We start from the raw sequence: 57,671 nt of genomic DNA on the forward strand, positions 1-57,671 counted from the left end.
CGGGGTCGCCCGTGGGGGACTGGATCGCGACGGAGGCCAAGGCGCACGGAGGGTTCGACGAGGTCGAGGTCGTGGACCTCGCCGAGCTGGCCCTGCCGTTCATGGACGAGCCGCACCATCCGCGGCTGCGGAACTACATCAACCAGCACACCCACGACTGGAGCGCCAAGGTCGACGAGGCGGACGCCTTCGTGTTCGTCATGCCGGAGTACAACTTCGGCTACAGCGCGCCGCTGAAGAACGCGATCGACTACCTGTTCCACGAGTGGGCCTACAAGCCGGTCGGGCTCGTCAGCTACGGCGGCGCCTCGGGAGGCCTCCGGGCCGCGCAGATGATCAAGCAGGTCGTCACCACGCTCAAGATGGTCCCGGTGGTGGAGGCCGTCTCCATCCCCTTCGTCGGCCAGTTGATCGGCGAGGACGGTAGTCTTTCCCCCGACGACGGCATGCTCGCGTCGGCCAAGGCCATGTTCGATGAGCTCAAGCGCGTCAGCGAGGCCCTGAAGCCGCTGCGTGAGACACAGCCCGCATGAGGAGCGACCCGTGACCGCCACGACGGACGTCCACAAGGTCTGCGCACGGTTCCACACGGCCGTCGAGCTGATCGGCGCCCGCTGGACCGGCGCGATCCTGCGCGTGATCTTCACGGGAAGTCATCGGTACGCGCAGATCAAGGAGGCCGTACCGGGGGTCAGCGACACCATGCTGGCGTCCCGGCTGCGCACCATGGAGGCCGAGGGCCTCGTCGAGCGCAGCGTCCTTCCCTCCTCCCCGGTCCAGGTCGAGTATCACCTCACCGAGAAGGGCCGCGACCTGGCCCCCGTCCTAGAAGCCATGCTCGCCTGGTCCCACAAGTGGATCCCGCTCCCCACCCCCGGCGCTGACCACATCGCCGCAGAGTAACGCGCTCAGTCGGCGAACAGTTCGTCCGTGGTGGTCGCGGTGATGCTGCGCAGCATCCAGGTGTCGAGCAGGGTGAGATCGGTGCAGGCTGTGATGCGCTCGCGGGCGTCGTCGGAGACGTGGACGCCGCGAGCCTTGAGAATGGTCAGCACCGCGTTGCCCCTCTCTTCGGCCCGCGCTTTCCGGCGTCCTGCTTGAAGTCCTGCTTGAAGTCCTGCTTGACGTCCTTCCTCAAGTCCTTCTTGACGTCCTTCCTTGAGACCTTCCTGTCTGCCTGCTTCGAGTCCCTTGCCGTAGTGCTCTTTGGCGAAGGGGCTGTAGACGGGCCAGGTGGCGTCCTTCATGATCTCCTCCAGGGTGCGGCCGGTCGCGGAACATCAGGTTGAGGGTGTCGTGTACAAAGGGAGGGTGCGTCACGGAATGTTATAAGACAAATACGCCGAGTGGTGACGTCGGTCCGGCTGCGTGGTCGCTTCGGGGTGGGTGGACGTCCGTCCTGCGCCGAGTCAGCGGGGCTTGTCAGGGAATGTGATGTAACGGTCATCTGTGGGATTCGGGTAGATCAGGCTTTGCCGTTAGGGTGACCGGTCATGGCTGGGTTGGTGATGCGTGTCCTGGCGCCGCTGCGGCTTCGGCGCGCCGTGGTCGGCCGGTTGGATGCCCGCTATGTGACGCGGGCCGACCACCGGCAGGACGTGCGGGACGCCCTCTGGGAGGTCCAGGCGCTCAAGAGGGAGATCGAAGGGCTGCGGCGCGACGTCGAGCAGCTCCGGCGCGAGGTCAAGCGCGCGGGCTCGCCCGCGCCGAGCACGGCCCTGACCGCGAAGGTCGAGGACGCGCACCGGCTGGCGACCGAGACCGCCTCGGCCGTCGATCATCTCCTCCAGGCGGAGGTCCGGCTCTGGCAGGCCGTGGACGGTCTCAGGGAGAGCGGTGCGGTCTCCAGCGAGAGCGGCGGCGGGACCGCGTCGTGAGGGTGGCGTGGACGTTCCGCGAAGGCGTCTTCGAGCTGCGCCTGCGGCTGGACGCCTGGGAGGAGCTCGCCGGGACGGTCACGGACGGGCATCCGGTGGAGCTGGCGACCGACACCTGCCATGTGCGCCTGCCCGGCCGCCGAGGCGCCTCCGCCTCCACGGCCTTCGATCCTTCGCGGGCGCCGGACGGCCCCGACTCGGTGCATCCCGATCTGCTGGCGCTCGCGGCCTGGACGGTGGCGGCGCCGTGGACGCGGCGCAGGGTGGTGTTCGACCGGCCGATCTCGCCGGAGCTCGCGGCGGCGTTCGACAGCGGCTGGGGGATCGAGGCGGGGCCGGTGGGCGGGACGCCCCGTCCGGCCGGTACGCGGGCGGCGATCTCCTACAGCGGCGGAGCAGACTCCGCGGCCGTGGCCGCCATGCTGCCGGACGCGCCGCTGGTCCACTTCCGCCGGGTCGCCCACCCGCGCGTCCCCAACCGCTGGACGCACTACCGGTCGGACGTGCTGGCCGCGCTGGCCGAGAAGACCGGCAGGGACGTGACGGTCGTCGAGTCCGACCTTGAGTTCCTGCTGCGCTCTCCCCGGCCCGGTTACCCCGAGCACCACGCCGTGATGGCGGGCGCCGTCCTGCTGGCCGACGCCATGGACCTCGGCGGCGTCGCCCTGGGGTACGAGATCGGCTCCCGGTGGCTGGGCGGCGGCCGGTACGTGCACCGGTACACGCCCGACAACCCCATGTGGTCTGCGCACGGGCCGTGGGGCCGGCTGTTCGCCGCCGCCGGCCTGCCGCTCGTCCTGCCGGTCGCCGGCATCAGCGAGGCGATGACGATGCGCGTCGCGCTGGGCTCCGAGCTGCGCGACCAGGTGCGCTGGTGCCTGCGCGGCGACGACGCCGGCCCGTGCGGGCGGTGCGGCAAGTGTCTGTACAAGGAACTGATCCAGGCCGCGATCGAGCGGCGGCCGATGCGCACGACGATCACGGCCGACCGGCCGGTGGCCCGCAAGTGGCAGCAGCCGCCGCCCTACGGCGGCCAGGAGATGATCGAGTACGGCTGCGCGCACGTCCCGGGCATCGAGGACACGCCCTTCGCCCGCGCCGCCGAGTACCTGCGGGCCACACCCGGGTCAACCGCGTGGCTGGAGCGGTGCTACCCTCCGGCCGTCGAGGAGATCCCAGCCCGATGGCGCGGCACGATCGCGGAGATCATGGAGCGTGACTTCGGCTTCATGCGGGCGGACGACATCGAGCGGGTAGAGAGCTGGGGAGGGCGATGAAGGTCTACGTTTCGGTCGACATGGAAGGCGTGACCGGGCTCACCGACCCCGAGGAGATGCACGCCGGAGGCCGCGGCTACGAGCGCGGCTGCGAGCTGATGACCGCCGACGCCAACGCGGTGATCGCCGGCGCCTACGAGGCCGGTGCCACGGCCGTGACCGTCAACGACGCTCACGGCTCCACCAAGAACCTGCGAGTCGACCTGCTGGACGCCAGGGCCACCCTGCTCCGCGGCCCCGGCAAGCCGATGCGCATGGCCCAGGGGCTGACCGCCGACTTCCGGGCCGCCTGCTTCGCCGGCTACCACGCGCGCGCCGGCACGCAGCACGGCGTGCTGAACCACACCTGGATGGGCAAGGAGATCCAGAACGTCTACCTCAACGGCGAGGTGTGCGGCGAGACGCGGCTGGTGGCCGGGTTCGCCGGGTTCCTCGGCGTGCCGGTGGCGCTGGTCACCGGCGACGAGGCGGTCTGCGCCGAGGCCCGCGAGCTGCTCGGCGACGTCGAGACGGTCGCGGTCAAGAAGGGCGTGGACAAGTTCGCCGCCGAGCTGCTGCCGCCCAGCGTCGCCCAGGCGCTGATCCGCGAGGCCACCGCCCGGGCGCTCAACCGGCTGAGCGACTTCCGGCCGCACGTGGTGGCGCCGCCGTTCACGCTGGGGGTCGAGTGGAACTCCACGGCCATCGCCGCGGGCTGCTCCCTCATCCCGGGCGTCCACGCGGCGGGTCCCCGGCACACCGAGTTCACCACGGAGGACTTCCGGGACATCATGGCGCTGCTCGGCATCTTCGCCATGATCGCGGGCCAGGTGGCCTGCGGCAGCGGCGTGTACGGGTGAGCCCGTGGCCGACGAAGGGTCGCCGGGAGATCTCGGCGACGGTTCCCCCCAGCATGGAAACCCCCCAGAGCGCGCGAACCTCTCCCGGCGCGCGAACTCCCCGGCGCAAGGAGATCACTCCAAGCGCCGGCGCGATGGCTCGCCGGGGCCGGACGGCCTGACGCGGCGGTCGTTGCTGGTCGGCATCGGCGCGGCCGGCGGCGCGGGCGCCATGTACGCCGCCATGGGAGTGCTCGGGCTGGCCCCGACCAAGGACACCGCCCCGCTGCCCGTCGTGGGCGGGTCGGCCGCGCCGTCGCCGTACGTGCCGCCGCAGCGCTCCGACTTCGCCCTGCGCGGCGGGCGCGCCGCGTCCGTGCTGGTGCTCGGCGCGGGCGTCGCCGGGCTGGCCTGCGCGTACGAGCTGGGCAAGGCCGGGTACGAGTGCACGGTGCTGGAGGCCCGCGACCGGGTGGGCGGGCGCAGCCTCACGCTGCGCGGCGGCGACACCCTGGCCGAACTGCCGCTCCCCGGCCAGGCGGGCGATGGCCTCCAGCGGGTGACGTTCGGGGAGGGCACGTACTTCAACGCGGGCCCGGCCCGCATCGCGCAGTGGATGGTCACGCTCGACTACTGCCGGGAGCTGGGCGTCCCGCTTGAGGTGTTCGTCAACGGCAACTCCGCCGCCTACGTGCTGACGGACGGCATGAAGCGGCCCGTGCGGATGCGCACGGCGCGCGCCGACGCCTACGGGTACATCTCCGAGCTGCTGGCCAAGGCCGCCGACGCGGGGGCGCTGGACGCCCGCCTGACCGCCGCCGACAAGGAACGGCTGCTGGACTTCCTCACCCATTTCGGGGAGATCGGCTCGTCGCACGCCTACACCGGGGGCGAACGCCGCGGTTTCCGGGTCGACCCGGGCGTCGGGCCGGGGGCCGGGCTCGGCGCGGTCCCGTCGCTGACGGAGGTCCTCAGCCAGGGCCTCGGCCGGGCGCTCACGATGGACGCCGGCTATGAGCAGGCGATGCCGATGTTCCAGCCGGTGGGCGGCATGGACGCGATCGTCCGCGCGCTGGCCCGGCAGGTCGGCGCCGAGCGCATCAGGACCGGCACCCGGGTCACCGGGATCACCTCCACCCCCGACGGGGTGGAGGTCGCGATCGAGGGCGGCGCGCCGCTGCGGGCGCAGTACTGCGTGGCGGCGCTGCCGCCGCACCTGCTCGCCCGCATCCCCGGCAACCTCGGCGCCGACGTCAAGGCCGCCCTGTCCTCGGCGGTGCCGATGGCGGCGGGCAAGCTCGGGCTGGAGTACGGCCGGCGCTGGTGGGAGATCGAAGACCGCGTCTACGGCGGGGCCACCGAGACCGACCTCGACGTTGGCCACATCTGGTACCCGTCCTACGGCTTCCACGGGCAGCGCGGGCTGGTGGTGGGCTACTACAACACCGGCGCCGACGCCGAGGCCTACGGCGCGCTGACCCACCAGCGGCGGCTGCGCCGGGCCCTGACCCAGGGCCGCAGGATCCACGGCGGCAAGTACGGCCGGGACCTGCTGGCAAGCGCCTCCGTCGCCTGGCAGCGGCAGCGGCACATCGAAGGCGCGTGGGTGCGCTGGACCTCGCCGAACGCGGCGCGGCCGCTCCTGCGCCCGGCCGGGCGGGTGTACTTCGCGGGGGACTGGCTCACCCATCTCATCGCATGGCAGGCAGGGGCCTTCGAGTCCGCACGTAAGGTGGTGACCGAGCTCCACCACCGCGTACTTAAGGAGGCATGACCCATGAAGCTGGGCACGCTCGAATGGGTGCCCGCCGGCGAGCGGCCCGATCTGCTCGCCGACCCGGTCGCCCGTGCCGTCCAGACCATGGCCGACGAGGTGGCCGTGGCGCCGATCGACCCGGCGCTGGCCGACACCGCCGCGTTCTGCGAGCGGTACGGCGTCGCCCTGCACGAGTCGGCGAACTGCGTGATCGTGGCGGCCAAGCGGGGCGGCGAGACGCGGTACGCGGCCGTCATGGTGCTGGCGACGATGCGCGCCGACGTCAACGGGGTCGTCCGCCGGCATCTCGACGCGCGCAAGACCTCCTTCGCGCCGCAGCAGGAGGCCGTCGCGCTGTCGGGCATGGAGTACGGCGGCATCACGCCTCTCGGCCTGCCCGACGACTGGCCCGTGCTGGTGGACGCCGAGGTGGCGCGGCAGCCGCTGGTGGTCATCGGCAGCGGCATCAGGGGCTCCAAGCTGGCGCTTTCGGGTGAAGCGCTCGGCCGCATCAAGGCCGCCGAGGTGGTCCCGCTGGCTCAGTGACGCGCACAGGTCACAGAAGTTTCCCTTTTTGGGAAACCGTTGGGGCCGGTTCAGGCGTTGTACTACCGGGAATGTGGCCTCTTGGTTCCTCTCATGGGCGGGGTTTAAGCCGGTATGGTGCTACGTGCCGTCAACGGCCGCGAGCGCGCGCAGCGCTCTGGTCCGCGCGCCGGGCTCAAGGGAGAGACCGGCGGCCGCCTCCTGCGGATCGCCGGCCGGTGGGCCGGCAGCGGGGGTTGCCTGCCGCGATGGCGTGCGGGTTCGCGCCCCGCGGATCCGTCGGTGTGCCATGCCATGATTCGCCGACCGGGCTTTTCCGGTATGGGCATTGCACAAAGTGAGCGAACCATGACAATTGGAGCAAGGCGCTTTCCTCCGGTCATCGATGCCGGGGCACCGCCGGAGATCAGATGAATCATGACGACCGATTGGGCCCCTACCGGCTGCTCCGGCGGCTCGGTGAAGGCGGCATGGGAGTGGTGCATCTCGCACTCGACTCCCAGGGCAGGCAGGTCGCCGTCAAGGTGCTCCGCGCCGAGGTGACCGGGGACGATGTCGCACGCCGCAGGCTGGCGCGCGAGGTCGAGACCATGCGCCGGGTGCGCAGCAGCCACATCGCCGAGGTGCTCGACGCCGACGTGACGGGCAGCCGTCCCTACATCGTGACGCGTTACGTCCCGGGCAGGCCCCTGGACGACGCGGTCAAGCAGGACGGCCCGCTGGAGGTCGGCGCGCTGCTCCGGCTGGCCTCCGGCGTCGCGGAGGCGCTCGCGGCCGTGCACGCCGCCGGCGTCATCCACCGCGACCTCAAGCCCGGCAACGTGCTCATGCTCGACGGCGAGCCCGTGCTCATCGACTTCGGCATCGCCCAGGCCGTCGACGCCACCAGGCTCACCCAGACCGGCATGTTCATCGGCACCCCCGGCTACCTCGCGCCCGAGATCATCGAAGGCCACGAGGCCGGGCCTGAGGTCGACGTGCACGCGTGGGCGGGCACCATGCTGTACGCCGCCACGGGCGCGCCGCCGTTCGGCAAGGGCACGCTCGAAATGGTCTTCTACAACATCACCGCGGGCCGGGCCAACGTCGACGCGGCCCCGGCCGTCATCCGCCCCCTGCTGCGCGCCGCGTTCAACCGCGACCCCGCCAAGCGGCCGGGCGCCGCCGAGCTCGCCACCCAGCTCTCCCGTCTGGTGCCGCCGCGGACGCCGAAGGGGCGTCCGAGCGTGCCCGACGAAATCCGCACGGTTCCTGACATGTCCGGCATGCCGATCACCGGCACCTCGCTGTCGCGTCCAGAGGCGCTCCGCGCCGAGCCGCCCGGGGCCGCCGGGGTCTCCCCGTCCGCCGACCCGCGTCTCGGGGCGGTCCCGCCCGGCGCGCTCCCTGGCTCGCTTCCCGGCGTCCTGCCCGGCGCGGCGTCCGGCTCCCGGGCGGGCGCCGCCGTCCCAGAGCCGCTTCCCGGCGCCGCCGCGGCGTCCGGCGCCCGCCCTGGTACGGTCCCGCCCGACATCGGGGTGCCCACTCCGTACGCCGGCTTCCCCGGCGTGGCGTCCGGCGGGTCGCTTCCCGGCGCTGGTGAGGCCCGTCCCGGCGCTGGTGACGCTCGTTCCGGCGGGGCGCCCGCCGAAGAGTTCGTCTCGCTGCTCGGCGACGCGCCGCCCACCCCCGCGGCCGGCGATCCGTGGCCGACGGTGCGGGTGACCGGCGAAGAGCTCCGCAAGGCGGGCATCGCCTTCGAGCGCGCCCAGGGCGCGCCCGGGGCCGGTGGCCAGGCTGAGGGCGAGGTCCCCACCCGGTACGCCCCGCCGGGCGCGTCCCGTCCGTGGGAGGGCGGCCGGCCGGCGCCGTTCGACCAGGGCGAGGTCCCCACCAGGCGGGTGCGTCCGGAGGAGCTCGGCGAGGCCGACGCCAAGCCCAAGACCCACCGCGCCGGCCCGGGCGCCGCGCCCGGCGCCTCTGGCCTGTCTGGAGCGGGCGCCGCGTCCGGCGCCTCCGGCCTGCCCGGATCCGCCCCCCTGCCCGGATCGGCCGGCTCCCACGCCACCTCCGGTTCCCACAGCGCGTCCGGCTCCCATGGTTCGTCCGGCACCCTCGGCTCCCAGGGCGCCTCCGGTGCTCACGGGGCGCGCGGCGCGTCGGGTGCCCACGGCGCTCCGGGCGTCCACGGCGCGTCCGGCTCCCACGGCGCGTCCGGCGGCTCGGGTCCTGCGGTGCCCGGTTCGCGGGGTGCGTCCGGTTTTCCGGGGCCCGTCGCGCCGAGCGGGCAGGCCTCGTCCGGCCTTCCCACGCCCGGGGGGCACGGCGGGCGGCCGTACCACCAGGCGCTGTTCGAGCAGTCCTCCGAGATCTTCGAGCAGACCCCGCACATCCGCCACCCGGCGCAGCAGGCGGCGCAGCCGTACGTGCCGACCGTGCACCTGCCCCCCGAGGCCACGCCCGACTTCGGCAGGGCGGGGGCCGACGCCGACGGCACGCCGCGATCGGGGGTGTACACCGTGGCGGGCGTGCTGGCGCTGATCATCGCAGTCGGCGCGGCGGTCGCGCTGCCGGTCGTCGTCGCGGTGCTCGTGGTCCCCGCGGCCGTGCTGCTCAGGGCGGCCGACCTCGCCCAGCCGGCGCTCGCCGCCCGGCGTCCCGCCACGGCCGCCGCCGGCGACGTGCTGCGCGTGCTCGGCAGGCCAGGGGCGTTGCTCAAGTCGGTCGGGGTCACGCTGGCCCTGGTGCCGTACGCCCTCATCCTCGGCGTGCCCGTGACGCTGGTGCTCATCTTCCTGGTCGACAGCATCCCGCCGGGCACCGCCCTGAGCTGGGGGGTCGCCGTCTCGCTCTGGATCATCTGCGCCGGCCCGGGGGTGGAGGGCCCGGCCCGCCAGATGGGCAGGACGCTCGCCGCCGCGTTCCCCGCCAAGGGCGCCATCATGGCGCTGACCTGGATACTCGGGGTCGTCGCCGCGCTCGTGGCCCTTTACGCGGTCGGCACGCTCGTCATGCCCTTGGGCGATGCAGTCTGGAGTCCAGTGGACGTGGACACCTGGCTGCACCGGTTGGCGGAGCTTCGGAGGAACACAGGATGACGACGGGGGAGATCGTGCCGAAGACGCTCGACAGACTGGAGCCGCACCGCTTGACGGAGCTTCGGAGAAACACAGCATGACGACGGGGGAAACCGTGCCCGAGACGCTCGACAGACTGGGGCCCTACCGGTTGCTCCGCCGGCTCGGCGAGGGCGGGATGGGCGTGGTCCACCTCGGCCTCGACCAAGAGGGCAGGCAGGTGGCCGTCAAGGTGCTGCACCCGCACGTCGCGGCCGACCTCAAGGCGCGCGACCGGCTCACGCGCGAGGTCGAGACCATGCGCCGGGTGCGCAGCCCGCGCGTCGCCGAGGTCCTCGACGCCGAGCTCACCGGCGCGACGCCGTACATCGTCACGCGCTTCGCCCCCGGTCGGACGCTGGAGGACACCGTCCTGACCGACGGCCCGCTGCCGGCCCGCGAGGTGGTGCGGCTGGCGCGCGGCCTGTCGGAGGCGCTGATCGCCATCCACGCCGCCGACGTCATCCACCGCGACTTCAAGCCGGCCAACGTCATGCTGGTCGGCGGCGATCCGCTGGTCATCGACTTCGGCATCGCCCACCTGGTCAACGCCACCAGGCTGACCCAGACCGGCATGTTCGTCGGCACCCCCGGCTACCTGGCGCCCGAGATCATCAGGGACGACGAGATCACCCAGGCGGCCGACGTGCACGCCCTGGCCGCCACCGTGTTCTTCGGCGCCACCGGCAAGCCGCCGTTCGGCTCGGGCTCGTTCGAGGCGGTCTGTTACAACATCATGGAGGGCCGGGCCAACATCGACCAGGCGCCGCCGTGGCTGCGCGGCTGGCTGCGCGCGGCCTTCGCGGTGAACGCGGCCGAGCGGCCGAACGCCCAGCGCCTGCTGGCCATGGCCAGGTCGCTCGACCCGAACATGGCGGCCTTCCAGGAGACCGCGGCGCCGGCGGGGCACACCCGGCGGCTGGACGGCGCGCAGGTCAACGGCCGGATGCCCGACGGCACCCGCGTGCTGGGCGGCGACGCTCCCGGCGCCGGCGGCGCCGTCCCGGACGCCACCCACGTGCTGAACGGCGACGACGGCACCTCCGTCATCGGCGGCTACGACCGGGCGGACGGCCTGGCGCCGACCAAGCGCACCAAGCCGGCCTCCGAGGACAGCTACTCCGACCTGCTCCCGCCCGTCCAGTACGCCACACCCGAACGCGAGCGCAGGCGGGGCCGCGCCGACGCGCCGCCGCCCGCCGCGCCGGCCGCGTTCGCGCCGCCGCCCGCGCCGGGATACCCTCCCGCGCCCTACGCCCCGCCCGGCCAGTACGCGCCGGTGCCCTACGCCGACCAGCGGGTGGCCGGACCGCCCCCGCCGGCCTATCCGGCGCCCACGCGCGGCAGCGCGCCGCCGGCCCACGCGCCGCAGGCGTACCCGCCGGCCCAGGGCCCCGACCGGTACGCCCCCGCGCCCGGCTCGCGCGGTCCCGAGCGGCGGCCCGAGCCCGACCGCCCGCCTTACCGCTCCGGGCATCCGGTGCTGTCGGCTCTGCTGCTGGCCGTGGCGGTGGCGAGCGCGCGCCTGCTGCCCGTCCTGGTGAGCGTCTTCATCGTCATCGTGGTGCTGTGCCTGCGCGTCGGCGAGCACCTTTGGAGCGATCTCGCCCAGCGCCGGTCCATCCGGGGCGGCAGCGCCAGCGACCCGCTGCTCGCCGTGCTCGGCACGCCGTGGGCGCTGATCCGCGCCACGCTGACGACGGTGCTGGTCACCCCGCTGTCGGTGATGTTCGGGCTGTGCGCCTGGGGCGGGCTGCACTTCGCCGGCGGCATGGATTCCGACCGGGCCGCCTCGTACGCCGCCGCGGCCTTCGTCGGCGGCCTGTTCCTGCTGCCCGGCGGCGGCGCGCCGCGCAGGGCCGTGGCCCGCACGCTGACCGCGGCCATCCGCAGTCCGGGCGCGGCCATGATCGTGACGATCATCGTGGGCACGCTGGCGTTCTTCACGCTGGTGACCGCGATGTCGGCCAGCCCGTCGTGGGTCCCCTGGCAGGCCCCCTCGCACGCCATCGACGCGCTGAGCGCGCAGGCCCGGAGCAGCGTGACCGGCCTCATCGGCGGTCTGATCGAAGACCTGATGAAGAACCTCGGCCTGGGCTTCCTGGCCTTCTGGGGCGGGTGACCACACCGACACCGACGACGGGCCGGGCCCGGCCGGAAGGAGCGACATGAGCACTGCTGGTCGGCTCGGGCCGTACCACCTGCTGTCGCGGCTGGGCGCGGGCGGGTTCGGCGAGGTCCACCTGGCGCTCGACCCCGAGGGGCGCACGGTGGCGGTCAAGGTGCTCCACCCGCACGTGGCGGCCGACGAGGCGGCGCTCGCCCGGCTCGCCCGTGAGGTCGAGACCATGCGCCGGGTGCGCGGGCCGCATTTAGCCGAGGTGCTCGACGCCGAGCTCGGCGGCGCCCGCCCCTATCTGGTCACGCGGTACGTCCAGGGCCGGTCGCTCGGCGCGGTGCTGGCCGAGGGCGGGCCGCTGCGCGGCGGGGAGCTCACGCGGCTGGCGAGCGGGCTGGCCGAGGCGCTGGCGGCCGTCCACGCAGCCGGGGTCGTGCACCGCGACCTGAAACCGGCCAACGTGATCCTGGCCGACGGCGAGCCGCACGTCATCGACTTCGGCATCGCCAGCGCGCTGGACTCGTCGTCGGTCACGGCCTCGGGCGCCGTGCTCGGCACCCCCGGATACCTCGCCCCCGAAGTCCTCGAAGGCGGGGAGGCCGGTCCCGCGGCCGACGTGTTCGCCTGGGGCGCCACCGTCGCCTACGCCGCCTCGGGGCGCCAGCCGTACGGGACGGGGCCGCCGCCCGCGGTGGCCTACCGCGTCGTCCACCACGATCCCGACCTGACCGAGGCGCCGGCCTGGCTGGCGCCGCTGCTGGAGGAGTGCCTGCGGCGCGACCCCGCGGCCCGTCCGACGGCCGCCGAGCTGTGCGCCAGGCTGGGCGTCGCCGCGCCGCCGCCGGTGCCGGCCGAACGCCGCCGCCGCGCCGCCGCCCCGGAGCCTCCCACACAGGAATGGCGGCCGCGGAGCCGTGAGATGGCCGGTCAGGAGGTCGACCCGCGGGTGCGCCACCGGGACAAGGTGCGCCGGCGCTGGGTGGTGGGCTCGGGCGTGGTGTCGGGCCTGGTGGCCGCCGCCGCGTACCGGTACATCCCCGAGATGTCGCTGCTGGTCATGTCGGCCTACGGCGTGGGCGTGCTGGTGGACGCGGGCGCCGGCGTGGTGGCCAAGGCCCGCGGGCGCGTGGTGTTCGACCTGGTCAGCGGGGCGAGTACCGTCGGACTGTACGCGGCGCTGACTATGCTGTTCAGCCCGTCCACGCTGCTGCTGGCCCTGATCGCCGTGCTGATCGTGCTGGTGACGGTGGCCTTCGCCGGGTGACCCCGCGCGGCACGCACGGCCCCGATAAGCTACTGGAATATAGTTCGGTATGGCGGGAAGGTCGCGTTGTGCGGGCCCCGGCGGGGCGTACGCTGCGGGCGCGCCGCTAAGCTACTGACGAGTAACTAATTCGGGTACATTAAGGGGAGGAAAGGGATGGGCTTTCCGACACGGAGATCGTCCCGGGCCACCCAACGTCACGGCGTCCCCGGGCGCGTGACAGTCTGAATGCGGCTCCGGTGCCGGTCACCGGAGCGGCGCGTACGACGTGTGCGTACCCCCGCGCGCACGTGCCGATCAGTCGGCGCCATCCCAGCGATGCGGTGGCGCCAGTGAAACGGGAGGTCGGCCACCGGCCATGAACATCGTCGTCTGCGTGAAGCAGGTCCCCGACACGGCGACCGAGCGCAAGCTGAGTAGCAAGGACAACACGCTCGACCGTGACGCCGCCGACGGGGTCATCAACGAGCTGTGCGAGTACGCCGTCGAAGAGGCCCTCAAGATCAAAGAGGCCCACGGCGGCGAGGTGACCGTGCTCACCATGGGGCCGGGCAAGGCCGGCGACACGATCCGCAAGGCCCTGGCCATGGGCGCCGACAAGGCCGTCCACCTGGTCGACGACGCCCTGCACGGCTCGGACGCCCTGTCCACTTCCTACGCCCTGGCCCAGACGCTGAAGAAGATCGGTTTCGACCTGGTCATCCTCGGCTCCGAGTCCACCGACGCGCGCATGGGCGTGCTCGCCGCCATGCTGGCCGAGCGGCTCGGCGCGCCGCAGCTCACCTTCGCCCGCAAGGTCGAGGTCGACGGGTCCGCCGTCACGATCGAGCGCGTCACCGACTACGGCTACGACAGGGTCCAGGCCTCGCTGCCGGCCGTCGTCTCCGTGGTCGAGAAGATCAACGAGCCGCGGTACCCGTCCTTCAAGGGCATCATGGCCGCGAAGAAGAAGCCGGTGCAGACCTTCGGCGTCGCCGACGCCGAGATCGACGCCGCCCAGGTGGGCCTCGCCGCCGCCTGGAGCGAGGTGACGGAGTTCGCCGTCGCCCCGCCGCGCGCGGCCGGCACCATCGTCAAGGACGAGGGCGACGGCGGCTCGAAGGCCGCCGACTTCCTCGCGTCGAAGAAGTTCATCTGAGGGGCGACCGATGGCAGAGATTCTGGTTCTCGTCGAGCACGTCGACGCCGAGGTCAAGAAGGTCACCCTTGAGCTTCTGACGCTCGCGCGCACGCTCGGCTCCCCGTCGGCCGTGTGGGCCGGCCCCGGCTACTCCGCCGACGCCAAGGCGAAACTCGCCGAGCACGGCGCCGACAAGGTCTACGTCGCCGACTCCGCGGACATCTCCGACTTCGTCGTGGCGCCCAAGGCCCAGCTGCTGGCCCAGCTCGTCTCCTCCGCCGCCCCGGCGGCGGTCCTGGTGGCCGCGACCGCCGAGGGCAAGGAGATCGCCGGACGACTGGCGATCAAGACGGACTCCGGCGTCATCACCGACGCGGTCGGCATCTCCGACGGCCTCGTCGCCGAGCAGTCGATCTTCGGTGGCGGCGTCAACGTCCACTCCCGGGTCACCAAGGGCACCCCGATCTTCGCGGTCCGCCCGAACGCCACCGCCGTCCAGCCGTCCGCGGGAGCGGGGGCCGAGGAGCAGGTCACGGTCACCCTGTCGGACGCCGACCGGGCCGCCAAGGTCGTCGACCGGGTCAAGCAGGAGAAGGGCGCCCGCCCCGAGCTCACCGAGGCCGCCATCGTGGTCTCCGGCGGACGCGGCGTCGGCTCGGCCGAGAACTTCGCGGTCATCGAGAAGCTGGCCGACGCCCTCGGCGCCGCCGTCGGCGCCTCGCGCGCCGCGACGGACGCCGGGTGGTACCCGCACCAGTTCCAGGTGGGGCAGACCGGCAAGACGGTCGCGCCGCAGCTGTACATCGCGGCCGGCATCTCCGGGGCCATCCAGCACCGGGCCGGCATGCAGACCGCCAAGACGATCGTCGCGATCAACAAGGATCCCGAGGCGCCGATCTTCGAGCTGGCCGACTTCGGCGTGGTGGGCGACCTGCACCAGATCGTCCCGCAGCTCACCGAAGAGGTGGACAAGCGCAAGTAGCCCGCACGGGCCCGCACCGAAACGGCGCCGCACCCCGCTCGACAGCGGGTGCGGCGCCGTTCCATGGCGGTCAGGCGACCAGGTCCAGCGGCTCCGGCGCCGCGGGTGCGGTGACGCCGGGGGCGCCTGGACGGTCCGCCGCGGGCCGCTGGGAAAGCCGCCGGACGTCCAGGCGGGACTCCTCGCGCGGCAGGAAACGGGCCGCCACCGCGATGAGCACGCCGAGGACCACGGCCACGCCGAGCGCGAGCCGCAGCGTCGTGGCGTGGGACACGAACCCGATCACGACGGGGCCGAGCAGCAGCCCCGCGTATCCCATGGCCCCGGTCTGGGCGATCGCCGGCCCCGGGGTGGACGTGGCCGTGCCCGCGAGCGAGATCGCCATCGGGGACACGGTGGCGACGGTGAGGCCGATGAGCGCCATCCCGGCCACGGCGACCACGGGCGAGGACGTGGTGATCACCAGCGTGAACATGGCGGCCGTGCCGAGGCCGGAGGCGGCGATCAGACGACGGGTGCCGGCGGCCGAGCGCAGCCGGTCACCGGTGAGCCGTGCGATCAGCATGCCGGCCTCGAAGATCGGATAGCCGAGCGCGGCGACCGCCTCGGGGGCACCGATGACGTCCCGCAGGAACAGGCCGTTCCAGTCCGCGACCGCGCCCTCGACCATGAAGGCGCCGAACGCGATCGCGCCGAGCAGGTACACCACCGCCGGCAGCCGCCGCCGCGGCGCGCGCGAGCCCGCCCCGGCGGAGCCCTGCTCCGTCGCGGTCCGGTCCGCGAGGAAACCGCGGCTCAGCACGTACGCCACCGGCGCGCAGACCAGGGCAACCAGCGTGAGGTTCGCCGTGAAGGACACCCCCATCGCGATGGCGGCCGTGCCGAGCAGGCCGGCCCCCATGGCGCCGACGCACCATCCGGCGTGCATGCCGTTCATCAGCGGCCGTCCGTAGGCGCGCTCGACTGCCGAACCCTGCGCGTTCATGGCGACGTCGACCGCGCCGAACGCCATGCCGAACAGCGCCGCGGCGACGATCAGCCAGGGCAGGGTGGGCGCGAAGGCGATCCCGATGAGGAACACCGAGCACAGCGGGGCTCCGACCCGCAGCACGGCGCGGCTGCCCGTCCGCGCCATCACGCTACGCATGGACTGCATGGTCACCAGCGCCCCGAGCCCCCAGGCGAGTAGGACGACGCCGACCGACGCCTCCGATATGTCGAGTTTGTCGGTCAGCGCGGGGATGCGCACGGTGAATGTGCCGCACACGAGGCCGGCGAGGACGAAGGTGAGGATCGCCCTGGAGCGGGCCACCCTCAATTCGCGGGTAATCACGATTTCCTTTCAACGATCTTCTGTCACACGGTGAAGCCGGCCACGGCGGCGGCCCGGGGGACGGCCGCCCGCGACCTGTCCTGCGCACCACGAGCGGCGCCAGGACGAGAAGGGGACGAACGGGGAACGGGGGAGCGGGGGAGGGGAACAGGGGGAGGGAAGGGAGAGGAGGCGGACCACGGCGATCGGCGTCCGAACATGCGCGCAGCGGCCGACCTTCGACCTCGACACACGCGGCCACGGTTCCCGGAGCTGACACCCGGAGGCGACGCCCCGGAGCTGACACCCGGAGGCGACGCGCCGAGGTGGCGCCCGGAGGAGACGCCGGCCACGGAGGCCCGGGGGCGCCGTCCGGGCGGCGGACGCCCGGTATTCCTCCGGGGGGACGGGCGTCCGGACCGGAACTCCGTGAATCACGTCCAGGGCGGGACGTCGTGCATCACGTCCAGGGAGGGACGCCGCGGGTCACGTCCGGCGGCGGACCCCCGCGACGCACCCCCGCGACGCACCGACGCACGGCGACGCACGGCGACGCACGGCGACGCACGGCGACGCACGGCGACGCACGGCGACGCACGGTCGGACGCTCAGCGGCGGAGGCATCCGCCGACGAGCGCCCCAGGCCGCCCGCAATCCAGGAGAGTTCGCCCCCTGAGCACGCCGACGTGACGGTGACGGTCCAGGATGATTACCGGGGAACGCCGTGGGAACGGGAACCTCGCCGAGACGCGACGGCCGGAGCGCGCCGCCGACGCGGGACGACCGCCGCCCGAGACGGAGACACCCGCGAGACCGAGACGCGAGACGGAGACGCCCCCGTGATACGAAGGCATCCACCCTGCTCCGCGCTGAGAGCCCTCTCCGGGGTTCAGCCGGAAAGGGCGCTCATAACGTGACGGGCGCCATGGCGGGGCGAGGAGGTCGCTGAGCGGTCATGGGCTCGGCAGGAGGGCCAGGAGGCGCCGGTGCAACTCTTCGAATCGCGCCTCGTCGTAGATGCCGGGATCATGCGTCGCCACGTCCCACAGCCCTTCGCAGGCGAGCCGGACGATCTGCGCCGCCATCGGGTCGGGCTCGGACTCCATGCCCTCGCGATGCCAGCGGGCCATCGCCTCGCGCAGCGGCGCGAGAAGCAACGGGTCGCCGGCCGCGCCGGTGACCACGGCCCAGCGCCTCAGCCTGCCGCTGCGGACCGCCGCCATGGTGGCGGCGAGATAGGCCCGGGTGTACGAGCTTTCGCCCTGGGCGGTGACCAGCTCGTCGAAATCGGCGATCAGGCGCTCGATGAGGCCCCTGATCAGCGCCTCTTTGGTGGCGAAGTGATAGAGAAGACCGCCTTTGCTCACGCCGGCGCGCTCTGCGACGGCCGACAGCGTGAGGCATGCCGCCCCCTGGTCGGCCAGCAGCTCTTCCGCCGAGTTCAAAAGCTCATCTTTTCTCACAGCCGTTACTATACCGGCTGGACGGTACAGTTCTCAAACTGGGTACTCTGGAGTACGCCATGGCTTACCTTGACCACGCGGCGACCACGCCGATGCTCCCAGAGGCCATCGAGGCGATGACGGAGCAGCTCACGCGCGTCGGCAACGCCTCGTCCCTCCACGCGGCGGGCCGCCGCACCCGCAGAGTCGTCGAAGAGTCGCGCGAGGTCATCGCCGGCGCGCTCGGGGCGCGGCCCAGCGAGGTCGTGTTCACCTCCGGAGGCACAGAGGCCGACAACCTCGCCGTCAAGGGGTTGTTCTGGGCGCGCCGGGCGTCCTGCGGAGCCGACCGCGTGCTCGTCAGCGCGGTCGAGCACCACGCCCTCCTCGACCCCGCCCACTGGCTGGCCGAACGGCAGGGCGCGCGCGTCCAGCCGCTGGACGTCGACGAGTACGGCCGCGTCCACCCCGAGACGCTGCGCGCCGCCATCGAAGAGGACCCCGCCGGCGTCGCACTCGTCAGCGTCATGTGGGCCAACAACGAGGTGGGTACCATCCAGCCGATCGCCGAGCTCGCGGCGATAGCCCGCGAGTACGGCATCCCGTTCCACACCGACGCCGTCCAGGCCGTGGGACAGTTGCCGGTGTCGTTCTCCGGTTCCGGCGTGCAGGCGATGACCGTGTCCGGGCACAAGGTCGGCGGCCCGGTGGGCGCGGGGGCACTGCTGCTCGCCAGGGGAGTCGATCCCGTACCCGTGCTCCACGGCGGCGGCCAGGAGCGCGACGTGCGCTCCGGCACTCTGGACGCGCCCGCGATCGCCGGCTTCGCGACGGCCGTCCGCATCGCCGTCGAGCGTCAGCAGGAGAACGCCACGCGGCTGCGCGCGCTGCGCGACGAGCTGATCGCCCAGGTACGCCGGGCGGTGCCGGACGTGGTGCTCAACGGGCACCCCGACGAGCGCCTGCCGGGCAACGCGCACTTCTCCTTCCCCGGATGCGAGGGCGACGCGCTTTTGATGCTGCTCGACGCCAAGGGCGTCGAGTGCTCGACCGGCTCCGCCTGCTCGGCGGGCGTCGCGCAGCCGTCCCACGTGCTGCTCGCCATGGGAGCCGACGCCGTCCGCGCGCGAGGGTCCCTGCGCTTCTCCCTCGGCCACACCTCCACCCTCGCCGACGTGGAAGAACTCGCCCGCGTGATCGCCCCCGCCGTAGAACGAGCCCGCCGCGCCGGCCTCACCTGACCCCTCCCGCCCCCCGGCCCGTCCGCTCGCTCGGGAGCCGTACGCCGCTGGGGGCGGGATCAGATCATGCAGCTCCTCGCGGGATCCGCTCGCCCGGGTCAACGTAGAAGTCGACGAAGAAGACGTGGCGAGCGGCCGCCGGTGCCGCTCGGGTCAGAGGTACTTCGAGAACAGGTCGCTGGTCGGCCACGTGGTGACGCTGTTCCACGCGGTGTTCATCCGGGAGCTGAGCACGTCGTAGTCCAGAGTGCCGGTCTCCTCGCGCTGGTCGAAGACGGCGGCGTAGGTGAAGCCCTTCTGCAGCCGGGCCAAGTAGGTGTAGGTGCCGGGCAGGCTGCCGCTGTGCCAGGTGTTGAGGTGGCCGGTCACCTGGCGCACGTACCACCCGCAGCCGTACCAGTGGCCGTCCGCGGTGGCGCCGATCTCCGGCTTGGCGAACGCCCGGCTGATCGAGGTGGCGTTCAGCACGGGTCCGGCCGCGTCGAAGATCCCGGCCCACTTGACCAGGTCCACCGCGGACGCCAGCCAGCCGCCGTTGGCGTCGTGGTTGGCCATGTTGAAGCCGCCGTACGGCGAGGGCACGACGGTGCCCGAGTCGGCCAGCACCGTCTTGCTTGTGTACTGCGAGAAGTACGGCACCTCGCCCGTCGCGGCCTGCGACCTCAGGCTGCGGCCGAGCCGCATCCGGGTGACGCCGGCCGGGGCGAGCAGCTTCTGCTTCACGTACGACTCATAGCTCTGCCCCGACACCTTCTCGATGACCAGGCCGAGCAGCAGGTAGCCGTAGTTGCTGTAGGCCATCCGGGTGCCAGGGGCGAAGTCCAGGGGCCGGCCGCCGGCGTACTTGACGATACTGCTCTTTCCGATCGGCAGCGGCACGCCGAGCTTGCCGGCGATGGTCCGATCGGCCATGAGGTAGTCGCCGGAGATGTCGCGGTCCCAGCCGCCGGTGTGCTGCATCAGGCGCCACAGGGTGACGTCCTTCAGCCGCGAGTCGGCCGTGGTCGGCAGGCCGAGCAGGTCGGCCACCTTCGCACCGAGCGACACCTTGCCGTCCTGGGCCAGCCGCAGGACCGCCGCGGCGGTGATGTTCTTGCTGAGACTCGCGATCCGGAACAGCGAGGTCGGCTGCACGGTGGGGACGGCCGTGTCGCTGCTGTACCGGTATCCCCGGGCCAGGACGAGCTTGCCGTTCTTCACCGCGGCGAGCTGGGCGCAGGGGATGTTCCGCTCCTTGACGTACGTCTTCATCACGATGTCGAGGACGGCCAGCTGCGAAGGCACGGTCCCCGCCGCCGTCACGGTGGGCGCGCCCGCCGCGTACGCCGGCGATCCGGACAGCGCGATCGCCGGCATCAGCCCGGCGCCCACCTTGAACACGTCACGCCGGCTGATCGTCACTTTTGTCCCCCTGAGTACCATACGTAACTTTCGCGGATGATCTTATCCGCCCAGCACGCAGGAAAGCGGGCACTTCGGCAATTCGGTCGGCGTGGTTCTCATCCCTGCGCCGGGACGATGCCGGCCGCGCGAGAGGGATCTCGGCGCTCCCCGCGCATCCCGGCGGTCGACGCGTGCGCCGGTCACCCCGGGCCCGCAGGGCCGAGCGACGCGGCCTCCCTCCCGCACGGGGACCGTCCTCTTCTTCACCATCACGACAGGACGGACATTGTGGATGACCGTTACCAATCGCCCATCGCAGTTATCTGAACACGCGCTGCGGTATTCATCGTCGAGCGTGAATGAATACCGAATTCATCAGGGCAGCCGTCCGCAAACGCCCCCGTCCCGGCAGGACGACCAGAAGGCGCATTCACCGGCTGAACCGGCCGGTGTACTGGTCTCGCAATCGTCTTCAGGTGCCTCGCGGGAGAGGCGCGGCAGCCAGGAGCTCGTGAAGGTCGGTTACTGAGCGGCGAGTTCGCTGGTCGGAAGGAACGGCGCGGAGTACCACTTTGGCGGTCTCGATCATGTGATGGCCACGGTAGGCGGGGGCGACGGCGTCGATCGTCGCTGCGGCTCGTTGCAGTCCCTGGTCCACACCGCCTTGGGTGACCGTGCAGAGCGCCCCATGGAGTTGGATATTGACCATGTACACGTAATCTTGAGTGGACTCCAGCACCTTTCCGCCGGCGATGGTCGCTGCGGACTCGTTGCCCACTCCGGCGTACACCCAGCTTTCTGCGAAGTGGAGCCCGTCCGGTTTCCAGAAGCCGTACCTGTCGCTTTCGCCCTGCTCGACGGCCCTGCGCAGGGTGTGCAGTGTCTTCAGCGCCTCCTCGTGCCTGCCGAGCATCGACAGAGCCTTCGCCTCGGTGCTCAACAGCTTGAGGTAGGGCTTATCGGTGAGTCGCTGGGCACTGCGCGTCATACGCAATATCGTCTCGGGGTCGCGTTGACCGTAGAGGCCGTGGCCGGTCTCCTCGGCGCGGACCAGTAGCCGGAGTTCCAGGTCTCCGGAGGCGTCGGCGGCCTGTCGTGAGCTGAACCACCAGCGGACGGCCGCGCCGTGGTCGCCGAGCCGGGTCAGGGCGTTGGCGTGGAGCGACGAGAGCATGGCGGTGACGCGCTGGAGTTCGGTCACCTCGGCTGGAGTCGACGTCTGGAGCTGGCGCCGGACCGCCATCAGGTCGATGAACAGATCGGCGGTGACCTGGGCGGGGGGACGGGTGCGCAGGGCCCGCAGGTGGTCGGCGCAGGCCAGTTCCCAGTCTTCGAGCGTTCGGTGCGGGTGGCCGAGGGAGAGGTCGAGGAGTTCGCGGAAGGGTTCGCTGGAGACTCCGAAAGCGCCGAGGGTGCCGAGTCCGGCGAGGAACTGGAGGGCGGCTCGACGTTCCATGTCGTCGTCTCCGTTGCCATATGCGGGGTTTTCCAGATGTCTACCCGCGTGCCGCCGGGCTGATTCGGTGGCGGTCTTGAATTCGACCAGCACGTCGTACAAGGCGGTGAGAATGCCGTGCGCGCCGTACACCTCGTCCAGGCGCTGGATCATGTCCGCCGGGGGAGTGCGTTCGCCGCGTTCCCATTTCGCCAGGTTGGAGAAGTCTGTGTACATCAGCTCCCCCGCACGGCGGAGCCCGAGATTGGGCCTGCTCTCCCGCAGGCGCCGCATGACGGCGCCGTACAGCTGCCACATCGATGCATACGGGCCGATCGATTCCGTGCTCATGGCGTCCCCTCGCACCCACACCCAAGCGCGGCACGTCCATACCGCACGGCGGACCTTCCATCACCTTTGATCACCGTCAATGATGTCATCGCTACATAGCGTTGCGGGCGGGAATTCGCGACGTTCAGGGCCGAGTTGAGGGACGCGAATCAAATGGTTCTCCCCCGCCAGGTTCCAGTTGCCAGATTGATCTCGCCGGTGCCCTGAAGGCCTCCGACAAAAGGGGTGGACTCGACCTGGTCGGCGGTCGATGTCGGCGCGAGGCCGCTTGGTGGCGGGACGCCGTCAGCCGCGCGATCGCATGCGATTAACCCGGTGATGTCGACGATCGTTCCCGGGATACTGGGCGCTCATGGATGAGGTTGAATTGCTCGTCGCCCATTCCGAGCGTGCGACCCTGCGGGTCGGCGACGTGTTCCTGAAGGTGGACGCCGATCAGACGCGCCTCGACGTGGAGGTCGAGGCGATAGCCCTGGCGCCGGTCCCGACCCCGAAGATCCTGTGGCACAAGCCGCCGGTGCTCGCGATCGCCGCGGTCCCGGGGACGGCGCTCGGCCGTCTCGGCGAGCCGTCGACCGCGTCCCCTGCGGCGTGGGCCGCGGCGGGCGCCGCCGTCCGGAGGTTGCACGACGCGCCGTCGCCACCCCGGCCCGGCCGAGCCGGCCGGCCCGTCGATGAGCTGACGGCGGAACTCGACGGCGAGTGCGAGTGGCTCGTGACGAACGGCGTCCTGCCCGCCGGCCTGGTCACCCGCAACCGCCGGCTCGCCGAGGCCGCGCTGCGGCCCTGGAGTCCGGCGTTCACCCACGGCGACCTGCAGATCGCTCACGTGTTCGTCGACGGCGACGAGGTCACGGGCATCATCGACTGGTCCGAGGCCGGCCAAGGTGATGCCCTGTTCGACCTGGCCACCTTGACGCTCGGACACGAGAAGCATCTCGGCGACGTCCTCGCCGGCTATGGCGCCGACGTCGACCTCGACGTGATCCACGCGTGGTGGTCGTTACGAAGCCTGCTGGTGGTGCGCTGGCTGATCGAACACGGCTTCGACCCGTTCGCGCCAGGCTGTGAGGTCGACGTCCTGAAATCCCGCCTGTGAGGCCACGCGGCGTGTGGGAGAGGAAGCCTAGAGCGGGCGCGCTGGGGTCCTCGCCTGCGCCTCGTCCTGCTCGGCGAGGAGCTTTCTGGCGCCCTCCTCGATCGCGGCAGGGGAGATGCCCGCTTCGTGCAGTTCCCGCTCCAGGTCGTCCCAATTCGCCGGCGTCCGCTTCGGCAAGTTCGCTCCTCCTCTGATGGCTGGGCCGATCATTCCATCACCTGGAGGCCCATCGAGCGGGCGGTGCCGGTGATGATCTTTTCGGCTTGGTCCAGGTCGGTGGTGTTGAGGTCGGGGAGCTTGGTGCGGGCCACGTCGCGGAGCTGGGCGCGGGTGATGGTGGCCGCGGTCTGGTGCCCGGGACGCGGGCTGCCGCCGTCCAGGCCGGCGGCCCTGCGCAGGAGCGAGGCGGTGGTGGGCATCTTGGTGACGAGGTCGAACGATCTGTCGTCGTAGATCGTGACCTCTGCAGGGACCACGAAACCGCGCTGGGTCTCCGTGGCGGCGTTGTACCGCCGGCAGAAGTCCATGAGGTTGATCCCCAGCGGGCCCAGGTCCTTGCCGACGGTCGCGGGGCCGGCCTCACCGGCTCTGAGCTGTATCTTCACCACTTTGGTGATCTTGTTCTTCGCCATGCCGCAAACGGTAAAGTGTCCAGTCACTGGAGACTCAAACGGATTTGACGTCCACGTACGCGAACGGAGCCGAGCCATGGCGCCACGACCCGACGGGTACACGATCGGGCAGCTCGCCAGGCTGTCCGGCCTGCCGGTGAAGACCATCCGGTTCTACTCCGACGTGGGGGTCCTGCCCGAGCGTGACCGCACGCCGGCCGGCTACCGCCTGTACGGGGAGGAGGACCTGGCCAGGCTCGAACTCATCCGCACTCTGCGCGAGGTCGGAGTGGACCTTGCGACGATCCGGAACCTGGGCGAGCGCGATCTGCGGCAGGTGCTCGCCCTCCAGCTTCGCACCGTGGAGACCCAGCTCAAGGGGCTGCAGCGCACCCGCGCCGTGCTGCGGGCCACCCTTGAGCGCGGTGACCCCTCAGAGACCGACCTGCGCAGGCTCAACACGCTCGGCCGCCTCGGAGCCGCCGAGCGTGAGGCGCTGATCGACGCCTTCGTCGCCGAGGTCGGCGGCGGCAACCGGGCACGCGAGCAGTGGCTCACCGGGCTGCGCGAGGCCATGGTGCCCGACCTGCCTGCCGAGCCCACCACCGAGCAGCTCGACGCGTGGCTCGAACTGATCGAACTGCTCTCCGACGAGGACTACCGGGCCGTCCTGCGACGGGACGACACGGGCTTCTGGGACCGGCGCGACCAGGCCGGGGACGCGAACTTCAGCGGCTGGCACAAGGCCAACGACGAGATCGCCGAGATGGTGCTCGCCGCCGTCGACCGGGGCGTCGAGCCCGAGTCCGACGCGGCCGGGCCGGTCCTCGACCGGGTCGTCGCCCTGCTGGGAGAGATGTACGGCGCGGCGGACGACGGCCCGGAGTTCAGGCGTGCGCTCTCGCGCGCGTACGAGGAGCACGACCCGCGCGCCGTCCGCCACTGGGAACTGGTCGCCAAGATCGAGGACGCCCCCTGGCCGCACCCGCAGACCACCGCCCACACCTGGATAGCCCAAGCTCTGAACAGCCATCCCGCCCCCCACACCGCCCACTGAGTAGGGGTGGTGCCGGCGCCCTCGTGCGGAGGGCGGTGGGGCCGTGCTCGCGCGGCGGGGCGGTGGAACCGTGCCCTCACGGAACGATGGGGCCGTGCGCGTGGGGCGGCGGGGAAGGTGGGGTGTCAGCTCAGGAAGGGGGAGATGGCGATCCAGCCGGGGTCCTCTTCGACCTCGACGCTGGAGCGGCCGTCCTTCCAGGTGCCGGCCAGCTTGTCGACCTGGGCCGGAGCGCCGGCGGCCGGGTCGGCGTAGACGTGCAGCACGCGAGCCCCCTCGGCGCTCACGTGCACGGTGAGCAGGGCGCCGTCGCCGAGCCGGTCGAGCAGGGCGGCCAGCCGCTCTTCGAACTCGCGGAGCGCCGAGGCGGACCCGCCGTCCGGCAGGCCGTCCTCGTCGGACTCGGTGTACGGCAGCGTGATGGCGATGTGCTGATCGAGCAAAGGGTGGTCGACCGGGCGCAGGGGGTGGCGGGCGGCGGCGACGAGGCGCGCCCCGCCGGCCGTGCGGCCCTCCAGCAGGGCCCACTGCTCCTGCCCGTACTCAGAGGCCAGGTCGGCCACCACGGCGGGCAGGTGGACGGCGGCCACGGCGTCGATGGGCTGGAAGGTGGCGGCGGTGATGTCGCCCACCCAGCGGGCCACCTCGTCCTCGCCGAGCAGCCGGTCGAGGGCGAGGAGGGTGGCCTCCATGCGCGTCTCGTCGTCGAGATCAGGAAAGATCGGGTGATAGGCGGCGACGTCGATGCGCGGCGTGCCGTTGGGCACCCGAAGGCCGAGCACCAGCTCGCCCAGGGCGAGCTCTCGTCCCGCGACCTCCAGCTTGAGCTCGGCCGCGTCGGAGCGGGCGGGCCGGGACGGGAGGAACTCCCACAGGGCGTCCGCCGGCGGCGCCGCGGCCGCCCAGCGATGGGCCAGCGGACGCAGCTCGGGATCGCCGCCCGAGGAGACGATCAGCGCGTGCAGCGCCGCCCGCCCGGGAGTGATCTCCCAGGTCAGCTCGGGGCTCAGGGCCGCGACCACGGGGGCGATCTCTGCGGCGAGCCCTTCGGAGTCACCGGCCTGCACCAGGGCCTCGACCTTCGGCCGGGAACTCGACCACCACGCCCAGAAGCCGGCGATCGCGTCGGCAGGCCGACTCGGCTCGCTCTTCCGTCCGAACAGTCCCATGGCCCTGGATCCTCCCAGGTGTCCGCCGTGAACGCGAACGTGAGCCGGAGTCTGGGAGCCGGGGGACACGGGCGGGCGGGTAGTCTCGGGGGTGTTATGAGTCTTCGTGTGCTTGCCGCCATGTCCGGCGGCGTCGACTCCGCGGTGGCGGCCGCCCGCATCGCCGAGGCCGGCCATGACGTGACGGGCGTCCACCTGGCTCTTTCCGCGAACCCGCAGTCGTACCGCACCGGCGCGCGAGGCTGCTGCACGCTGGAGGACGCCCGGGACGCACGGCGCGCCGCCGACGTGATCGGCATCCCCTTCTACGTCTGGGACATGGCCGAGCGGTTCCATCGCGACGTCGTCGAAGACTTCGTCAGCGAGTACGCCGCCGGCCGCACGCCCAACCCGTGCCTGCGCTGCAACGAGAAGATCAAGTTCGAGGCCGTCCTCGACCGCGCGCTCGCGCTCGGGTTCGACGCGGTGGCGACCGGCCACCACGCCCGCCTGGAGGACGGCGTGCTGCGCCGCAGCGTGGACTCCGGCAAGGACCAGTCGTACGTCCTCGGCGTCCTGACCCGCGAGCAGCTCTCGCACGCGATCTTCCCGCTCGGCGGCTCCACGAAGGCCGAGGTCCGCGAGGAGGCCGCCGCCCGCGGCCTCGCGGTCGCCGACAAGCCCGACAGCCATGACATCTGCTTCATCGCCGACGGCGACACCCGCGGGTTCCTGGCCGAGCGGCTCGGCGCGGAGGAGGGCCCGATCGTCGACGAGTCCGGCGCCGTCCTCGGCTCCCACGGCGGCGCGTACGGCTTCACGATCGGCCAGCGCAAGGGCCTGCACCTCGACCGCCCGACGCCCGACGGCCGCCCGCGGTACGTCCTGTCGATCGAGCCCGTGTCGAACACGGTGACGGTCGGCCCCCGTTCGTCCTTGGCGGTCGGCTCGATCGTGGCCGAGCGCCCGGTCTGGAACGGCCCGGTCGCCGAGCCGTACGAGCCGCTGACCTGCCAGGTGCAGCTTCGCGCGCACGGCGAGGTGTACGGCTGCCGCGCCCAGCTCTCCGGCGAGGTGCTGCACATCGAGCTCGACACCCCGGCGACCGGCGTGGCGGCGGGCCAGGCGGCCGTGCTCTACAACGGCGACGCCGTCCTGGGGTCCGCCACCATCGCCTCGTCCTCCTGAGCTCGCTCCCTGAGCTCGTCTCCGGAGTTCTGCCGAGGAGGCCGGATCAGTCGGTCAGCTCGACGCTCTCACCTGTCGCCAGGCGCCGGAAGTCGGCGTTCTGCGCCTTGGCCCGGCGGGCGAGGGTGTTGTCGACGAGCATGAGCCCGATGTCGTTGTACAGGCCGTCGTGGATGGAGTACGCGCGCCGCGGCGCCACCTCCCGCAGGTAGTCGACCATCTCGAGGGCCTTCAGCCACGGGCCGCTGGTCGGCGTGAGCAGGGTGCCGACGGGACGGCCGGGCAGGGTGAACGCGTCCCCGGGGTGGAAGACCTCGTCGTCGACGAGGAAGCCGATGTTCTGCACGACGGGTACGTCGAAGCCGATGCGCGCGTGCTCGCGGCCGGCGACCCCCACCTCGAAGCCCGCGGCCGTGAAGGAGTCGCCCTCCCCGACGACGTTCACCTTGGCGCTCAGCCCTTCGAGCTGCCGGGCCGCCGCGGCGCACGTCCAGATCTGGACGTCCGGGCGCAGGGCCGCCAGGCGCTTGGCGTCCAGGTGGTCGAAGTGCTCATGCGTGATGAGCACGGCGTCGGCTCCGTCGAGCGCCGACTCCTCGGTGAGGCCACCGGGGTCGATGACGAGAGTGGCGCCGTCCTTCTCCAGGCGGACGCACGCGTGACCGTGCTTGGTTAGCTTCATCTCTCCATCATGAACCTCCGAGATCGCGACCCTGGAACGGCGGCCCCGCTTCCGGCCCGGGTCCGCCGTCTGGTGCCGCCGCCGGGCCTGGGATAGCCCGGCGGTCCTAAGCTTGCGCGGTGTGAGCGAGTTTCCGTGGGAAGCGGCGAGTGCGACGGGCGTCGGGTCCCATCCCGGCGAAGACCACTTCGAGGCGCTGCGCATGGTGTTCGGCGAGCTGCCCGAGCTGCCGTACCTGCCCGAGCTGCCCGGCCGGGGCGTGGGCGCCGACATGGTCGGGCGCACGGCGTCGCTGCTGGTCGACATGCCGGTCGAGGTGCAGCCGTCCGGGTGGCGCTTCACCGATCGTCCGGGCCGTGACGTCCGCCGCGCCATGGACCACCTGACCCGCGACCTGGACGCGCTGGAGGAGGTCGCCCAGGGGTACGAGGGACGGCTGAAGATCCAGGTGTGCGGGCCGTGGACGCTCGCCGCCGCCGTGGAACTGCGCCACGGGGACAAGACCCTCGCCGACCCCGGGGCCGTGCGCGACCTGTCGGAGTCGCTGGCGGAGGGCCTGGCCGCCCATCTCGCGGCCGTGCGCACGCGCGTCCCGGGCGCGGAGGTGCTGGTGCAGGTCGACGAGCCCGGCCTGCCGGGCGTGCTGGCGGGCACCGTGCCGACGGCCTCCGGGTTCGGGCGGCTGGCCGCCGTCGAGGGGCCGATCGCCGCCGACCGGCTGGGCGCCGTGCTGCCCGCCGAGACCTTCACGATCGTGCACTGCTGCGCGCCCGAGGTGCCGTTCGATGTGCTGCGCACCGCGGGCGCCCGGGGCATCTCGCTGGACGCGGGCCTGCTGCGGCGCCGGGACGAGGATCGCATCGGCGAGGCCATCGAGGCGGGCACGGCGCTGTTCATGGGGGTGGTCCCGGGCACGGACTCCCGGCTTCCGGACGTCGGCGTCGTCGCCAAGCCGGCGCTCGAACTGTGGGGGCGGCTCGGGTTCCCCCCTTCCGGGCTGGCCGAGCAGGTCGTCCTCACCCCGGCGTGCGGCCTCGCCGGAGCCTCTCCCCGATACGCCCGCGCCGCGCTGGCCCGCTGCCGCGAGGCGGCCCGCGTCCTGCGCGAGGACCCCGAGGACGAACCCCGCTGACGCCCGGCGAAGGCGTCCGAGCCCCGGGCGGCTGACGGCCCGCCGGTCCCGTGGGATGGACGGCGGCCAGGGGCATGAGAGACCCCTAGCAGGCCGGGGAGAAGCGTCCTTTTCGTGGGGAAATGTCGGTGGTGGATGGCATGGTGGTGGTAACGATTCCCCAGGTAGGGCGTCTATGCGGGGGCGGGAGTACTCCTCGTAGCCCGTAGCGTTCTCCATGGGGCCGAACGACGAGGGGAGACGGCATGGCTGCCGAGGTGGAGGGCGTGCCGGTGGGCGCACTGGAGCGCCACGCCGAGCTGGCCGAGCTGGCCGAGGAGGCCAACTGGCGCTACTACGTGCTCGACACGCCGACCGTGAGCGACGGCGAGTACGACGCGTGGATGCGCGAGCTGCGCGAGCTTGAGGAGGCGCATCCCTCTCTGCGCACGCCCGACTCCCCGACGCAGAAGGTCGGCGCGCCGATCTCCGCCGACTTCGCCCCCGTCCAGCACCTGCGGCGGCTGGAAAGCCTCGACAACGCCTTCAACGACGCCGACCTGGCGGGCTGGCAGGCCAGGGCCGAGCGGCTGCTGGAGGCCGACCCCGGCCCCTACCTGTGCGAACTGAAGATCGACGGCCTGGCGATCGCCCTGGTGTACGAGAAGGGCCGGCTGGTCCGGGGGGCGACGCGCGGCGACGGCCGCGTGGGCGACGACGTCACCGCCAACGTCCGGACGATCAAGAACATCCCGCACCGCCTCACCGGCGACGGCATCCCCGACCGGCTGGAGGTGCGCGGAGAGGTGTTCTTGCCGGTCGAGGGGTTCGAGAAGCTCAACGAGCAGCTCGTCGAGGCCGGCAAGCCGCCGTTCGCCAACCCGCGCAACTCCGCCGCGGGGTCGCTGCGGCAGAAGGACCCGCGCGTCACCGCCCAGCGCGCCCTGGCGATGATCTGCCACGGCGTCGGCGTCTGGGAGGGCGGCGCGCCGCCGCCGCCGACCCAGTCGGGGGTGTACGAGCGGCTCAGGGAGTTCGGGCTGCCGGTCAGCGGCATGTACAAGGTCGTCGACGGCCTCACCGAGATCTCCGAGTTCATCGAGTACTACCGGCAGCACCGCCACGACCCCGAGTACGAGATCGACGGCGTCGTGGTCAAGGTCGACCGCATCGAGTCGCAGCGGCAGCTCGGCTCCACCTCCCGCGCCCCCAGGTGGGCCATCGCCTTCAAGTACCCGCCCGAGGAGGTCAACACCAAGCTGCTGGACATCCAGGTCGGCGTCGGCCGCACGGGACGGGTGACGCCGTACGGGGTGATGAAGCCGGTCGTCGTGGCCGGGTCCACCGTCGAGCGGGCGACTCTGCACAACGCCTCGGAGGTCGTGCGCAAGGGCGTGCTCATCGGCGACACCGTGGTGCTGCGCAAGGCCGGCGACGTCATCCCCGAGATCGTCGGCCCGGTGACGGCGCTGCGCGACGGCAGTGAGCGCGAGTTCGTCATGCCGACCCACTGCCCCGAATGCGGCACCGAGCTGCGGCGCATGCGAGAGGCGGACGTCGACATCCGCTGCCCGAACGCCAGGTCCTGCCCGGCGCAGCTGCGTGAGCGCATCTTCTTCGCCGCCGGGCGCGGGGCGTTCGACATCGAGGGCCTGGGGTACGTCGCCGCGACCGCGCTGACCGCGCCGCTGCCGCCGCAGGAGCCGCCGGTGCGCACCGAGGCCGACCTGTTCGACCTCACCATCGAGCGCCTGCTGCCGATCAAGTCGGTCGTCCGCGACCAGGACACCGGCCTGCCCAAGACCGACCCTGAGACCGGCGAGCCGAAGATCGTCACGTTCTTCGCGAACATGAACGGCGAGCCGAGCAAGAACGCCGAGCACATGATGGAGGAGCTCGAGCGGGCAAAGTCGCAGCCGCTGTGGCGGGTGCTGGTCGCCCTGTCGATCCGGCACGTCGGCCCGACGGCGGCGCAGGCGCTGGCCACGGCGTTCCTGTCCCTGGACCGCGTCTTCGGCGCCTCGGAGGAGGAACTGGCCGCCGTCGAGGGGGTCGGGCCGACGATCGCCGCCTCCATCCGCGAGTGGTACGCGGAGGACTGGCACCGCGAGATCGTCGACCGCTGGAAGGCGGCGGGCGTCCGCATGGAGGACGAACCCCCGGCCGTGGAGGGCCCGCAGACCCTCGCCGGGCTCACCCTGGTCGTCACCGGCACGCTTGCCGCGTACACCAGGGACGAGGCGGGCGAGGCCATCCAGGCGCGCGGCGGCAAGGTGACCAGCTCGGTCTCCAAGAAGACCGACTTCCTGGTCGCCGGAGAGAACGCCGGCTCCAAATATGACAAGGCTCTCAAGCTGGGCGTCCAGATCTTGGACGAGACGGCCTTCCGCACGCTCCTCGACGAGGGCCCCGACGCCGTCAGGCCCCCGGCCACGGCCGGCGAGGAGGAAGCGTCGGCCGGAGCCCCGGCAGAGCCCCCCGCCGTGACGGAAGCCGAGCCCCTCGCCGCGCGCGCCGCGGAGCCCTCTGCTGCGCCCGACGCGGAGCCCTCTGTTGCGGCCGCCGCGGAGCCCTCCGCCTAGCCGGCGCGGACTCCTCCGCTGAAGCCGGCGTAGAACCCTCCGTCTTGCCGGCGTAGAACAACCCTCTGCTGTAGTCGGCGCGGAGCCCTCTGCCGTGGCCGGCGCGGAGCAGCCTGCCGGAGTTTCCGCTGGTCGCAGCGGCGGCGATCAGCGCCTCATGGTGGCGTCGATGCTGGAGGATGGCTCCTAGAACAATATTTCTTCAAGTTTCAGTCATCCGGCAGCCGTGCTCGACACGAAGCAGAACTACCCTATGTCGGAAATAACCGGTGACGGAACGTGCCCAACCGGTTTCGCGAAGTGGCCCAGAGGTCGTACCCTCCCATAGTGACCTCTTGGGGGTTTACTTGCTTATGACGGATCCATCCGACACACGGGACACACCGCCGCGTCCCTTCTCCCCTCTGTGGGCCTTCCTGACGGGGGGCGTCGCCACGGGGCTCGCGGCGCTGGTCGCCGCCGAGATCAGGCTCGGTCTCGGCGACCTCGTCGACCTGGCGCGCACCCCGCTGTTCTGGGTGCTCATCGTGCTCGTGGTGCTCGGAGAGCTCCGGCCGATCATCGTCTCCACCACGCGCATGGCCGGAGGCACGGCGACCTCGACGCTGTTCACCTTCGCCGTCCTGCTCTATTACGGGCTGTCGGTGGCCGTGCTGATCCACGCCCTCGCCCTGGTCGTCAGCGGCCTGCTCCACCGCAGGGCCTGGCATCGGGTGCTGTTCAACGTCTCCCAGGTGACCCTGGCGACGACGGCGGCGGCCGTGGTGCTCGCCGCGTTCGGCCACCATCCCCACCCGGCCGCGCCATGGGTGCCGGAGGGCACCGACATCACGGCCGTCGCCCTCGCGGCGGTGGCGTACTTCGCGGTGCGCGCCACCATGGTGTGCTCGGCGGTGGCCCTGCACGAACGCCGTTCCCTGCTGCGCGTCATCCGCACGAGCATCGGGCACCAGAGTCTTGTCTACGCCGCGCTCCTCGGCCTGGCCCCGCTCGTGGTCGTCGTCATGAGCCGCTCGCCCGCGCTCGTCCCGCTGTTCGTCGCGCCGCTCGCGACCCTGTACTTCACCGCCTCACTGTCGCTGCGCCGCGACCACCAGGCCATGCACGACGGGCTGACGGCCCTGCCCAACCGCAAGCTGCTGATCCTGCGTACTGAGGAGGCGCTGGCCGAGGCCCGCGAGGACGTCCGGGTCGGCCTGCTGCTGCTCGACCTCGACCGGTTCAAGGAGGTCAACGACACCCTCGGGCACCCGGTGGGCGACCGGCTGCTGCAGATCGTCGCGCACCGCCTCACCCACAGCGTCCGGCCGGGCGACGTCGTGGCGCGGCTCGGCGGGGACGAGTTCGCCGTGCTCCTGCCGACGGTCCGCGACGCGGCGGCCGCGCGGGAGGTCGCCGCGCGGCTGCGGGTGGCGCTCACCGAGCCGGTCCGGCTGGAGGGCATGACCTTCGACCTGGACGCCTCGGTCGGCATCGCGCTCTATCCCGACCACGCGCCCGACTTCGAGCTGCTCCTCCAGCGGTCCGACGTCGCGATGTACTTCGCCAAGGAGGGCCGCACCGGCGTGGAGGTGTACCTCGCCGAAAAGGACCGCAACTCGCCCGAGCGGCTGAACCTCCTCGGCGACCTGCGGCGCGCCATCGGCGGCGGCGAGCTGGAGCTGCACTACCAGCCCAAGATGGGCCTTTCCTCCGGCATGGTCGAGGGCGTCGAGGCGCTGCTGCGATGGTGGCACCCCGAACGCGGCCCGGTCCCGCCGGACGACTTCATCCCGCTGGCCGAGCAGTCGTACCTGATGCGCCAGATCACCCAGTACGTGATCGACACCGCGCTGGAGCAGGCGGCCCGCTGGTGGCACTCCGGCATCCAGGTGCCCGTGTCGGTCAACGTGTCGGCCCGCGACCTGCTCGACCCGAGCCTGCCCGATCTGATCGAGGCGGGGCTGCACCGCCTGCGGCTGCCCGCGTGCGCGATCCAGCTGGAGGTCACCGAACGCATCCTGATGACCGACCAGGCCTACACCGCCGATTCGGTCCACGCCCTGGTGAAGCTCGGCGTCCCGCTGGCGCTGGACGACTTCGGCACCGGCTACTCCTCGCTGGTCCGCCTCCAGCGGCTGCCGGTGTGCGAGGTGAAGATCGACGGCTCGTTCGTGCAACGGCTGGGCAAGACGGTCGACGACGAGCGCATCGTCCGCTCGATCGTCGACCTGGTGCGCTCTCTCGGGCTGCGGTCGGTGGCCGAGGGCGTGGAGAACGACGAGGTGGCCGAGCGCCTGCGCGAGATGGGCTGCGACGCCGGCCAGGGGTGGCGGTTCGCCGAGCCCATGCCCGCGCGGGAGGCGAGCGTCTGGCTTCGCGAGCGGCTGGGCGCGCCGCCCTACGACCGCCGCGAGTCACACGAGGTCACGGCCCTGTAGTGGCCGTACGGCCGCCGGTGGGGGATCATCGGCGGTCATGGCCGCGAGAACCATGGTTAATGGTTCGGCCACGTTCGGTCACGCGCCCTAGGATGACACTGTCCGATTGCCATCCATGAAACGGGTTAACGACTCATGTCCGCCATAACCCGCGACGAGGTCGCCCACCTCGCCCGGCTGTCCCGGCTGGCGCTGTCCGATGACGAGCTCGACCACTACGCCACCCAGCTCGACGACATCATCGGCGCGGTCGCCCGCGTCGCCGAGGTCGCGACCGAGGACATCCCGCCGTCGTCGCACGCGTTGCCGCTCACGAACGTCTACCGTCCCGACGAGGTGCGCCGGTGCCTGACCCCCGAGGAGGCCCTCGCGGCCGCCCCGGCGGTCGAGGACGACCGCTTCCGCGTCCCGCGCATCCTCGGGGAGGAGGCATGAGCCTGATCCACAAGACCGCCGCCGAGCTGGGCGCCCTGATCGCCTCAGGCGAGGTCTCGGCCGTCGAGGTCGCGCAGGCCCACCTCGACCGCATCGCCGAGGTCGACCCGCGGGTCAACGCGTTCCTGCACGTGGCGACCGAGTCGGCGCTGGCGCAGGCCCGTTCGGTGGACGAACGGCGCGCCGCCGGCGAGCACCTCGGCCCGCTCGCGGGCGTGCCGATCGCGCACAAGGACGTCTTCACCACCAAGGACATGCCGACCACGGCCGGGTCCAAGATCCTCGAAGGCTACCGCCCGCCCTACGACGCGACGGTCACCGCGCGGCTGCGCGAGGCCGGCCTGGTCATCCTCGGCAAGACCAACCTGGACGAGTTCGCGATGGGCTCCTCCACCGAGAACTCCGCCTACGGCCCGACGCGCAACCCGTGGGATCTCGACCGCATCCCCGGCGGCTCCTCGGGCGGCTCCAGCGCGGCCGTCGCCTCCTACCAGGCGCCGCTGTCCACCGGCACCGACACCGGCGGCTCGATCCGCCAGCCCGCGGCCGTCACCGGCATCGTCGGGATGAAGCCGACCTACGGCGGCTCCTCGCGGTACGGGCTCATCGCCTTCGCGTCCTCGCTCGACACGCCCGGCCCGTTCGCGCGCAACGTGCTCGACGCGGCGCTGCTGCACGAGGCGTTCTCCGGCCACGACAGCATGGACTCCACCTCCATCCACGAGGAGGTGCCGCCGGTCGTCGAGGCCGCCCGCCGCGGCGACGTCGCCGGCCTGCGCGTCGGCGTGGTGAAGGAGTTCGGCGGCGAGGGCTACCAGCCCGGCGTGCTCGCCCGCTTCCGTGAGGCCGTCGACCTGCTGGAGTCCCTGGGCGCAAAGGTCGTCGAGGTCTCGTGCCCGAGCTTCGCCTACGCCCTGCCCGCCTACTACCTGATCGCCCCCTCCGAGTGCTCGTCCAACCTCGCCAGGTTCGACGGCATGCGCTACGGGCTGCGGGTCGGCGACGACGGCACGCACAGCGCCGAGGAGGTCATGGCGCTCACCCGCGCCGCCGGGTTCGGGCCCGAGGTCAAGCGGCGCATCATGCTCGGCACCTACGCGCTGTCCAGCGGGTACTACGACGCCTACTACGGCTCGGCGCAGAAGGTCCGCACGCTCATCGCCCGCGACTTCGAGGCGGCCTTCCACCAGGTGGACGTCCTGGTCTCGCCGACCACGCCCACCACGGCGTTCCCGATCGGCGAGCGCGCCGACGACCCGATGGCGATGTACCTCGCCGACCTGTGCACGATCCCGGCCAACCTGTCGGGCAACGCCGCCATCTCGGTGCCGTGCGGCCTGGCCGACGAGGACGGCCTGCCGGTCGGCCTTCAGATCATGGCGCCCGTGCTCGGTGACGACCGCTGCTACCGGGTGGGCGCCGCCGTCGAGAAGGCCTTTGAGGACCGCTGGGGCGGCCCGCTGCTGAAGGAGGCTCCGTCCCTGTGACCACCACCCACTCCGTGATGCCGTACGACGAGGCGCTCGAGCGCTTCGAGCCGGTGCTGGGCCTTGAGACCCACGTTGAGCTGGGCACCGCGTCCAAGATGTTCTGCGGGTGCTCCACCACCTTCGGCGCCCCGCCGAACACCCACGTCTGCCCGGTGTGCCTGGCGCTGCCCGGCGCGCTTCCCGTGGCCAACGACAAGGCGATCGAGTCGACGATCCGCATCGGCCTCGCGCTGAACTGCTCGATCGCCGAGTGGTGCCGCTTCGCCCGGAAGAACTACTTCTATCCGGACATGCCGAAGAACTACCAGATCAGCCAGTACGACGAGCCGCTGTGCAGCAACGGCTACCTCGACGTCGAGGTGGGCGGCGAGACCGTCCGCATCGAGATCGAGCGGGTCCACCTTGAGGAGGACACCGGCAAGTCCACGCACGTGGGCGGCGCGACCGGCCGCATTCACGGCGCCGACTACTCGATCGTCGACTACAACCGCGCCGGCATCCCGCTGGTCGAGATCGTCACCAAGCCGATCCCGGGCACCGACCGGCTCGCGCCCGAGGTCGCCCGCGCGTACGTCACCGAGCTGCGCGAGCTGATGCGCACGCTGGGGGTGTCCGACGTCCGCATGGAGGAGGGCTCCCTGCGGTGCGACGTCAACGTCTCGCTGATGCCGCGCGGGTCGAGCGAGTGGGGCACCCGCACCGAGACCAAGAACGTCAACTCGCTGCGCAGCGTCGAGCGGGCGGTGCGCGGCGAGATCGAGCGGCAGGCGGCGATCCTCGCCGACGGCGGCAAGATCACCCAGGAGACCCGGCACTTCCACGAGGACACCGGCGCCACCACCTCGGGCCGGTCCAAGGAAGAGGCGCAGGACTACCGCTACTTCCCCGAGCCCGACCTGCTGCCCATCGCGCCGAGCCCCGAGTGGATCGCCGAGTTGCGCGCCGAGCTGCCCGAGCTGCCGACCGCGCGGCGCAGGCGGCTCCAGGCCGAGTGGGGCGTCTCCGACCTCGACATGGCGGCGATGCACAACGCCGACGCCATCGACCTGGTCGAGGCGACCGTCCGGGCCGGGGTGCCGGCGGCCGACGCGCGCAAGTGGTGGATGGGCGAGCTGGCGCGGCGCGCCAACGAGTCCGGCACGCCGCTCGCCGAGCTGCCGATCACGCCGGAGCAGATCGCCCGGGTGGTCGAGCTGGTGGCCTCCGGCGCGCTGAACGACAAGCTGGCCCGCCAGGTGCTTGAGGGGGTGCTCGCGGGCGAGGGCTCCCCGGACGAGGTGGTCGAGGCCCGGGGCCTGCGCATCGTCAGCGACGAGGGCGAGCTGTCCTCGATCATCGACCAGGTGCTGTCGGCGAACGCCGACGCGGCCGACAAGGTGCGCTCCGGCAAGATCGCCGCGGTGGGCGCGCTGGTCGGCGGCGTGATGAAGGCCAGCCGCGGCAAGGCGGACGCCGGACGTGCCCGCGAGCTGATCCTGGAGAAGCTCGGGGTCTCCGAATAGGCCGGTCCTGACCAAGGGGCGGGCGGCCGGCGCGCACGCCGGCCGCCTCTCTGCCCACGCTGCCGCCCGCCTCCGTACTTAGTACGCCTTTCACCGGTTGATTCTCCGTACCTGGGACTGGATTCATCCGCCGATGTTGCAGAATTTGTGACTGGAGTTGGTTTAGGGTGATGCGGGGGATTCGGTACGGAGCGGGAGGAGGACGAAGGCGTGCGGAACGCCGGAGCGTCCATCGACCCGCCTCCCGATCCGTTCGCGGCGGTACGCCCGGACACGCCGGTGGCGCTGCCCGTCGACCGGCAGTACTCCAACGACAAGACCGGCCAGGACGACCAGCCCGCCGGGCGTGCGTCCGGAGCCCGTAAGAGGCTCCCGCGCGGCGTCGCGCCGCTGCCGCCCGGCGTGTCGCCCGAGATCTTCGTCAGCACCCCGCCCCCGTCGGCCGCGCCGCAGAGCCCGCCGGTGACCCTGCCGCCCCCCGCCGGCCCGCCCGAGCCGTGGCCGATGACGGGAAGCGTGCGCGTGCGCCGGCCGGAGGACGAGCCCAAGCCTGAGCCGCCGGACCTCGACGAGCCCGAACCGGCGGCCCGGCGGAGCAGATTACGCATCGCCCTGCTCGTCACGGGTGCGGTCGGCCTGCTCTTCCTGCTCGCCTACGGCGTCCCCGCCACGTTCATCTGGGGGAAGGTGCCGCCGGGAACGCACGTCAACGACGTGGCCATCGGCGGCCTGAACGCCACCCAGGCGATCGACCGCCTGCACAAGCGGTTCGACGGCAACGACCAGGAGGCCGTCGGGCTCATGCTCGACGGGCGGCGCGTGGCGGTGCTGGACCCGCGCGACGCCGGGCTGACGATCGACGTCGAGGCGACGGTCGCCGACGCCGAGACCGGCTTCCCCAGCCCGATCGCCGTCTGGCATTCCTTGACCGGGAGCCGTGAGCTGCCGTTGCGCGTCTCCCTCAACGAGAAGAAGCTCGCCGAGCGCGTCCGCAAGGTGGCCAAGGAGATCGACCGTCCCGTCCGCGAGGGTGCGATCGTCTACAACGGCACCACGCCGGAGCTGGTCACTCCCAAGAACGGGCTCGCGCTCGACCGGGCGGCGACCGCCGCGGCGATCACGCGGGCGTTCGTGGACGCCCCCGCCCAGGTCAAGCTCCCGGTCATGGTCGTACGGCCCAGAGTCGGCGTGTCGCTCTTCCACGGGGCGATGGCGACCGCCCAGCGTGCGGTCGCCGCGCCGATCACCCTGGTCAACGGGCAGCGGATGGTCCGCCTCAGCCCCAAGGTGATCGCCGCCAACCTGACCTTCACGCCGGACGCGCTCGGCCGGGTGCGTCCGGTCTTCGACGCCCGCAAGGCGGTCGCCGGGCTGGAGACCAAGCTGGTCGGCGTGGCCGAGGCGCCGCGCGAGGCCGGGTTCGTGATCGAGAACCAGGTGCCGAAGCTCGTACACGCCCGCATCGGCAAGGGCGTCAACACCGACAAGCTCGCCGAGGCGGTCGGCGAAGTGATCGCCGACCCCGGCGGCCGGACGATCCCGGTGTCGCTGGCCGTCATCCAGCCCAGCCTCGGCGACGCGGAGGCCATGAAGCTCGGCGTGAAGGAGAAGATCGGCGAGTCGAGCACGGCCTTCCCGTGCTGCGCCCCCAGGGTGACCAACATCCACAAGGCCGCCGACCTGGTGGACGGCATGATCGTCCGGCCGGGACAGACCTTCTCGCTCAACGAGACCGTCGGAGACCCGGCGACCCGCGGCTTCGTCCGCGCGCAGGCCATCGACGGCGACCGCCTGGTCCTCGCGACGGGCGGGGGGATGTCGCAGTTCGCGACCACCATGTACGACGCGGTCTTCGTCTCAGGGATGGAGGAGGTCGACCGCACCCCGTACCCGTTCTACGTCACCCGCTACCCGGTGGGGCGCGACGCGTCGGTGAACTACCCCGACGACGATCTGCGGTGGCGCAACAACACCGAGTACGGCGTGCTGATCAAGGCCTCCTACACCGCCACGTCGCTGACGGTGTCCTTGTGGAGCACCAAGAAGTACGACCGCGTCGCCGTCGAGATCTCCGACCGCACCGACCCCACCCAGCCGCAGACCAGGACCGACAGCGCCCCTGACTGCATCCCCATGGCCGGCGCCCCCGGATTCACCGTCTCGGTCACCCGGGTCTTCCAGAGGGGCGGCAAGGTCGTCAAGAAGGACAAGCCGCGGACGACGGTGTACGAGCCCGCGCCCAAGGTGATCTGCCAGCCGGGACGGCAGTCGGGGACCAACAAGAGGGACGGCTCCGGCGACTCCGCCGTGCAGAACTCAGACGGCTCGGGCAAACAGCGCCGCAGAGACGGCAAGAAACAGCAGACCGAACCCAGCACCCCCGTCACGACCGACAAAAACGGCAACGGAAACGGTAACCGCAACAACCGCAACGGCAACAACAGCGATAACGGCAACAACGCCCACCGCAACACCAACGGCAACGAGAACCCGAACGGCAACGAGAACCCGAACGGCAACGGCGGGAACGGCAACGAGAACTCGAACCGCAACCAAAACTCGAACCGCAACGGGAATGGGAACGCCCCCCAGAACCGGAACGGCAGCAGCAACTCGAACGGCCACAGCAACGGCAACGGCCACAGCAACGGCAACTCGAACGGCAACGTGACCACGTCGTCATAGCCGTCGTCCGCCCAGTTCACCGGTCGCCCCCCGTACGACGGCGCCGTCATCGCCGTACCACTCCCCACCGCCGCGGCGCCGATCTGCGCCCTCCTGCGAACGGACGGGGCGAGTCCCCCCAGGTGGTGACGGTCACATCGTTCTCTCCGTCCTCCCATGAGTGGACGGGACGAGTCCCCCAGGTGGTGACGGTCACATCGTCCTCTCTGTCCTCCCATGAGTGGACGGGGCGGGTTCCCCGAGTGGTGGCGGTCGTCATCATCCTCCAGGGCACCGGGGTTCGGAGAGGGCGTCAGGTGAGGGGGATGACGAGGATGCGGTCGTCGTTGTCGGCGGGGGAGCCGCGGCCGTCCTTGTTGCTGGTGCTGACGTAGAGGGCCGAGCCGTCGGGGGCGGCGGTCACGGCGCGCAGGCGGCCGTACTCGCCCGTGTAGCGGGCGATGGGCTTGCCCGTGCGGCCGTCCCCGGTGAGCGGCACCTGCCACAGCCGCGTTCCGCGCAGCGCGGCCACCCACAGGGAACCTTTGGCGTAGGCCATGCCTGACGGGGACGCCTCGGCGGTGGACCAGGTGAGCAGCGGATCGACGAAGGCGTCACCGCCGCCGAAGCCCTCGACACCGGGCCAGCCGTAGTTCTTCCCCTTCTCGATCCGGTTCACCTCGTCGTAGGTGTTCTGGCCGAACTCCGGGGCGTACATGCGCCCGGCGGAGTCCCATGCGACGCCCTGCACGTTGCGGTGCCCGTAGCTCCAGATCACGTTCTGGAACGGGTTGCCCGGCGCGGCGGCGCCGTCCACCGTCATGCGCAGGATCTTGCCGCCCAGCGTGCCGAGAGCCTGGGCGAGCGGACGGTCGCCGGTCTCGCCGGTCGTGGCGTAGAGGTAGCCGTCGGGTCCGAACGCGAGCCGCCCGCCGTTGTGGATGCCGCCCTTGGGGATGCCGCTGAGGATCGTCACAGGGTCGGTCAGGCGGTCCTCGTAGCGGTAGCGCACGATGCGGTTCTCGGTCGCGGCGGTGTAGTACACGAAGACGTAGTGGTCCTTGGTGAACCGTGGGGAGACGGCGACGCCGAGCAGGCCGCCCTCCCCGCTCGCGGACACCTCCTCCACGACCCCCACCTGGGAGGCCTTGCCTGAGGGGGTGACGCGCAGCAGCCGTGCTGTGGAGCGCTCGGTCACCAGCGCGTCGCCGTCGGGGAGGAAGGCGATGGCCCAGGGCACGGCCAGCCCTCCGACGAGCGTCCGCGGCTTGCCGGGCGTCGCCGCCTGCGCGGGGGACCCAGGGGACGCGGAGGACGCGGCGGCGCCGGACGGGCCCGTGGTCGTGGCGCCGTCCGGTGCGGCGGAGGAGCGGCCGCCGGCCGGTGGGGCGGAGGAGCCGTCGCCGTCCGCGCGCCCGGCCGTTCCGGGCGTGCAGCCCGCCAGCAGCACGGCGGCGGCGGCCACGGCGACCGCGCGCCCCGCGGCCCGCCTCCGGGTTCGAGCGTGGGTCGCGGTGGGCTGTGCCTGGGCGGCGGTGGGCTGTGCCTGGGCGGCGGTGGGGGGCCGGTCGGCGTGGGCGGTGCCGGTGTGCGGTGATCCGTCGGACATCATGAACCTCCTACGTCACCCCATACTGCCGCCACCGCCGCGAGGTTCCGGGCCGCTCGGCGGGTCGTTAGGGTTGACGGTCATGAAGATTTGGGCTCCTTCGCAGGCCATCGTCGATGTCTTGACCGATCTGCCGGACGTGGAATGTGTGTTGTACGACGGCCTCGGGTCGCCGCCCGAGGGCGTCGAGGACGTCGAGGTGTGGATCCCTCCGCTGATCCCGCCCGGCCTGACCGCCGAGTTGCTCGCCCGTATGCCCAAGCTGCGCCTGCTGCAGACCGTGACCGCCGGCGTCGAGGCGTACCGTCCCTACCTTCCCGAAGGCGTGACCCTGTGCAACGCGCGCGGCGTCCACGACGCGGGCACCGCCGAGTGGGCGGTCGGCGCGATGATCACCGTGCTGCGCGACTTCCCGGCCTTCGCCGCCGCCCAGGAGCGGGGCGAGTGGACCTACCACCACACCGGCGTGCTGGCCGACGCCACCGTGCTCGTCATCGGGTACGGCTCGATCGGCCAGGCGCTGGAGCGCCGCCTGGAAGGCTTCGAGGTGGAGGTCGTCCGCGTCGCCCGCACCGCGCGTGAGGGCGTGCACGGCGAGGACGAACTGCCGCGGCTGCTGCCGGACGCCGACGTGGTGGTGCTGCTCGTGCCGCAGACGCCGGGCACGGCGCGCATGGTGGACGCCGCCTTCCTCGCCAGGATGAAGGACGGCGCGGTGCTGGTGAACGCCGCGCGCGGCTCGGTCGTCGACACCGGCGCCCTCGTGGCCGAGCTCGCCACCGGGCGGCTGCGGGCCGCCCTCGACGTGACCGACCCCGAGCCGCTGCCCAAGGACCACCCTCTGTGGACGACTCCGGGAGTGTTCATCACTCCGCACGTGGCGGGCAGCACCCCGGCGTCACTGCGGCGGATGACCAAGCTCATGCGATCTCAAATGCTGAGATATCTGTCCGGCGAGCCGCTGAACAACGTGATCACGGGGTCGTACTGATCGGCTTGACTCTCGTTTCTGACTCGTAACGATAGGAAAGCAAACCCAAGCCGTGGCTGCCTCGTGACCTCCGATGCGTACGGTGAGTCTCACCGCGCCACCGTTCGGGACAGCGAGCAAGGCGGTTTACAGATCGGTGACGACTGAGCGGTTGTCGTCTCCTACGCCACCCGGCGGGCGCGACACTGGCGACGTGACAGGGATGAGCCGCATGGGCGACGACGTTGAACGGCCTTCGTGACCCAAGGGTCCCGTTGACCGCCGCCGCCGGCCTCGGCGCGGTGGGCTTGGCGGCTGCCCTTCTCGTCGACGCCTCCTCCACGGCGGTCACCGCGGTGGCCGGGGTGGTGGCCGGCCTCGTCGCCGCCGTCTCCCTGCTGGCCGGTGCCGTACGCGTCGCGCCCGGGTGGCGCCACCAGTCGTCGGCCTGGCGCTGGCTCGCCTCCGGCTCCGGCGCCTGGCTGGCCGGGGTCGGCGTGCGTCCGCTGGCCGAGGGCACTCCGTTCATGCTCACCTTCGCCGACGTCCTGCTCATCGCCGGCGCCGTGCTGCTCGCGGTCGGCTGCGGCCGCACCGCGAGGCGCCGGGCGTACGGCAGGTCGTTGCTGCACTACGCCTCCAGCGCCTACATCAGCGCCGCGTCGCTGTTCATCATCGGCTGGGTCGTGCTGCTGGGCCCGCTGTACGCCAAATCGGACGAGCCGAGCACGCTGGCCTCGCCCGTGATGTGCCTGCTGGCGACGTGCGCCGTGGCCCCTGCCGCGCTGGCGTCGCGCTCCGCCGGGCGCCGGGTGGGCGTCGCCGCGCTGGCCGTGCTCGCGACGATCACGCTGCAGGAGCTCGCCACCGCGATGGCGCGGGTGACCGTCGGCGGCACCCCCTCGCTCGCCGCCGGCCTGGTGGCCCCGGCCGCGTTCCTGCTGCTGGCCGCCGCGCCGTGGGGCCGCCGCGCCCGCACCCGGCCGATGCGGGCGCCCTCGTCGGTGGTCGTGGAGGGCGCGCCGCTCGCGCTGGCCGCCGTCGCCACCGTCGTCCTGGCCGCCCACGTGATCGCCAAGGGGGCCGGGCCGTCCATGGCGGTGCTGTCCTTCGTGGTGGCCTCGGTGGTCGTGGTCCTGCTCGCCAAGGTCTTCGTGCTGGCCGTCGAGACGGTGAGCATGCGCGGGGGCCTGGACTCCACCGAACGCCGGCTCATCCACCTGGCCGAGAGCGCGGGTGACCTGGTCCTGGTCTGCGACCACGACGGCGTCATGCGCGAGATGGGTTCCGGGGTGGAGGCGCTGTACGGCTACCAGCCGCGCGAGCTGATCGGCCGCTCGATCTTCGACTACGTGCACGCGGAGGACGCGCCAGGCGTCCAGGCGGCGCTGAAGACGCTGACGTCCGACGAAGAGCCCCCTCTGGAGCGCCAGAGCGCCTGCCGGGTCGCCTGCCGGGTCCGCGCCGCGGACGGCACGTGGCGTCCCGCCGAGTCCGTCGCCACCCGCCACCCCAGCGAGGGGGAGGACCTCGTCCTGATCTCCACGCGGGACGTCAGCGACCAGGTGGCGCTGCGCAACCAGGTGGCCCACCTCACCTTCCACGACGGCGTGACCGGCCTGCCGAACCGCGCCTACTTCGAAGAGCGCACCCGCGAAGTGCTGGCGCGCAGAGGCGGCGGCACCACGGCGGTGGTGTTCATCGACCTCGACGGGTTCACCGGCGTGAACGACTCGGTCGGCCACGCCTGCGGCGACTACCTGCTCAGCCAGGCCGCCCGCCGGCTGCGCGCGGCCGTGCACTCCGACGACACGCTGGCCCGCTGGGGCGGCGACGAGTTCGCGGTGCTGCTGGAGTCCGGCGGCTCCGGCCCGTCGACCGGCTCGGGCACCGCCGACGCCCAGTCGGCCATCGACCTGGCCGAGCGGCTGGTGCGCGCGGTGTCCTCCGAGCCGTTCCGGGTGGCCGACCGCGACATCGCGCTGACCGCCAGCGTCGGGGTGGCCTTCGCCGAGGACGGCGTGCCGGCCGGCGACCTGATCCGCAACGCCGACGTGGCGACCACGCGGGCCAAGGAGCTCGGCGGCCGCCGCGTCGAGGTGTTCGCCGCCCACATGCACGCCGACGTCGTACGCCGCCTGGAGCTGGCCGCCGACCTCCAGCGGGCGCTGCTCGCCGGCCAGTTCGCCGTGGAGTACCAGCCCGTGGTCGATCTGGCGACCTCCCGGGTGACCGCGGTGGAGGCTCTGGTGCGCTGGTGCCGGGGGAACACGCTCGTACCGCCGCAGCAGTTCCTCGGCGCGGCCGAGGACACCGGCCTGATCGTCCCGCTCAGCGAGTGGATCCTGCGTGAGGCGTGCCGCGAGGTCGCGGCCTGGCGGGCGTCGTCCTGGGACATCGGGCTGTCGCTCAACCTGTCCTGCCGGCAGATCACCGCGCCGCGGTTCGTGGAGACCGTCGAGGCGGCGCTGGCCGAGAGCGGCCTGCCCGCGAGCGCGCTGACCCTCGAAGTGATCGAGGAGATGCTCGTCGAGGACGCCGACGAGGTCGTCAACCGCCTGTCGGAGCTGCGCGCCCTCGGGGTGCGGCTGGCGATCGACGACTTCGGCACCGGGTACGCCTCGCTGGCCTTCCTGCGGCAGCTTCCGGTCGACATGATCAAGATAGACCCGTCCTTCGTGTCGGGCCTCGGATGCGACGAGACGCTGACGCTGCTCACCCGCACGATCGTGCGGCTCGGCCACGACCTGGGGCTCATCGTGGTGGCCGAGGGCATCGAGCGTCCCGAGCAGCTCGAACTGCTGCGCGAGATGGGCTGCACCCGTGGCCAGGGCTACCTGGTCGCCCGACCCATGGCGGCGCGCGGCGTCGACTCCCTCATGCGCACCAGCGTCGCCCCCCTCCAGAACACCGCCTGACTCAGGCTCAGAGTCCCGGGGAGCAGAGCGAGGCCGGGCAACGCCATCCCATATGATGAGACTTGTGTCCGGGGATTTGACACCCGTGACGTCCCAGGGGCTATGGTTGCGGCATGCGTATCACTGGGGACTCGATTGCCGGGCTGGCGCAGCCTCGGCTTGACGGTGTAGTACTTCGCCGGCGCGCGGGTCGCTGACGAAGAGTCCCCAGCCTGCGCGCAGCCCCAGCACCGCCACCTCGGCGGGGCGGGGCATTTTTTATGGCCACACCCAGCTCAGCCACGCAAGGAAACGAGCCGATGACCGAAGAGATGACAGGTGCGCAGGCCCTCGTCAGGGCGCTGGAGCAGGTCGGGGTGGACACCGTGTTCGGGATTCCCGGAGGCGCGATCCTTCCCGCCTACGACCCGCTCTACGACTCCACCAAGGTCAGGCACGTCCTTGTACGACACGAGCAGGGCGCCGGGCACGCCGCCGAGGGGTACGCCCAGGCGACGGGCCGGGTCGGGGTCTGCATGGCCACGAGCGGCCCGGGTGCCACCAACCTGGTGACCGCGATCGCCGACGCGTACATGGACTCTGTGCCGATCGTGGCGATCACCGGCCAGGTCGCGGCGCCGCTCATCGGCACCGACGCCTTCCAGGAAGCCGACATCTCCGGCATCACCATGCCGATCACCAAGCACAACTTCCTGGTCACCGAGGCCGGTGACATTCCGCGCATCATCGCCGAGGCCTTCCACATCGCCTCCACCGGCCGTCCCGGCCCTGTCCTGGTCGACATCTCCAAGGACGCCCTGCAGGCCAAGATGACCTTCAGCTGGCCGCCCACCATGCGGCTGCCCGGCTACCGCCCGGTGACCCGGCCGCACTCCAAGCAGATCAGAGAGGCCGCGCGCCTCATGGCCGAGGCCAAGCGCCCGGTGCTGTACGTGGGCGGCGGCGTGCACAAGGCGCGCGCCTCCGCCGAGCTGATGCAGCTGGCCGAGCTCACCGGCATCCCGGTGGTCACCACGCTGATGGCCAAGGGCACCTTCCCCGACAGCCACCAGCTGAATCTCGGCATGCCCGGCATGCACGGCACGGTCGCGGCCGTGGGCGCGCTGCAGCGCAGCGACCTGCTCATCGCGCTCGGCACGCGGTTCGACGACCGGGTGACCGGCAGGCTCGACACCTTCGCCCCGCAGGCCAAGATCATCCACGCGGACATCGACCCCGCCGAGATCTCCAAGAACCGCCACGCGGACGTCCCGATCGTCGGCGACTGCCGCGAGGTGCTGACCGACCTCATCGGCGCCATCAAGCACGAGCAGGCCGAGGGCCGCACCGGCGACTACGCCGCCTGGTGGACGGTGCTCAACGGCTACCGCGACACCTACCCGCTCGGGTACGACGCTCCGGACGACGGCTCGCTGGCTCCGCAGTACGTCATCGAGCGCATCAGCGCGATCGTCGGGCCGGACGCCTACTACGTGGCCGGCGTCGGCCAGCACCAGATGTGGGCCGCCCAGTTCGTCGGCTACGAGAACCCCGGCACGTTCATCAACTCCGGCGGCGCGGGCACGATGGGCTTCGCGGTGCCGGCGGCCATGGGCGCCAAGATGGGGCAGCCGGAGACCACGGTGTGGGCCATCGACGGCGACGGCTGCTTCCAGATGACCAACCAGGAGCTCGCCACCTGCGCGCTCGAAGGCGTGCCGATCAAGGTGGCCGTGATCAACAACGGCAACCTCGGCATGGTCCGGCAGTGGCAGACGCTGTTCTACAACGAGCGCTACTCCAACACCGACCTGCAGTCGCCGCGCCGCATCCCCGACTTCGTCAAGCTGGCCGAGGCGTACGGTTGTGTCGGCCTGCGGTGCGAGCGCCCCGAGGACGTCGACGCGACGATCCGCAAGGCCATGGAGATCAACGACGTGCCCGTGGTCGTCGACTTCGTCGTGCACAAGGACGCCATGGTCTGGCCCATGGTCGCCGCCGGAACCGGCAACGACGAGATCAAGATCGCTCGCGACATGGCTCCCGTGTGGGACAACGAGGAGCAGTCATGAGCCGCCCGGGCCGCGACGGCGGCCGGGCCCACGGACCATCCACCGGTTTGGCAGGAGGCAACGCATGAGCCGCCACACGCTGTCGGTTCTCGTCGAGAACAAGCCCGGCGTCCTGGCCCGGGTCGCCGCGCTGTTCAGCCGGCGCGGCTTCAACATCGACTCCCTGGCGGTCGGGCCGACCGAGCACGACGACGTGTCGCGCATGACCATCGTCGTCAACGTCGCCGAGCTTCCGCTGGAGCAGGTCACCAAGCAGCTCAACAAGCTGGTCAACGTGATCAAGATCGTGGAGCTCGACCCCTCCCAGTCCGTGCAGCGGGAGCTCACGCTCATCAAGGTCCGCGCCGACTCCGACACGCGTTCCAACGTGCTCGAACTGGTGCAGCTCTTCCGTGCCCGCTGCGTGGACGTGGCCACGGACGCGGTGACCATCGAGGTCACCGGCACGCCGGACAAGCTCGACGCCTTCATCAAGGTGCTGGAGCCGTTCGGCATCAAGGAACTCGTCCAATCGGGCATGGTGGCCATCGGCCGCGGCGCCCGTTCCATCACCGACCGCTCGCTCAGGGCCCTGGACCGCAGCGCGTGAGCCCTGCGGGCGCGAGCCGCAAGAAACCACGAAAGGCAAGCTAGTGACTGAGATCTTCTACGACGACGACGCCGACCTGTCGGTCATCCAGGGCCGGCACGTGGCGGTGCTGGGCTACGGCAGCCAGGGCCACGCCCACGCGCTGTCGCTGCGCGACTCCGGCGTGGACGTCCGGGTGGGTCTGCCCGAGGGCTCCAAGAGCCGTGAGAAGGCCGAGAACGACGGCCTGCGTGTCGTCACGCCGGGGGAGGCCGCCGAGGAGGCCGACCTGATCATGATTCTCGCGCCCGACCACATCCAGCGTCACCTGTACGCCGAGCACGTCGCGCCGAACCTGGTCGAGGGCGACGCGCTGTTCTTCGGTCACGGCCTCAACATCCGCTACGGCCTGATCGAGGCGCCCGAGGGCGTCGACGTGGCGATGGTGGCGCCCAAGGGTCCCGGCCACCTGGTCCGCCGCCAGTTCACCGCCGGCCGCGGCGTGCCGGTGCTGGTCGCCGTCGAGCGTGACGCGACCGGCAACGCCTGGCCGCTCGCGCTGTCGTACGCCAAGGGCATCGGCGGCACCCGGGCCGGCGCGCTGAAGACGACCTTCACCGAGGAGACCGAGACCGACCTGTTCGGCGAGCAGGCCGTGCTGTGCGGCGGCGTGTCCGAGCTGATCAAGGTCGGCTTCGAGACCCTGGTCGAGGCGGGCTACCAGCCCGAGGTCGCCTACTTCGAGTGCCTGCACGAGATGAAGCTCATCGTCGACCTCATGTACGAGGGCGGCATCTCCAAGATGTACTGGTCGGTGTCCGACACCGCGGAGTTCGGCGGCTACACCCGCGGCCCGCGCGTCGTCACCTCCGAGACCAAGAAGGAGATGCAGCGCATCCTCGGCGAGGTCCAGTCGGGCGCGTTCGCCCGCGAGCTGGTCGAGGAGTTCGACGGCGGCCAGGGCAACTTCCGCAAGTACCGCGAGGAGCTGTCGCAGCACCCGATCGAGCAGACCGGCGCCAAGCTCCGCCCGATGATGAGCTGGCTCAAGGAGAAGTAAGCCCCGCGGGGACGATCGACCGCCCGAGCCGACCTCCGGCTCGGGCGGTCATCTGTTCCGGGTGGCGTCAGGCGAACAGCTCGTCAATGGAGTTGATGGTGCCGGCGCGTCGTCCCCACTCTTCGATCCGTGTCAGATCGGAGCATTCCAGGATCTCGGTCCGCGCGTCGTCGGACAGCTCGACTCCCCGCGCGTCCAGCACGAGCAGCAACATCTTGGCCTCGCCCCTCGCTTCGCCTTCGGCGAGCCCTTCGGCGAGGCCTTCGGCGAGGCCGTCAGCCTTCCCCTGCCCGTAGTAGCCGCGAGCGTAGTCGCTCTTGTACTCGCGTGTACCGGTGGCCATCATTTCCTCCAGAATCTCGCGGGCCCCTACCGTGAGCATGGCCAGCACTTCGTCAATATAACCCTGTGCCTGCTCGGATTCGATGTGCTCGAGCCCTTCCAGCATCGCCGTGAAGATCTTCTCCCGGTCCGCGCTTTCACCGTGAGTCATCGCCGACAGGACGGCCAGTTCCGGGTTGGTCTGCGCCTGTTGTGAATCGATGATCGCCGGGATCTCGTCTGGGCCCAGCACCAGCGGCCGGAAAACCAGTTCCGGGTGCCCGAGGGGGATCGGCCGGGCACACCACCGGGCGATCCCGCGTTCGGGGCTGATGACCAGCAGCACGACCGGGCAGCGCAGTCGGCTGCGGAGGGTCGCCAGGTAGGCGGGCCAGCTCCATCGCTTGTTGTAGTCCCTGCTGCATTGCACTTCGACGATGACGGCCATGTCGCTGTCGGTGTCGCTTCGCAGGCTGACCACGGTGTCGGCGCGGTATTCGGTGGGGTTGTGCTCGGTCAGGTCCGCCGACTCCACACGGGCCTCGGCGAAGACGGGGACGGTGTCGGGCCGGACACATCCGAGTAGGTCGGCCGCCAGGGACGGGCGTTCTCGTATGAGTTCGAGCCAGATCTGATGTTCTCTCGTGGGCATGACGTGAACACTATACGTGTTCGCTTGATAACTCTTTGGAATCACGAGAATCATTCATTGACCGGTACCGCTGTCTCGGTGGGCGACCCCGCTCAGCTCGGGACTGGTGCGTGATGCGGACTTCGCCGAGATCCGATCCGCTGCCCTCGTCCGCGGCGGCGACGCGTCGGGCCGGCTGGTACGTCGCGTCGCCGTCGCCGTGGGTGGTCAGGTCAGCAGGGGGTGGGCTTGAGCCAGGAGCATTCGAGGGCGGTGTCCTCTGGGGTGGTGGGGGTGGCGGTTCTGAGCTGGGCGGGGGCGTTGACGGGGGTGTCACGCTTGAACTGCGCGAGGCGGACGGCGATGGCGTCCTCGACGGCGGGCTTGGGGTTGCCGGTCAGGTAGTTGTTGGTCAGGATCGAGAACACCAGCGGCTCGCCGTCGGCGCTGGTGACGTAACCCGACAGTCCCGAGACGCTGGTGAGCGAGCCGGTCTTGGCGTGCACGTTGTTCGCCGCGGCCGTGCCCGTCATGCGGCTGCGCAGCGTACCGCCGGTGAAGCGGTCGGCGTTGCCGGCGATCGGCAGCGCGTCGTACCAGGTGGTGAACCACGGCTTGGCGCGCAGGGCGATGAGGTAGGCCGTCAGCTCGCCGGGAGTGACCCCGTCGAGCCGCGACAGGCCCGAGCCGTCGCGCAGCCGCACGTTCTTGATGCCGTTGGCCTTGGCGAAGGCGGTGGTGACGGCGAGGCCGGCGGCCCAGGTGCCCTTGCCGGAGACCTTGCGTCCCATCGCCTTGGTCAGGATCTCGGCGTGCATGTTGTTGCTGAGCTTCAGGAACGGCACCAGCAGCTGAGAGAGCGGCATCGACTCGCGGGTGGCCAGCGTCTTGGCGGCCTCCGGCGCCGCGCCCCGTCCGGTCTTGCCGAGCACACGCACCCCGTGCGCGGCGAGCGCCTTGCGGAACAGCGAGGCGGCGTACCCGGTGGGGTCGTCGACGGCCACCCACTCGTCGTAGGCGTCCGCGACGGTGCCGGTGATCACGACCGTGTTGGTGCCGTGCACGCGGTTCACCAGCACGTCGGTCGTGGCGCCGGTCGTCGCGTGGTTCTCGATCTTGATGTGGTCGGTCTCGGGCGTGGTGGTCACCTTGGCGGGCGCGCCCGCCGCGCCGCCGGGCGCCACCGACACGATCACCGAGCCGGCGTCGTAGTCGGTGTCGGGGGCGGCGGTGAGCGCCGAGATCTGGCCGGCGTAGTAGTACGGCTCGTCGTCCCACGCCCAGTCGGTGCCGAGACGGACGTCGTCGAACCAGGTGTCGTCGGCGATCAGCTTGCCGGTGACCAGCTTCACGCCCGCGCCGGCGACCTTCGCGGCCAGCGCGTCGTAGTCGGCGGCGAGCATCGTCGGGTCGCCGGTGCCCTTGAGGTACAGGTCGCCGGTCAGCGCCGAACCCGCCCGGCGTCCGGAGCCGAGCACGCTCGTGGTGAAGCGGTAGTCCAGGCCCAGGGTGTCCACGGCGGCCGCCGAGGTGAGCAGCTTGGTGTTGGACGCCGGCAGGAAGATCTTCCCGGCGTCCTGCGCGTAGAGCTGCTCGCCCGTCGCGGCGCTCTTGACGACCACGCCGGAGCGCGCCACGACCAGGTTCGACGCGTTGAGGATCTGGTCGATGTCGTTGGTCAGGTCCGCCACGCCCGGGGCCGGGTCGGCCGCGCTCGCGGGCGCGCCGCCGGTCGCCTGCGTCATCGTCGCGGCCAGCGCCGCCGCGGCCAGTAGCGTGGTGATCTGTCTGCGTCTGTGCACAGGTGCCTCCAGAGGGCTGGGCCTGGGGGGATCATCGGCAATGCCGCTCCGGCAGACAATACGGAAACCTACGTATGTCGAGCGGGAGAGCCCCGTGATCCAGGCCACAGGTCGCCGCAATCATGGACGGCGCGTTCAAGGGCTGACCACCTCCACTCGGCCACCGAACGCCGCCCGGCCGATCCACCCCTGGGAGCCGAACATCGGCGACCCTCTGATTTGAGAGGTGAACATCAGCATCGGCGGTGGACCGTCATCCGGGTGGCCCGCGATCACTCAGCCGTCCATGGCCCGGGAGGTGAACCTTTCAGGCAAGGCCGGGGGCGAGGTGTGCGGGCGGAATTGCCCCGGGGCCACAACCTGGGCATACGTCCTGTCCGGCTCTCGGCACGGGCGTCCGCCCCGCAAGGATCGTTGACCTGGTCGGCCGGGAAACCTAGCGTCCGGGGCGCAACGCCGTGTCACGTCCGCCCCACCCCCTCGCGGAACGGAGGCATCCAATGGTCCGGAAGCTACGTGCCCGGCTCGTCCCCCTGGCCGCCGCCATCCTGCTGACCACCGTGTCGGCGCCCGCCCTCGCCGACGTGGTGCCATCCATCGGCCCCAACCAGTACTTCTCCGGCCTGGTGAACGGCCAGTCTGGAAGATCGGTCATCAGAATGGCGTGCTTCGGCCCGGTCTATCCCGGTCAGACCGGTCATCCGTTCGCCGGCCAGACGGTCGAGGTCCGCCCCGTCCCGAGTCCTTCGCAGCGAGACCTGGGTTACACCGGCAGCGCCGCCAGGGAGATCGGGGTCGCCTTCGGCAACTCCTACTCCGCCGCCCCGCCGGTCGTCCTGCGCTATTACGGCGTGACCGCCGAGATCCCCGCGACGCTCAACCTGCCCTGCTACGGCAGCGGCACCGTCACGTTCGTCCCCCTCCCGACCAGCTCCACAGCCCACCCCGCCACGGTAACCGTCGACTTCGTCGGCCAACCCTGACCCCGCCCTCCCCGCGCCGGCACCCTCCGCGCCGGCGCGGGCTTCGGCATGCCCGGCTGAATCCGCACCCCTGCTGACCAGGGGGGCCTGCCGCGCGCCACATGCCGCACTCTCGAAGAAGCATCTTTCAGCGTGCTGAGTGATCGTCATATCAACGCAGCATGCGACACTCGGCGCGGCCCTGGCATCGTTCCGAGTCGCTGTGCACCTCGCTCCAGATCCGCCCTCGTGACCGCACACGATGGAAAGTTGATCTTGACATGACGAGCAATCCCAGCAAGGGCACCGGAACGCTGATCCAGGAACGGCGCGCATCGCCGGCCACGTTGCGCCGGGTTCCCGACACCAGCCTGCGAGACCAGCTCGGCGGCGTGTTCGCGATGCGGAACGACCAGGTCGGCTTCCTCTCGCGAATGATCGACACCTACGGCGACATCGTCCGCATCCGGGTGCTAGGCATTAAGATGATCATGCTCAACAACCCCGACTACTTCGAGCGCGTCCTGGTCAGGAACCACGAGAACTACGACAAGAACACCTTCCTGTTCCGGGCCGTGGAGCCGATCCTGCGCGGCGGCCTCATCGGCAACGTGGGCGGCGAACCGTGGCGGCGGCAGCGCCGCATCATGCAACCCTCGTTCCACCGCCCCCAGGTCGCCGGGTTCGCACAGAACATGTCGGACGAGACCTCCCGCATGCTGCGGCGCTGGGACCGGGAGTACAAGTCGGGGGACGTCGTCAACGTCAGCACCGAACTCGGACAGCTCGCGATGCGCATCGTCTTCAGATCACTCTTCGGCGCGGACGTCGGATCCAGGGGAGACGCCATCGAGGAGATGTTCCTGGAGGCCAACCAGATCGTCGGCGCCTTCTTCCGATTCCCGTTCCCCCCGCTGAGCTTTCCCACCAAGGGCCATCGCCGCCTCAACGAGATCATCCGGACGATGGACGGCTTCGTCTCCGACGTCATCCGCAAGCGCCTGGGCAGCGACGAGGAGCACCACGACCTGCTGACGGCGCTGATGAACGCCGTCGACGACGAGACCGGCACCGGGATGACCCCGCTGCAACTCCACCGCGAGGTGCTGAACATCATCATCGGCGGGTACGAGACCACCAGCAACTCCGTGGCCTGGCTGGTCTACCTGGTCGGCCAGCACCCCGAAGTGCAGGAACGGCTGCACGCCGAGGTCGACAGCGTCCTCGGCGGCCGGGTGCCCACCTTCGACGACGTGCCGCGGCTGACCTACACCCGCATGATCGTCGACGAGACGCTGCGCCTGTACACCCCGGCCTGGCAGACGATGCGGCGCGCCAACGAGGAAGACGAGATCGGTGGCTATCGCATCCCCGCGAAATCCGACATCTACCTCAACATGTTCACCCTGCACCGGCACCCGGACTTCTGGCCGTCCCCGGACACCTTCGACCCGGAGCGCTTCACCCCGGAACAGATCGCCCGGCGGCCGCGTCACGCCTACATCCCGTTCGCCAGCGGACCGCGCAACTGCATAGGCAAGCACTTCGCGCTCACCGAACTCACCATCATCCTGGCCATGATCGCCCAGGCGTACCGGGTCGAGATCCCCGAGGACCGCCGCTCCGTGGAGATCGAGCCACTGATCACGATGCACCCCAAGGGCGGCATCCACACCCGGATGGAACGGCGATGACGGCCCCGCCCGCCACCGTCGACCACTGCCTCGACGTGCTCCTGCCGAAGACCCTGGACGTGTTCCCGCCCCTGCTCAACGAGCATTTGCGCGTCGCGCGCGACCACCTCTCCGAGTGGGTGGTGGAGCACGACCTGGTCCGCAAACCCGCCGCACGACGTCGCTTCGAGCAGGCCGACTTCGCCTGGTTCGCCGCCGTGACCTATCCGGCCGCCGACGAGCGGGGCCTGTGCCTGATCGCCGACTGGTTCGCCTGGCTGTTCCTGCTCGACGACCAGTTCGACGACGGCACCGTGGGACGCGACCCCGCGCGCGTCCAGGACCTGATGGGACGGCTGGCCGCCGTCCTCCTCCAGGACGGCGATGACCCGGGCACGGCTCGGCCGGCCATCGTGGCGGCGCTGGCCGACCTCTGGCGCAGAACGATCCCGCGCGCCACGCCCGCGTGGCGCGACCGCTTCGTCCACCACATCGCCGAGGGCGGCGCCGCGGCGATGTGGGAGGCGGGCAACCGCACCCGCGGACTCGTGCCGGACGAGGCCACCTACATCACCAAGCGCAGGCACACCGGAGCCATCTACGTCTGCATGGATCTCATCGAACCCGCCGACCTCGCCGAGGTGCCCGCGGCCGTGTACGACCACCCGGCCTACCAGGACGCCCTCCGCGCGGCCTGCGACGTCGTGTGCTGGACCAACGACGTCTACTCGCTGGAGAAGGAACTGTCGGTCGGCGAGTACCACAACCTGGTGCCGATCGTCGAGCGCGCCCGCGGCCTCACCCGCGCGCCCGCCGTCCAGCACGTCGTGAGCGCGATCGCCCGCGAGGTCGACCGCTTCCTGCTCCGCGAACGCGAAACCCTGGCGGCCCTCCCCGGCCACGCCGCCGAAGCGGCGAGGAACTTCGCCGGGATGCGTTCATGGATGCGCGGCAACCTCGACTGGTCCGCCAGGACCAAGCGTTACCGCGCCGCCGGCGAGGAGACCGCGCACCGGCCCGCCGACTACCTCGACGCGCTGGCCGAGGCGGGAACATGATCGAAAGCCCGGTGTCGACGGCGCCCCGTACCGCCGCTACCGAAACCCGCCGCACCCCGGCCCATGCGGGCATGCCCGTCCCGCGAGGCGTCCTGCACGCCCGCCTGCTGCTCCCGCCCGCGCTGACGTACTGGATCGACCGGCTGGAACCGCGGCTGCGCGACATGTGCGGCTACCAGCTCGGCGTCCACGACGAGCACGGACATCCGACCGGCTCGGCGCACGGCAAGCTGATCCGCCCGGCGTTCGCGCTGCTGTGCGCGAAGGCCTGCGGCGGCGAACTCGCCGACGCCGTCCCAGCGGCGGTCGCCGTCGAACTCGTCCACAACGCCTCCCTCGTCCACGACGACATCATGGACGGCGACCGGGAACGACGGCACCGGCCGACCGTGTGGGCGCGGTACGGCATCCCCATGGCCATCCTCGCGGGCGACGCGATGTTCGCTCTGGCCTTCGAGGCGCTCGGAACACCCGAACGGCGGCCCGCCGACCACCACCTGGCCCGCACTCTGCGGGAACTGATGGCCGGGCAGAGCCGGGACCTGCGTTTCGAGCGGCTCGGCGCGCCGTCGATCGGCGAGTGCATCGACATGATCGAGGGTAAGACGGGGGCACTCCTCGGCTCGGCGTGCCGGCTCGGCGCGCTGTACGGCTCGGCCCCCACCCCCGTGACGGAGGCGTTCGGGCGCTTCGGCCTCGACCTCGGGGTCGCGTTCCAGCTGCTGGACGACCTGCTCGGCATCTGGGGCGATCCGAAGGCCACCGGCAAACCGGTCGGTTCCGATTTGCAGGCCCGCAAGAAGAGCGCCCCGGTGGTGGCCGCGCTCACCGCCGGCCGCGCCGCGTCCCGGCGGCTGGCCGAGCTGTACCAGACACCCGGGCCGTTCGAGACCGGCCAGCTCGTGCTCGCCGCCGAGCTCATCGACGCGGCCGGCGGGCGGGCCTGGGCACGCGAAGAGGCGCGGCGGCGCATCGACGCCGCCTGGCAGCACCTCGCTGCGGTGGACATTCCCGCCGAGGCGCGGAACGACCTCGGAGAACTCACGGCATTCCTCATCGACCGAGAATGGTGACCACCCATGACCAGCACGAACACCCCGGACCGTCCGGCCGGGGTCATCCGCAGATGGTTCGAGTGCTTCAACGCCCACGACCACGTCCGCTTCGCCGAGTGCTACACCGAGGACGCCGTCCTTGAGGACATCGCGCTCGGTCGTACCTTCAAGGGGCGTGAGGAACTCGCCGAGTTCATGCGGGTCTGGGTGGAGGCCTGCCCCGACACCCGCTGCGAGCCGGGAGAGGTCATCCTCGACGGCGACCGCGCCGCCGTGCCCTGGAACGGCACGGGCACCCTCCTCGGCACCTTCCCCCACCTGCCGGACACCGCCGTCAAGGGCAGCCGCATCGACAACCGCGGGCTCAGCGTCATGGAGTTCGCCGACAACGGCCTGATCAGCCGCCAGACCGACTACTACGACACCATGGCCATCCTTCGCCAGATCGGCCTCATCCCGCAGTGACCCCTCGACACCTGGAGCGACCATGAACGCGCAACGCGTCGCCATGACCACCGAGGACGTGGGCCGGTTCTTCGACGAGAAGGGCGACGTGCTCAGCGAACTGCTCGGCGGCAACATCCATTTCGGGTACTGGCTCGGCCCCGACGACCCCAGCACCTTCGCCCAGGCGGCCGAACGCCTGACCGACCACATGATCGAGGCGCTGGCGCCCAAGCCGGGGGAGCGGATCCTCGACCTCGGCTGCGGGAGAGGCCGCCCGGCCGTCCGGCTGGCCCGCGCGGCCGACGTCGAGATCATCGGAATCTCGGTGAGCAGGCGGGACATCCAGGTGTCCACCGAATCCGCCCGGGCAGAGGGCCTGCGGCACCGCATGTCCTTCACGCATGCCGACGCCATGGAACTGCCGTTCCCCCCGGCGTCCTTCGACGCGGTCTGGGCCCTGGAATCCCTGCTGCACATGCCCGACCGCCTGCGGGTGCTCAAGAACATCGCCACCGTCCTGCGTCCGGGCGGCAGGCTGG

The 57,671-nt window shown here is 71.4% G+C and carries 46 protein-coding genes (2 of these 46 cut by a window edge); 34 read left to right on the forward strand and 12 right to left on the reverse strand.

Translation table 11 applies throughout. The features are described from left to right. Both ACZ6QO_RS18905 and ACZ6QO_RS18910 read left to right on the forward strand, forming a co-directional pair. Nucleotides 1–533, forward strand: partial view of an NADPH-dependent FMN reductase gene (locus ACZ6QO_RS18905; protein WP_465852240.1) — the 3' portion only. The gene continues 46 nt to the left of window position 1, outside the view; 533 of the gene's 579 nt are visible here — the last part of the coding sequence; the start codon falls outside the window, past its left edge; it ends in the stop codon at nt 531–533. 10 nt (nt 534–543) lie between these two features. Continuing rightward, complete coding sequence (locus tag ACZ6QO_RS18910; RefSeq protein WP_465852242.1) at nt 544–903, forward strand: winged helix-turn-helix transcriptional regulator; 360 nt, start codon at nt 544–546, stop codon at nt 901–903. A gap of 5 nt (nt 904–908) precedes the next feature. Here the strand turns inward: ACZ6QO_RS18910 and ACZ6QO_RS18915 are convergent, their stop codons facing one another. After that, complete coding sequence (locus tag ACZ6QO_RS18915) at nt 909–1,247, reverse strand: hypothetical protein (protein WP_465852244.1); 339 nt, start codon at nt 1,245–1,247, stop codon at nt 909–911. Between the two features lie 246 nt (nt 1,248–1,493). Between ACZ6QO_RS18915 and ACZ6QO_RS18920 the strand changes: the two genes are divergently transcribed. The 10 genes from ACZ6QO_RS18920 to ACZ6QO_RS18965 all read left to right on the forward strand — a co-directional run bounded on the left by ACZ6QO_RS18920 (nt 1,494) and on the right by ACZ6QO_RS18965 (nt 14,854). Further along, nucleotides 1,494–1,877: a hypothetical protein gene (locus tag ACZ6QO_RS18920; RefSeq protein ID WP_465852246.1), complete on the forward strand. Its 384-nt coding sequence runs from the start codon at nt 1,494–1,496 to the stop codon at nt 1,875–1,877. Continuing rightward, the gene (locus ACZ6QO_RS18925; RefSeq protein WP_465852248.1) at nt 1,874–3,154 is read left to right on the forward strand and encodes a DUF6395 domain-containing protein; all 1,281 of its coding nucleotides are present in this window, start codon (nt 1,874–1,876) and stop codon (nt 3,152–3,154) included. The genes ACZ6QO_RS18920 and ACZ6QO_RS18925 overlap by 4 nt, the downstream gene beginning before the upstream one ends. Further along, the gene (locus tag ACZ6QO_RS18930; protein ID WP_465852250.1) at nt 3,151–3,993 is read left to right on the forward strand and encodes a M55 family metallopeptidase; all 843 of its coding nucleotides are present in this window, start codon (nt 3,151–3,153) and stop codon (nt 3,991–3,993) included. The genes ACZ6QO_RS18925 and ACZ6QO_RS18930 overlap by 4 nt, the downstream gene beginning before the upstream one ends. Nucleotides 3,994–3,997: 4 nt before the next feature. Further along, on the forward strand, nt 3,998–5,746 hold the full coding sequence (locus ACZ6QO_RS18935) for a flavin monoamine oxidase family protein (protein ID WP_465852252.1): 1,749 nt from the start codon (nt 3,998–4,000) through the stop codon (nt 5,744–5,746). 3 nt (nt 5,747–5,749) lie between these two features. Further along, the gene (locus ACZ6QO_RS18940) at nt 5,750–6,274 is read left to right on the forward strand and encodes a YbaK/EbsC family protein (RefSeq protein ID WP_465852254.1); all 525 of its coding nucleotides are present in this window, start codon (nt 5,750–5,752) and stop codon (nt 6,272–6,274) included. A 410-nt stretch (nt 6,275–6,684) separates the two neighbouring features. Further along, nucleotides 6,685–9,351 (forward strand): serine/threonine-protein kinase, encoded by a 2,667-nt coding sequence (locus ACZ6QO_RS18945; RefSeq protein ID WP_465852256.1) that lies wholly within the window; start codon nt 6,685–6,687, stop codon nt 9,349–9,351. A gap of 76 nt (nt 9,352–9,427) precedes the next feature. Beyond that, nucleotides 9,428–11,491 carry a serine/threonine-protein kinase gene (locus tag ACZ6QO_RS18950; protein ID WP_465852258.1) on the forward strand — a complete coding sequence of 688 codons (2,064 nt, stop codon included), beginning with the start codon at nt 9,428–9,430 and terminating at the stop codon, nt 11,489–11,491. Between the two features lie 46 nt (nt 11,492–11,537). Further along, complete coding sequence (locus tag ACZ6QO_RS18955) at nt 11,538–12,752, forward strand: serine/threonine-protein kinase (RefSeq protein ID WP_465852260.1); 1,215 nt, start codon at nt 11,538–11,540, stop codon at nt 12,750–12,752. 358 nt (nt 12,753–13,110) lie between these two features. Continuing rightward, on the forward strand, nt 13,111–13,890 hold the full coding sequence (locus tag ACZ6QO_RS18960) for an electron transfer flavoprotein subunit beta/FixA family protein (protein WP_465852262.1): 780 nt from the start codon (nt 13,111–13,113) through the stop codon (nt 13,888–13,890). Nucleotides 13,891–13,900: 10 nt separating this feature from the next. Next, nucleotides 13,901–14,854: an electron transfer flavoprotein subunit alpha/FixB family protein gene (locus tag ACZ6QO_RS18965; protein ID WP_465852264.1), complete on the forward strand. Its 954-nt coding sequence runs from the start codon at nt 13,901–13,903 to the stop codon at nt 14,852–14,854. Nucleotides 14,855–14,924: 70 nt separating this feature from the next. Here the strand turns inward: ACZ6QO_RS18965 and ACZ6QO_RS18970 are convergent, their stop codons facing one another. Continuing rightward, on the reverse strand, nt 14,925–16,187 hold the full coding sequence (locus ACZ6QO_RS18970) for an MFS transporter (RefSeq protein WP_465852266.1): 1,263 nt from the start codon (nt 16,185–16,187) through the stop codon (nt 14,925–14,927). Between the two features lie 932 nt (nt 16,188–17,119). Then, nucleotides 17,120–17,629 carry a TetR/AcrR family transcriptional regulator gene (locus tag ACZ6QO_RS18975; RefSeq protein ID WP_465852268.1) on the reverse strand — a complete coding sequence of 170 codons (510 nt, stop codon included), beginning with the start codon at nt 17,627–17,629 and terminating at the stop codon, nt 17,120–17,122. Nucleotides 17,630–17,688: 59 nt separating this feature from the next. Between ACZ6QO_RS18975 and ACZ6QO_RS18980 the strand changes: the two genes are divergently transcribed. Further along, nucleotides 17,689–18,849: a cysteine desulfurase family protein gene (locus ACZ6QO_RS18980; RefSeq protein ID WP_465852270.1), complete on the forward strand. Its 1,161-nt coding sequence runs from the start codon at nt 17,689–17,691 to the stop codon at nt 18,847–18,849. 153 nt (nt 18,850–19,002) lie between these two features. Here ACZ6QO_RS18980 and ACZ6QO_RS18985 read toward each other — a convergent pair whose 3' ends face one another. Together ACZ6QO_RS18985 and ACZ6QO_RS18990 are read right to left on the reverse strand one after the other, a co-directional pair. Then, the gene (locus ACZ6QO_RS18985) at nt 19,003–20,250 is read right to left on the reverse strand and encodes a serine hydrolase domain-containing protein (RefSeq protein WP_465852272.1); all 1,248 of its coding nucleotides are present in this window, start codon (nt 20,248–20,250) and stop codon (nt 19,003–19,005) included. A gap of 454 nt (nt 20,251–20,704) precedes the next feature. Then, a complete protein-coding gene (locus ACZ6QO_RS18990; RefSeq protein WP_465852274.1) occupies nt 20,705–22,018 on the reverse strand; it encodes a helix-turn-helix domain-containing protein in 1,314 nt (437 codons plus the stop codon). 352 nt (nt 22,019–22,370) lie between these two features. Here ACZ6QO_RS18990 and ACZ6QO_RS18995 point away from each other — a divergent pair, with 352 nt between their 5' ends. Further along, entirely contained in the window at nt 22,371–23,117 is a 747-nt protein-coding gene (locus ACZ6QO_RS18995; RefSeq protein ID WP_465852276.1) for a phosphotransferase family protein, read from the forward strand. 27 nt (nt 23,118–23,144) lie between these two features. On the opposite strand, the gene ACZ6QO_RS19000 is transcribed toward ACZ6QO_RS18995, so the two are convergent. Beyond that, nucleotides 23,145–23,294, reverse strand: coding sequence for a hypothetical protein (locus ACZ6QO_RS19000; RefSeq protein ID WP_465852277.1), 150 nt, complete (start codon nt 23,292–23,294; stop codon nt 23,145–23,147). A 29-nt stretch (nt 23,295–23,323) separates the two neighbouring features. Beyond that, nucleotides 23,324–23,749: a 50S ribosomal protein L11 gene (gene rplK / locus ACZ6QO_RS19005; RefSeq protein ID WP_465852278.1), complete on the reverse strand. Its 426-nt coding sequence runs from the start codon at nt 23,747–23,749 to the stop codon at nt 23,324–23,326. A gap of 76 nt (nt 23,750–23,825) precedes the next feature. Here rplK and ACZ6QO_RS19010 point away from each other — a divergent pair, with 76 nt between their 5' ends. After that, complete coding sequence (locus tag ACZ6QO_RS19010; protein WP_465852280.1) at nt 23,826–24,785, forward strand: MerR family transcriptional regulator; 960 nt, start codon at nt 23,826–23,828, stop codon at nt 24,783–24,785. A 125-nt stretch (nt 24,786–24,910) separates the two neighbouring features. Here the strand turns inward: ACZ6QO_RS19010 and ACZ6QO_RS19015 are convergent, their stop codons facing one another. Continuing rightward, a complete protein-coding gene (locus ACZ6QO_RS19015) occupies nt 24,911–25,954 on the reverse strand; it encodes a DUF695 domain-containing protein (protein ID WP_465852282.1) in 1,044 nt (347 codons plus the stop codon). A 96-nt stretch (nt 25,955–26,050) separates the two neighbouring features. Here ACZ6QO_RS19015 and mnmA point away from each other — a divergent pair, with 96 nt between their 5' ends. Then, nucleotides 26,051–27,121 carry a tRNA 2-thiouridine(34) synthase MnmA gene (gene mnmA, locus ACZ6QO_RS19020; RefSeq protein ID WP_465852284.1) on the forward strand — a complete coding sequence of 357 codons (1,071 nt, stop codon included), beginning with the start codon at nt 26,051–26,053 and terminating at the stop codon, nt 27,119–27,121. 46 nt (nt 27,122–27,167) lie between these two features. Here the strand turns inward: mnmA and ACZ6QO_RS19025 are convergent, their stop codons facing one another. Next, complete coding sequence (locus ACZ6QO_RS19025; protein WP_465852286.1) at nt 27,168–27,803, reverse strand: MBL fold metallo-hydrolase; 636 nt, start codon at nt 27,801–27,803, stop codon at nt 27,168–27,170. 121 nt (nt 27,804–27,924) lie between these two features. On the opposite strand from ACZ6QO_RS19025, the gene ACZ6QO_RS19030 reads away from it, so the two are divergent. The 7 genes from ACZ6QO_RS19030 (at nt 27,925) to ACZ6QO_RS19060 (ending at nt 40,028) form a co-directional block, all read left to right on the forward strand. Further along, nucleotides 27,925–28,935 carry a methionine synthase gene (locus ACZ6QO_RS19030; protein WP_465852288.1) on the forward strand — a complete coding sequence of 337 codons (1,011 nt, stop codon included), beginning with the start codon at nt 27,925–27,927 and terminating at the stop codon, nt 28,933–28,935. A gap of 245 nt (nt 28,936–29,180) precedes the next feature. Beyond that, the gene (ligA, locus tag ACZ6QO_RS19035) at nt 29,181–31,496 is read left to right on the forward strand and encodes an NAD-dependent DNA ligase LigA (RefSeq protein ID WP_465852290.1); all 2,316 of its coding nucleotides are present in this window, start codon (nt 29,181–29,183) and stop codon (nt 31,494–31,496) included. A gap of 353 nt (nt 31,497–31,849) precedes the next feature. Continuing rightward, nucleotides 31,850–33,916 carry a putative bifunctional diguanylate cyclase/phosphodiesterase gene (locus ACZ6QO_RS19040; RefSeq protein ID WP_465852292.1) on the forward strand — a complete coding sequence of 689 codons (2,067 nt, stop codon included), beginning with the start codon at nt 31,850–31,852 and terminating at the stop codon, nt 33,914–33,916. Between the two features lie 135 nt (nt 33,917–34,051). Next, nucleotides 34,052–34,351: an Asp-tRNA(Asn)/Glu-tRNA(Gln) amidotransferase subunit GatC gene (gatC, locus tag ACZ6QO_RS19045; RefSeq protein ID WP_465852293.1), complete on the forward strand. Its 300-nt coding sequence runs from the start codon at nt 34,052–34,054 to the stop codon at nt 34,349–34,351. Further along, nucleotides 34,348–35,838 (forward strand): Asp-tRNA(Asn)/Glu-tRNA(Gln) amidotransferase subunit GatA, encoded by a 1,491-nt coding sequence (gene gatA / locus ACZ6QO_RS19050; RefSeq protein WP_465852294.1) that lies wholly within the window; start codon nt 34,348–34,350, stop codon nt 35,836–35,838. The genes gatC and gatA overlap by 4 nt, the downstream gene beginning before the upstream one ends. Next, nucleotides 35,835–37,343: an Asp-tRNA(Asn)/Glu-tRNA(Gln) amidotransferase subunit GatB gene (gene gatB, locus ACZ6QO_RS19055; protein WP_465852296.1), complete on the forward strand. Its 1,509-nt coding sequence runs from the start codon at nt 35,835–35,837 to the stop codon at nt 37,341–37,343. Before gatA ends, gatB begins: the two co-directional genes overlap by 4 nt. A gap of 210 nt (nt 37,344–37,553) precedes the next feature. After that, nucleotides 37,554–40,028, forward strand: coding sequence for a VanW family protein (locus tag ACZ6QO_RS19060; protein ID WP_465852298.1), 2,475 nt, complete (start codon nt 37,554–37,556; stop codon nt 40,026–40,028). A 292-nt stretch (nt 40,029–40,320) separates the two neighbouring features. On the opposite strand, the gene ACZ6QO_RS19065 is transcribed toward ACZ6QO_RS19060, so the two are convergent. Next, nucleotides 40,321–41,619, reverse strand: a complete 1,299-nt coding sequence (locus ACZ6QO_RS19065) for a PQQ-dependent sugar dehydrogenase (RefSeq protein ID WP_465852300.1) — start codon at nt 41,617–41,619, stop codon at nt 40,321–40,323. Nucleotides 41,620–41,737: 118 nt separating this feature from the next. Here ACZ6QO_RS19065 and ACZ6QO_RS19070 point away from each other — a divergent pair, with 118 nt between their 5' ends. The 5 genes from ACZ6QO_RS19070 to ilvC all read left to right on the forward strand — a co-directional run bounded on the left by ACZ6QO_RS19070 (nt 41,738) and on the right by ilvC (nt 49,183). Further along, nucleotides 41,738–42,607 carry a 2-hydroxyacid dehydrogenase gene (locus ACZ6QO_RS19070; RefSeq protein WP_465852302.1) on the forward strand — a complete coding sequence of 290 codons (870 nt, stop codon included), beginning with the start codon at nt 41,738–41,740 and terminating at the stop codon, nt 42,605–42,607. Between the two features lie 254 nt (nt 42,608–42,861). Next, nucleotides 42,862–45,504 carry a putative bifunctional diguanylate cyclase/phosphodiesterase gene (locus ACZ6QO_RS19075; protein WP_465852304.1) on the forward strand — a complete coding sequence of 881 codons (2,643 nt, stop codon included), beginning with the start codon at nt 42,862–42,864 and terminating at the stop codon, nt 45,502–45,504. Between the two features lie 260 nt (nt 45,505–45,764). Beyond that, nucleotides 45,765–47,555, forward strand: coding sequence for an acetolactate synthase large subunit (locus ACZ6QO_RS19080; RefSeq protein WP_465852306.1), 1,791 nt, complete (start codon nt 45,765–45,767; stop codon nt 47,553–47,555). A 64-nt stretch (nt 47,556–47,619) separates the two neighbouring features. After that, a complete protein-coding gene (gene ilvN, locus ACZ6QO_RS19085) occupies nt 47,620–48,144 on the forward strand; it encodes an acetolactate synthase small subunit (protein ID WP_465852308.1) in 525 nt (174 codons plus the stop codon). A gap of 52 nt (nt 48,145–48,196) precedes the next feature. After that, a complete protein-coding gene (ilvC, locus tag ACZ6QO_RS19090) occupies nt 48,197–49,183 on the forward strand; it encodes a ketol-acid reductoisomerase (RefSeq protein WP_465852437.1) in 987 nt (328 codons plus the stop codon). Between the two features lie 67 nt (nt 49,184–49,250). On the opposite strand, the gene ACZ6QO_RS19095 is transcribed toward ilvC, so the two are convergent. Next, nucleotides 49,251–50,156, reverse strand: a complete 906-nt coding sequence (locus ACZ6QO_RS19095) for a hypothetical protein (protein ID WP_465852309.1) — start codon at nt 50,154–50,156, stop codon at nt 49,251–49,253. Between the two features lie 212 nt (nt 50,157–50,368). Then, nucleotides 50,369–51,937 carry a D-alanyl-D-alanine carboxypeptidase/D-alanyl-D-alanine endopeptidase gene (gene dacB / locus ACZ6QO_RS19100; RefSeq protein ID WP_465852311.1) on the reverse strand — a complete coding sequence of 523 codons (1,569 nt, stop codon included), beginning with the start codon at nt 51,935–51,937 and terminating at the stop codon, nt 50,369–50,371. A 500-nt stretch (nt 51,938–52,437) separates the two neighbouring features. On the opposite strand from dacB, the gene ACZ6QO_RS19105 reads away from it, so the two are divergent. From ACZ6QO_RS19105 to ACZ6QO_RS19130, 6 genes are all read left to right on the forward strand, one after another. After that, nucleotides 52,438–52,920, forward strand: coding sequence for a hypothetical protein (locus ACZ6QO_RS19105; RefSeq protein WP_465852313.1), 483 nt, complete (start codon nt 52,438–52,440; stop codon nt 52,918–52,920). Between the two features lie 260 nt (nt 52,921–53,180). After that, nucleotides 53,181–54,593, forward strand: coding sequence for a cytochrome P450 (locus tag ACZ6QO_RS19110; protein WP_465852315.1), 1,413 nt, complete (start codon nt 53,181–53,183; stop codon nt 54,591–54,593). After that, nucleotides 54,590–55,630, forward strand: a complete 1,041-nt coding sequence (locus ACZ6QO_RS19115; protein ID WP_465852316.1) for a terpene synthase family protein — start codon at nt 54,590–54,592, stop codon at nt 55,628–55,630. The genes ACZ6QO_RS19110 and ACZ6QO_RS19115 overlap by 4 nt, the downstream gene beginning before the upstream one ends. A gap of 71 nt (nt 55,631–55,701) precedes the next feature. Next, nucleotides 55,702–56,703 carry a polyprenyl synthetase family protein gene (locus ACZ6QO_RS19120; RefSeq protein WP_465852318.1) on the forward strand — a complete coding sequence of 334 codons (1,002 nt, stop codon included), beginning with the start codon at nt 55,702–55,704 and terminating at the stop codon, nt 56,701–56,703. Nucleotides 56,704–56,709: 6 nt separating this feature from the next. Next, nucleotides 56,710–57,150, forward strand: a complete 441-nt coding sequence (locus tag ACZ6QO_RS19125) for a nuclear transport factor 2 family protein (protein WP_465852319.1) — start codon at nt 56,710–56,712, stop codon at nt 57,148–57,150. Nucleotides 57,151–57,172: 22 nt separating this feature from the next. After that, nucleotides 57,173–57,671 carry the 5' portion of an SAM-dependent methyltransferase gene (locus tag ACZ6QO_RS19130; RefSeq protein WP_465852321.1) on the forward strand. 338 nt of this gene lie beyond the right edge of the window, so only the first 499 of its 837 coding nucleotides appear in the window; its start codon is at nt 57,173–57,175; the stop codon falls past the right edge of the window.

The sequence above is a fragment of the Sphaerisporangium sp. NPDC049457 genome (assembly GCF_055586705.1).

Coding starts and splice junctions, on each gene's coding strand:
- ACZ6QO_RS19120 (WP_465852318.1), top strand. CDS start 55,702: ATGCCCGTCCCGCGAGGCGTCCTGCACGCCCGCCTGCTGCTCCCGCCC.
- ACZ6QO_RS19040 (WP_465852292.1), top strand. CDS start 31,850: ATGACGGATCCATCCGACACACGGGACACACCGCCGCGTCCCTTCTCC.
- ACZ6QO_RS18965 (WP_465852264.1), top strand. CDS start 13,901: ATGGCAGAGATTCTGGTTCTCGTCGAGCACGTCGACGCCGAGGTCAAG.
- ACZ6QO_RS19105 (WP_465852313.1), top strand. CDS start 52,438: ATGGTCCGGAAGCTACGTGCCCGGCTCGTCCCCCTGGCCGCCGCCATC.
- ACZ6QO_RS19015 (WP_465852282.1), bottom strand. CDS start 25,954: ATGGGACTGTTCGGACGGAAGAGCGAGCCGAGTCGGCCTGCCGACGCG.
- gatC (WP_465852293.1), top strand. CDS start 34,052: ATGTCCGCCATAACCCGCGACGAGGTCGCCCACCTCGCCCGGCTGTCC.
- ACZ6QO_RS19080 (WP_465852306.1), top strand. CDS start 45,765: ATGGCCACACCCAGCTCAGCCACGCAAGGAAACGAGCCGATGACCGAA.
- ACZ6QO_RS19095 (WP_465852309.1), bottom strand. CDS start 50,156: ATGCCCACGAGAGAACATCAGATCTGGCTCGAACTCATACGAGAACGC.
- ACZ6QO_RS18940 (WP_465852254.1), top strand. CDS start 5,750: ATGAAGCTGGGCACGCTCGAATGGGTGCCCGCCGGCGAGCGGCCCGAT.
- ACZ6QO_RS18930 (WP_465852250.1), top strand. CDS start 3,151: ATGAAGGTCTACGTTTCGGTCGACATGGAAGGCGTGACCGGGCTCACC.
- ilvN (WP_465852308.1), top strand. CDS start 47,620: ATGAGCCGCCACACGCTGTCGGTTCTCGTCGAGAACAAGCCCGGCGTC.
- ACZ6QO_RS18960 (WP_465852262.1), top strand. CDS start 13,111: ATGAACATCGTCGTCTGCGTGAAGCAGGTCCCCGACACGGCGACCGAG.
- gatA (WP_465852294.1), top strand. CDS start 34,348: ATGAGCCTGATCCACAAGACCGCCGCCGAGCTGGGCGCCCTGATCGCC.
- ACZ6QO_RS18995 (WP_465852276.1), top strand. CDS start 22,371: ATGGATGAGGTTGAATTGCTCGTCGCCCATTCCGAGCGTGCGACCCTG.
- ACZ6QO_RS19110 (WP_465852315.1), top strand. CDS start 53,181: ATGACGAGCAATCCCAGCAAGGGCACCGGAACGCTGATCCAGGAACGG.
- ACZ6QO_RS19010 (WP_465852280.1), top strand. CDS start 23,826: ATGGCGCCACGACCCGACGGGTACACGATCGGGCAGCTCGCCAGGCTG.
- ligA (WP_465852290.1), top strand. CDS start 29,181: ATGGCTGCCGAGGTGGAGGGCGTGCCGGTGGGCGCACTGGAGCGCCAC.
- rplK (WP_465852278.1), bottom strand. CDS start 23,749: ATGGCGAAGAACAAGATCACCAAAGTGGTGAAGATACAGCTCAGAGCC.
- ACZ6QO_RS18980 (WP_465852270.1), top strand. CDS start 17,689: ATGGCTTACCTTGACCACGCGGCGACCACGCCGATGCTCCCAGAGGCC.
- mnmA (WP_465852284.1), top strand. CDS start 26,051: ATGAGTCTTCGTGTGCTTGCCGCCATGTCCGGCGGCGTCGACTCCGCG.
- ACZ6QO_RS19125 (WP_465852319.1), top strand. CDS start 56,710: ATGACCAGCACGAACACCCCGGACCGTCCGGCCGGGGTCATCCGCAGA.
- ACZ6QO_RS18990 (WP_465852274.1), bottom strand. CDS start 22,018: ATGAGCACGGAATCGATCGGCCCGTATGCATCGATGTGGCAGCTGTAC.
- ACZ6QO_RS18915 (WP_465852244.1), bottom strand. CDS start 1,247: ATGAAGGACGCCACCTGGCCCGTCTACAGCCCCTTCGCCAAAGAGCAC.
- ACZ6QO_RS19115 (WP_465852316.1), top strand. CDS start 54,590: ATGACGGCCCCGCCCGCCACCGTCGACCACTGCCTCGACGTGCTCCTG.
- ACZ6QO_RS18955 (WP_465852260.1), top strand. CDS start 11,538: ATGAGCACTGCTGGTCGGCTCGGGCCGTACCACCTGCTGTCGCGGCTG.
- ACZ6QO_RS19065 (WP_465852300.1), bottom strand. CDS start 41,619: ATGATGTCCGACGGATCACCGCACACCGGCACCGCCCACGCCGACCGG.
- ACZ6QO_RS18950 (WP_465852258.1), top strand. CDS start 9,428: ATGACGACGGGGGAAACCGTGCCCGAGACGCTCGACAGACTGGGGCCC.
- ACZ6QO_RS18945 (WP_465852256.1), top strand. CDS start 6,685: ATGAATCATGACGACCGATTGGGCCCCTACCGGCTGCTCCGGCGGCTC.
- ACZ6QO_RS18920 (WP_465852246.1), top strand. CDS start 1,494: ATGGCTGGGTTGGTGATGCGTGTCCTGGCGCCGCTGCGGCTTCGGCGC.
- ACZ6QO_RS19025 (WP_465852286.1), bottom strand. CDS start 27,803: ATGAAGCTAACCAAGCACGGTCACGCGTGCGTCCGCCTGGAGAAGGAC.